Here is a 55567-nt window from a genome sequence, read left to right on the forward strand (position 1 = left end):
GATGCCCTCATCTATGCGACTGGTTTCCGCTCACACGATTTCGTGGCGCCGATGCGGGTGACGGGACTCGCCGGACAGAATCTGGACACCGTCTGGAAATCTGGTGCGCGCGCCTATCTGGGGCTCACCGTGCCCGGATTCCCCAATTTCTTCCTCATGTACGGGCCCAATACGAATGTCGGCTCCGGATCCATCGTCCATATGTTGGAGAGCCAGATGAAATACATTGTCGGCGCCGTCGGGGAGATCTCCCGGGTACGGTATCTGGACCTCCGGCCGGACGTGCTCGAGCGATTCGACAGCGAAACCCGGCAGCGGCTGGCCGGCACCGTATGGAATACCGGTGGCTGTCACAGCTGGTATGTGGCCGATACCGCGTCGGGGCCGGTGAATACGAACAACTGGCCGGGCTCGATGCTGGGATACCGGCGCAGGACCCGGCGCTTCGATACAGACAACTACCGGACGGTCCCGCGGCCGGCCGAATCCGCTCGTGACCGGCGAGCCTGACAGCATGGACACGCGTGGGGCACCGGCCGATACCGACTCTCGGCCGAGGGCAGATCCGGTGCCGCACCAGACCTCCGACAGCGCCGTCGCGCAGCGGATCCTGGATGCCGTGGAGGGCCTGCTGGCCACCGGTCTTCCCTATACCGCGCTGTCCATGCAGCGTATCGCCGCGGCGGCCGGGCTCGCCCGGTCGACGGTGTATCGCTACTTCCCGCAGAAGAACTGTCTGCTCATCCGGCTGGTGGACGCAGATACCGAGGACGGGTTCGCGCCCGAGGAATGCTGGTGGGCGCAGTGGCGGGCAGATGACCTCGCCGCGCTGACCGATGCGCTGGCGGCGCTGCTCGAATACCGCCGCAACCGTGGACATATCCTCGGTGCGCTCGCAGAGGTGGCGGCCTACGACCGTGGGGTGGCGCGATATCACGCCGAGCGGACGGCACGGCTGTCCGATCGTGTCGCCGACAGTCTGCGGAAAGTCCGTGTCGTTGCTTCGTTGCCGGCAGACCGGGCCTCGGCATTGATCATCGTCGCCATGGTCGAGCGCACCGCCGAGCTCTATTCCGCGCTGGACCCGCCGGTCGCCCCGGCGAGTATCGCGACCGCGCTGGGCAAGGCGGTAATGGCGGTCGCGGCGGGATAGACGGTTCAGTCGCGCGGGACGCCGGGGGTACTCGGTGCCCCGATTCCTTGTGCGGCACAGGGCTGGTGCGAACCGGCCACCGCGTCACCACCCCGGAAGACGTCGCTCGCACCATCACATTCCTCGTCCGTCAGTTCTGTCCTCGGGTACCGAGCGCGACGGGGCCCATGAGGCCCGCGGGTCGCGACGAGTGTGTGATGTGATGCCGGCCAGCCGCGGCGGTGCGCGACTGCGAAACCCCTACTGCCGACTGATGTGCTCGGCAGTAGGGGTTTCGACGACCGGTCCCGGCCGGTCACGAGTCGTGGCGCGCAGTCGGGGTGCCGGCGCACCCGGCGGACTCGTGCCGGTGCTCGATCGCGGTCGGATCTACCCGGTGGGCTGTTCCTCGGTGGGCTGCGCGGGGGCAGGCGGTTCTTCCGAGGGCAATTCCGCGGCGGGCGGTTCCTCCGTCGGCAGCTCGGCGGCGGGCGGTTCCTCCGTCGGCAGCTCGGCGGCGGGCGGTTCCTCCGTCGGCAGCTCGGCGGCGGGCGGTTCCTCGGTGGGTTCCTGCGGGGCGGGCGGTTCCTCGGCGGGCGGCTGTTCGGCCGGCGGCTCGTCGATCGGGTGGGTGGCGCAGGCGAGAATCGCCTGGCCCTTGGTCCGGGCGACTGTCCGGGCCTCGTCCGCGCTGGGCAGGACCTCTACCGAAGCGTCCTCGAACATGCAGGCCACCCGGCCCATCAGCGTCTCCAGCGGCGGAGCCTCGGGCATAAGAGCCGGTGGAGTGCCCTCGTCCGGGGCCGGCGGCGCGGGCTCGGTAGCTGGAGCACTCGGCTCAGCCGCGGGTGGTTTCGTCTCGTCGTCCGCGGGCGGTGCGGGCGTTTCTTCTACGGGCGGAGCGGGTTCCGCAGGCGGGGGTGTCTCCTCACTGTCGATCGGCGGCGCCGGTTCGGTGCTCGGCGTGCCCTCTTCCTCCGTAGGCGGCGCGGGTTCGGCCGGTGCTGTCGTTTCCTCGTTTCCGGTGCTCGGTACGGGTTCGGCCGGCGCCTCGGTGGTCGGCGTGGGCGCCGGGGTGGTGGCCACGCCCGGCTGCGCCGATGCCAGGGGCGACACCAGGCCGGCGGCCGCCACCGCGACGGCGAACGTGGCGAGCCTGCGGGAGGTTATCGGCATCACAAATCCTTGCTGTTGGGGTACGGGAATTTCGAGCTCGATTACCGATCGGTCTCTGCAGTGTATGTCCGGAGTAATTCGATATGTCGATTCCCGGCCTTTCGACATCCAACTCGCCGAATTGCCTGGGCCGCTACACAATAGAGGCCCTGAATTGTTTTAGCCGAAACACTCTCCGGCCTGCGTCGACTATCTCGTGTGGCGGTGTCAGTGTCGACGATAATATGAATTTCGTGCTCGTTCTTTCGGCGAATTCACAATTGATGCGTGGCGGAGGGGCCGGTCAAGAGTTCGAGGAATCGTTGCTGCTGCCGGCGACCCCGGGCGGCGGCACGGGCCCGCCCTCCGGGGGCGAACCGGGCCGCGGCACTGCGCATCAGGTTCACCGGTAAACGCAGAAGCGGGTACCACGGCGGCATGAACGGCCACAGGCCCAGCCGGTGCACGGATCGCGGGCCGAGGAACGCGGTGGCGAGGGACAGATGCTGGGCGCGCGCGAACTGGCCGCGCAGCCGGGCCATATTCGGATACGACCAGCCGAGCGGATCCCGGGCGAGGGGAACGGCGAGACGCCGGCTGGTCTCATCGGGGTTCATGATCGCGGTGAGGCAGTGATAGAGGATTCGGACACCGTCGCGGAAACCGGTGGGCAGCCAGCGCTCCTCGACGCCGATCAGCCATCCGACGTAGCGGGTGAGGTGTGCGGCCGCGTCGAGGTCGGCGCGGCTGGGCAGCATACCCATGGCCATACCGCCGACGAACGGGGCCAGTAGCGCGCCGACCAGGGTGGCGGCCATATCTGTCTGGTTGATCGGCAGGCCCCAGTCCTCGGTGCGCCAATCAGGCCGGTCCAGTAGATGTCGGCGGACCAGCGAGTGGATGAGGCGGACCCGCAGCGTGGATCGGTACCCGGGCCCGAAACGAGCCATCGCGTCCTCGCCGGATACATCCATGGCCCAGCGCAGCGTTTCGGCGAACCGGGCGGCCGGGCCCTTCTCCAGTGCTCCGGTGCGCAACAGCGTCCGGTTGAAGCCGGAGGCCAGGTAGCCGCCGAGGAAGGAGACGTCGCGGGCGAGGTAGAGGCCGTCCGCGCCACCCATGCGATAGATCTGCGCCCCGCGTCGCAGCATATCCGGGTCCACCCATTCCGGCGGTGTTTCCATGCGGCGGAAGAAAGCGACCAGCGGCTCGGGTGCGTCCGGAACGGAATCGATTCCGGTGGCGAGTGCCTGATCGAACAGTGGCCGGGTAGTGGCGGTACCGGCCTCGCACATCCAGGCGGCGAGCTCGTCCATGGCCGGGTCGGCCACGAGCAGGGATTCGCCCAGGGCGCGCCACCGGGCGGTATCGGGCCTGCGGATGCCGAGCGCCAGCGCGAACGGGCGGAGGCCGGGAACACCGCGGGGTGTACCGGGATGGCGGGTGGGAACGGTCCGGGTCATGAATACGGTTCCTCCGAACGGCCTGCTGTGCCCATATACCGAGGTGAAACGAACATACGAAGACCGTTGCACGGTGTCAATGTGTTTGTCATATGACACCGGACCGTTTCGAGGCCGGGCCGCGAGTGGATGTAGCCGGCGCGCTGTCGGTGCCGACAGACGCGCTCTTTTTACTCGGAGTTCATGCGGTGCCTCCTGACGGCTTGTGGCAGAACACAAACCGGGAGGTGATACGCCCCACGATTCTCCGGGTACTTCGTATCGACTGCGCAACGGTGTACCCGGGAGCGATGGATTGTATCGACTATTGGTATGCCTGCATTGGTACATTGAAAATCATGGTGAGGCAGGGCGACGCGGTCGACGAGAAGATCATGGATGCTGCGCTGGTGCGGTTGCTGCAGGTGGGCATCCGGCGCGCCAGCCTCGACGATATCGCGCGCCGTTCGGGCCTCAACAGGGTCACCATCTACCGCCGGTTCGCCGGTAAGGACAATCTCATCGAAGCGGTCATCATGCGCGAGATCGAGCGGATGCTCGCCGAGGTCGGCCGGATCTCTGCCGAGGGCACCGATGTCGACGATCAGATCGCGCGGACGGCGCTGTTCGTCCTACGGCAGGCCCGTACCCACCCGCTGCTGACCCAGCTCATCGAGGTCTCCCCGGAGGAAGCGATCGAGTTCTACACGGTGCGCGGTGAAGAGATGGTGAGTTCGGCGATAGGCTATATCGTGACGATGCTGGAGCACGGGCAGGCCGCGGGCACCATCGACGACTACGACCCACGGCCGGTGGCCGAACTGCTGGCCCGGCTGGCGCATTCGCTGCTGCTCACCCCGCTGGGTGGTGTCGATTTCCGCGACGAGGAGCAGGCCGCGGCCTTCGTCCGGATGGCGGTTGTACCGCTGGTCCGGCACGGCGCTACGGCCGGGCCGGGTGTGGTGCGGGAATCGCCCGCGGCCGGCCGGTCGCGTACCCGCTGATCCGGCCCGCGGCCCGGCGGACAGGTGATCGTCGTTTCAGCGTGCGGGTGGGCGCAGGACCGCGTGTGCGTGGATGAAGAGTTTGCGGTCCAGGCATCGGCCGTCGAGCTCGACGATGCCCGCGCCGGTTCCGTCGACCGAGACCATCCGGCCGGCGATCTCCACCGGCCGGCCCGCCCGGCCGCGCTGCCCGCCGAAGTGGGTGAATTCGGCGTCGTAACGGGCGACTGCGGCGGGGTCGCCCAGACAGGACGAGAGATAGCCGGCCGTCAGGGCGAGACGCATCATCCCGGAAGGTGGCCTGCCGTGCGCTTCCGGACCGGCCGCCGTGCGGTAGTGATCGGGAGTGCCGAGCGCGTCGTAGGTGTCCATATCGGCGCTGTCGACAGGAAAGATGCGCCGCGGTAGCGGTAGCCCCGGGGAAGTCGCCGCGGACCTGAGGGTTTGCCTGTTGCCGGTCAGGGTCCGGGCCCTGTCGACTACCCCGCCGAGGGGGTACGGCCGGGCCACCGGGTGCGCCGAAACGGCGGGCGCGCAGACGTACAGCGAGCTGGAACTCGATTGCACGATCTCGCCGTGCTGGTCGGTGAACACCAGTTGCGCTTCGACGCCGGCGTATTCGCCCGTTGTCCGGATCGACCTGATCCGGATATCGGTGGTGACGATATCCCCGGCGATCAGCAGGCGCCGGATGTCCAGCGTCTGCCGGGTGTGCAACAGCGCGGTGGGCGCGACGCCCGGCGCGAGGATCCGGACGGCATCGTATTGGGCCTTGACCATCACGACTGCGGCGAAGGTAGGTGGTGCGACCAGCGCCGGGTAGCCGTAGTCACGGGCGACCGAATCGTGGTGATGGATAGGGTGGTCGTTGTGGGTGAGCTCGGCGAACAGCCGAATACGTTCCGGCGTCACGATATAGGGACCGGGGCAGGGGATCGGGCCGCGGCCGGTGAGCTGTGCGGCCGCGGACTCTCGGTTCAGTGCCGGTGAAACGGTGATCCGCGCGGATTTCGGTACGCCGTTGACGATCTGCATCGTGTCTCCTCGGTGCGTCCGCGGGCGGCTGCCGTGTGGGAACGGGTGGACGATGTCCGGGTGGCCGCGGCAACGTTCTCAGACGGCTTTCCCCACAGGTGCCGCGCCGGCCGCGACCGTGGATCGCGCGATCGGCTTCGGTGCCGCCGGGCCCGGGTAGCCCTTGCCTTCGAACGCGCCGACCACCATCGCCGCCTGCAGTTTCGACAGTCCGGATACCGTCGCCGGGTCGTAACCGGTGACCTGGTGGATGCGGCGGAACCGGTAGTCCACCGTATTCGGGTGGACATGGAGCAGCCGGGCCGTGCTCTTGCGGCTGCCGTCGCAGCGGATGTAGACGAGCAGCGCATCGACCAGGTCGCGATGCCCGTCGAGCGACGAGGCGATCCGGCTGAGGCTCTCCCGTGCGGGACCGGGCCGGGTGACCTGGTATTCGAGGGCGATCCGGTCGAACCGGTACACCCCATGGGGGTAGCCGAGCCGGCGCACCACGTCCAGCATTTCGTGCGCGGTATCGACGGAGTCCTGGACCCGGTCCGGTGGGCAGAACAGGACGGTGGCGGTGACCTGGGTGCGGAGGATCCCGTGCAACCGGGCGGCGATCCGGGCCACCCGGCCATCGGTATCGCCTTCCGCGGGTACGGACAGGGTGCCGCCGTGTTCGGTGATCAGCGACAGCACGCTGATATCGGCGTCACCGGTCAGGCACGATTCGATACGGTCGGCCCGCACGCGCCGGTTCGGCGGCGGTTCGGCCGTGCTGATCTCCTCGAATTCGAGGGCCACGACGGCAGCCTGCTCGCCGGTGCCGCTGGGAGCAGGCCGCGGAGTGCCACCGCGCAGCGGGACGACGTTCTTTCCGGCGGTGCGCGCGGCGCTGTCGTAGGCGGTGCTCGCAGTGGCGAGGACGAACTCGCATACCCGGCCAAGGCGCCGGCTGTACACCGCGAGCTGCCCGGCGGGCAGGCCGCCGGCATGTAATTCCTGCACGGTCACTTCGAGGGCGCCGCGGACCGCGCCGGTGACCGCCGCGGCCGTTTCCCGCCGGGCGACGGCTATCTCGACGGCGCGGTACAGATCGGCGATGAGTGTCTCCGATTTCTCGCCTGCCCCGCCGAGTAGATGCCGGGTGACCAGCGCCCGCGGGTCGACACTGCGCAGGCGGCGGAGTTCGGACAGCGGGGCGCGGAGTTCGTCGAACTCCGGGCCCAGGTCCCGTTTCAGTTCCGCGGTGGCTCCCGTGGCGTAGTCACGGGCTTGCCGTACTGCCCGGGCGGTCCACCGTGCGGCCTCGGGAAGCCGCTCCGGGCCGAGTATTACCAGCGCCGCGACGAGGAGGACCAGCACCTCGCCCCATCCGATACTGCTGAACACACCGGGAGCGTATCTCTCCCGCACACCGTGAAATATGAAGTAACGAAGGTCTGTTCATTGTCACAGTCGAGAAGACGGAAAAAGTAGTGGACCGTGCCGAAACAAGAAATCCAGTACATGCGAAAGTAATTGGAGGATGGTCCAGTTGCGCGGTCGAACACCGCTGGAGTTGCTCACAGAATCGTGCGGCGACAGTGGTCGCCGCGCCGATCCATGCCGTTAACTCGTGAGCGAGTTCGCCGGGGAACACCGAGTTTTCGGCGCGCTCCGGCGTCCGGAACGCCGCGGCGACGGCCGGATCGGCCGTCGGTTCCCGGGCCGATTCGGCGCACGACCGTGGTGCCGGGCCGGCCCCAGTCGGCACGAATCGAGGCATTCGGTGGTCAATTACGGCTTCTTCGAAGAATGGAATCCGCCGGGCGGTGTGCTCACCACATGGACCGCGACCCCGCAGTCGCGCGAAGCGGCGCGCCGGGCACCGGCGCATCCCACACCACCGTCGTATCAGCAGGAGGTCTACCTGCGCGCCGCATACCGTGAGGACGGACAGGGGTTCCGCGCGTCGCGGCTGTGCATGATCGCGTTCGATCTGCCGGGCATACCCGACCATCGCGCCATGACCCGCACCGTGAACGCCTTCCTGCGCCGCCACGATACGTTCACCTGCCACTTCGTTCCACAGGTGGACGGATCGTTCGGCCGGCACCGGATCGATCCACGAACCGTCGATTTCCGGCCCGTCCGGCACGGCGCGACCGCTGGGAGCGCCGCGATCCGGTCGCATGTCCAGGGGGAAACGCCCGGCCCACTCGAATGGGACTGCTTCACCTTCGGGATCATCGAGCGCACCGACTCTTTCACGGTGTACGCGGCCATCGACCATTTGCACACCGACGGTGTCGCGCAGGCCCTCACCTTCGTCGACCTGCTGACGATCTACTCCGCGGAATGTGCGGGCCGTCCCGCTGCACTACCGGAGACCACCGGTCATATCGCCTACTGCGACCGCGACCGCCAGGTGAACCGGCAACTCGGTCCGCATTCGGCGGGCGTCCGGGAATGGCGCAACATCCTCTACCGGCACGGCGGTGAAATACCGGCGTTCCCACTGGATACCGGAGTCACTCGGGGCGGTTATACCCGCGGCGCCCAGGTGACGGTGACCCTGCTACCGGAAGCGCAGGCGATCGAATTCGACGAACTGTGCGCGAGCCAGGGCGGGCGTTTCCTCGCGGGAATTCTCGCCGCGGCCGCCTGCGTGGAACGTGAACTCGCGGGCCGCACCCGCTATCTCGGACTGACCCCGGTGAACACCCGGCACGAGGTGGGTGAGGCCGCCTCGGTCGGCTGGTACACCAATCTCCTTCCCGTCTCGTTCCAGGTCGGCGCGGCCGATACCTTCGCTTCGCTGGTGGGTTCCGCCCAGCGGGCCATGGACCAGGCCAGGCAGCTGTCGGATATCTCCCTGCACCGTGTGCTCGAACTCGCCGAGCAGGACCCGAATATCGCCGCCGCGCCGGGCTGCTCGACGCCGATGCTGTCGTATCTGGATATCCGCCGGATTCCGGGCGTCGCCATGTTCACCGCGGTCAACGGCGGGATCTATGCCAACCCGATCAGTCCGCGCGAGGTCTATATCTGGGTGAACCGTTTCGCGGACGCCACCCGGATCACCTTGCTGTTCCCGGACAACGCCCGCGCCCGCGAATCGGTCGACCGGTATCTGGCAGCGCTGCGCCGGGTGGTGAATACCGTCTGCACCACCGGAGATTACGGCCTGGCCGTGGACGCGGTGCCGTGATCACCTCCACCCTGTCCGGCGCTGCCGCCGGCTCCGAGCGTGTGGTCCGGGGTCCGCTGATCGTCTGCCTGTTCGCGGTGGCGGTGCAGGTACTGGATATGACGATGCTGGCGGCAGCGCTACCGGTCATCGCCCGCGCGCTGCAATTACCTGCGACGCAGCACATGCTCGTGGTGACCGGATACAGCCTGGTCTTCGGCTGCGCACTCATGGCCGCGGCACATTTCGGCGACCGGTTCGGCCGCAAGCGGATCTATCTGACCGGTATGACGGGGTACGCCCTGTGCGCGGGCTGGTGCGCCACTGCCGGCGGGGGAACGGAATTGGTGACGGCGCGCTGTCTGCAGGGGCTGTGCGGTGCGCTGATGGCGGCACAGACACTGGCCGTCATCACGACCTCGTTCGGGCCGCGGCACCGGACGACCGCGTTCGCCGCCCACAGCGCGACCGCCGCGGCCGTTGCCGTCGCCGGTCCTGTTCTGGGCGGGCTCCTGGTCGACGCGGATCTCGGAAATACCGGGTGGCGTGCGGTGTTCCTGGCCGAGATGGTGTGTGCACTGGTCGCGGTCGCCGCGGCCGTGCGGTTCCTGCCCCGGCACCGGCCGGTGCCGGACCGGCGTTCCGACCCGGTCGGCGCCGGACTCGGGATCGCCGTGGTCGCGGTGCTGTTGTCGCTTGTGCTGCCGCTGGGTGGTCCGCGATCGGTGCCCGAGCTGGCGGTCGGCGGCGTATGCGTGGCGGTGGCGCTGCCGGTGCTCGTGCACCGTGGCCGCGGAACCGGCCGTGCGCAGATATTGCCGGTCGCACTGTTCGCCCGGCGGGAATTCGCGCTGGGGGCGGTGGCAGTGCTGGGTTTCTCGGCGATATTCGCCGGGCTTCCGCTGACAGTGTCGAATACGGCCCAGCTGGGACTGGGTTTCAGCGCACAGCAGGCCGGAATGCTGCTGCTGCCGAGTGCTCTCGGTGCGGTGGCCGGCGCGATCTCGGCGCCGATGCTGATCCATCGGATCGGCACCGTGACACTGCTTGCCGGAACAGTTCTCTTCGGGCTCGCCACGGTGTCGGTCGCCGTGCTGATCGATCCCGGTTCCGGACGCATCGACGTCCCCGGCCTGATTGTGCCGCTGGCGGTGGCGGGGATCGGGCTCGGCTGGTTCGCGGCGCCGTTACCCGCCCTGCTGATGTCCGGGATCGATCCGGACGATACCGGCGCGGCGTCGGGGTCGGTACCCACCCTGCAGCAACTGGGCGGTGCGCTGGGACCGGTGATCCTGCTGGCCCGGCCGGAACAGGCGTCCGCGGATGGCTTGCCGATCCCGGCGTCCGCAACGGCCGGATCCGCCGCAGAGACCGGGATACCGTTCGATTCGGCCGCGGCCTCCGATCATCTTGCCGCACTCGTCAACTCCTTGTGGATCGTTGCCGGGATGGCGGCCGCGCTCGCCGCGGTGGTCCTCGCCCTTCCCCGGGAGCGGAGATGAGTTCTGTGCGGCCGGCACACCCGGTGCCGTCGGTACCGGTCGGGGGTACCGACGTGGCGCCGTTCGCCGTGCTTCCGGTGTCCCTGCTGGCGGGCGCGGCGGCACTGCTGTGGCTGGTGCGGGCGGATCGTTACCCGTATTTCGGTGACGAACTGTATTTCCTGATGGCCGGCCGCCATCTCGCCGCCGGCTACGCCGATCAAGGGCCGGTCGTCGCAGTGCTCGCTCGCGCGGCCGATCTCCTGGCCCCGGGATCGCCGGTGGTACTGCGCACCCCGGCGGTCCTGGCGGCGGTGGCCGCGGTCGTGCTCACCGCCGCACTGGCCCGTGAATTCGGCGGCGGCACATACGCGCAGGTGCTGGCCGCGCTGGCCTACGCGACCTGCCCGTTCACACTGTCACAGGCGGCCGCCCTGTCGACGTTCGCGCTCGAGTCCACCTGTTCGGCGCTGGTGGTGTTGCTCGCGGTGCGGTGGAACCGGACCCGCGACAATCGGCTCGTCCCGGTCGCGATCGGGGTGGCGGCGCTGGACCTGCAGATCAAATGGCTCGCGCTCGTGGTGCTGGCCGGGCTCGCCGCCGGATTCGCGTTCGCCGGGCCGCGGGCCCTGTGGCGGTCGCGGGTGTTCTGGGCGGCGGGTGCGGTGGCCGCGCTGACCGCGCTACCCGGTATCGCCTGGCAGGCGCGACACGGGTGGCCGCAGTGGGCGATGGGCGAGGTGATCCGGGCCGAGCAGTACGCGGCGACGGGCGGGCGGGTAGCGCTGCTCGGGCACCAATTGCTGCAATCGGGTTTTCTCGGAACGGTTCTCCTGACGGCCGCGATCCTCGGATTCCTCCGCCACGCGGGGTTGCGGCAGTTCCGCTTCGTCGCGGTGGCGGCAGCGGTGGTGCTGGGATTCGCCGTCGTCACCGGGACCCGGCCCTACTACACGGCTGCGCTGCTACCGGCAATGTTCGCGGCGGGCGCGGTGGCTCTGGCGGCGTGGTCCGGACGGCGTGGTCGCGGTCTGGCGGTGGGCTGCGGTGCCGTGTCCACCGCGATCGCGGTGGCCGTGGTAGTGGTCCTGCCGCTGGGCGCGGTGGATCGGCCCAGTGATTCGGCCGCGCAGGTGTATGCGCGCCTGCGGATGTACGGGACCAGCGGCGTGCCGGACCTGACGGCGACTGTGACCCGGGCTTACCGGGGCCTCCCGGCGGATGTGCGGGGCCGCACGGTGATCGTCACCGATTCGTACTGGCAGGCCGCCGCGCTCGAATACCGCGCGGGCGCGCAGCTGCCGCCGATCTACAGCCCCAATCGCGGATACGCGTACTTCGGCCGGCCACCCGACCGGACCGGCAGCGTGCTGTATGTCGGCTCGGCGGCGGGCCGGGAGGCGCTGTGCGGGCACTTCCGGGCCGCCGCCACCGTGGCGCAGGCCGATGAACGGCTCGGCTTCCCCGGGATCAGCCGGTTCGTGACCGTCGCGCACTGCACCGGAGTACTGCGCCCGTGGCCGGAAATCTGGTCACGCACAACAACTCTGACTCTCGATATGGGCGTCACCTGATCATGCGAAGCGGCGCACCATTCGTCCCGAAGGAGTGACAATGAACCGGTACCTGCCGAATACGAAGAGATGCGAATCGGGCGCAGTCGAGGAGGTACGTGCCCGGACCGAGAGTTGGGCGTCGTCACCGCGAGCGCGGCGCCGGGACCGCTCGGGTACCGCTGAGTATTCACGCACGACAGCGCGGTGGATCGCCTCGACGATGGGTGTCCTGATCGTGCTGTTCGCCGGCGCGGTACCGGGTTCGGCGGCTCCTGATACGACCGCGGGGGAGTCCCGGATCGTCGATATTGCGCCCGGCCCCGACGGATTCCTCGACGTACAGGTGTACTCGGCGGCGATGAACACGGTCCTGGAGGTGAAGGTGCTGCGCGCCGTTGATCCCGCGACGGCGGCGCCGGCCCTGTACCTGCTGAACGGGGCCGCCGGTGGGCACGGCGCCAGCAGCTGGCATCAGAAGACCGATATCGGGGCGTTCTTCGCGGACGAACAGGTCAATGTCGTGATACCGCTGGGCGGTTCGGGCAGTTACTTCACCGACTGGCAGAGTGACGATCCGGTACTCGGCCGGCAGCAGTGGACGACCTTCCTGACCCGGGAACTGCCGCCTCTGATCGACGCGGAGTTCAACGGTACGGGCGTCAACGCGGCGGCGGGTATATCGATGGCGGCGACCTCGGTGTTCCAGCTGGCTCTGGCCGCGCCCGGCCGCTACGTGGCGATCGGCTCCTACAGCGGCTGTATTCGCACCTCGGATCCGATGGGCCGGGTGATGGTCCGTGCTGTGGTCGGCCGCTGGGGCGGGGACGCGTCCAATATGTGGGGCAGGTGGCCCAGTCCGGGATGGACGGCCAACGATCCTTATCTCCACGCCGAACAGTTCCGCGGAATCACCGTCTATGTCTCGACCGGGACCGGCCTGCCGGGGCCGCTGGAAACCTTGCAAGGCCCCGGCATCGCGGGCGATATCGGCAAACTCGTCGACCAGGCGGTGGTGGGCGGTGTGCTGGAGGCGGTTACCAACCACTGTGCCCATATGCTGCGGGACCGGCTGAACGAACTGGGAATTCCCGCCGTTTTCGATCTGCGGCTGAACGGTACGCATTCATGGGGTTATTGGGAGCAGGATCTCCACCGGTCGTGGCCGCTGTTCCGGGATGCCTTGGCGCGCGGGCAGTAAGAGCGCGGCCGGATGACGGGCCGGACAGTCACACGTTGACCCGATGTAACGAGAACAGTATCCTTGGTGCATACCCTCGGGGGTCGACTTTCATTCCGCTGTCCGCGGCGCATTCCATATGCCGCCGACCTCTTGTGCCCGTCGATAATTCGCAAGGACCGAAAATGGCTGTGATCGTTCCCGTCCGGCATCCCGAACTACCCCGGAAACTACCGGCGCTGCGTGCCTTCGCCGCACTGTTGGGCGTCGCCGCCCCGACCCCGGCGCAATGGCAGGAACTCGGTGAGGCGCTCACAGTCGGCGATCCGCCGATGGACGCCGTGGTCGACTGGATGTACCGCGAGGGGCTGGAGGTCACCTGGCCACTGTTCGAGCAGGCGCTCCAGCAGGGGGTCGCGGAAATGCGCGATGCGCCCACGCCGCTGTGGGAGTTCTTCGTCGAGGTGGAATCACCGCCCGGCTGGCTGGACCCGGAACAGTTACGCCGGGGTGCGCGGGTCTACCGGCTGGCCGGAGTCGACGGAGTCTATGTCGCGCGCGATGTCGCATTCCTCGGTGGCTACCTGGCCTCGGGATTCAACAAGACGCTTCTCCGTACCGGGGCGCTGGAGAAAGGTCCCGCCAAACGGTTCGCCGAAACGGCGCAGTGGGCGCTGGACGTCACCGCCGAGAACGGATTACAGCCCGGGGGCGCCGGGTACCGGTCCACGATCCAGGTCCGCCTGATCCACGCGCTGGTGCGGCGCCGGGTCGCGGCCATGCCGGACTGGCAGGGCGAGAGCTGGGGGCTGCCCATCAATCAGACCGATATGGCTGCGACCCTGGTGGGTGCCCTGATCGCGCCGATAATCGGATCCGTGCCGATGGGAATCATCGTGCCGCGGCGAGACCTGGACGCCGCCGCGCATCTGGTGCGCTATGTGGGCCGGCTCGTCGGTGTCCAGGACAGTTTCCTGCCCGTAGATTTCACCGATGCCGTCCGGGTGTTCTATCACACCCTCACCGCCATCACCGACCCGGACGAGACGACGCCGCAGCTGGCGGTGCCCATGGCCGACGACCCGCTGACCTGGCACTACCAGAGTTTCCCGGAGCTGCGGCGACGGATCGCCCGGGCCCGGCACCTCTCGATCGCCGGCACCATGCTGGGTCCGAAAGCGATGCGCAGGCTCGGGCTGCCGCCGTATATGCCGCCGTGGTATCCGCTGCTGCGGCTGCCGGTGAATCTGATCCGCTCGGCGCTGATCCGGTTGCCGGGCGGCGCGAACCGGGTGGCGGCGCACGGCCGTCGCGCCCAGGAAGCGTTCCAGCGGACCCTCACCGGATCGGATTCGGTGGTGATCGGCGATTCGGTCGAGGGGTTCTGATGAAGGGGCACGCGCTATGGGGGTGCGAATAATGCGGGTACACAGGGCATTGCGCCGAGATCAGGAATCGGCGTCGGCCGGTGTCACCCGGTCGAAGGGGGCGCACTGATGGGCAGGCATCGGCGCCGGCGCCGGCGGGCGCTGCCCCGGATCTCGGTGGTGACGCTCACCGGCCTGCTGCCCACCGGCGTTTTCGCTGTCGCACACCCACCGGAGGACGCGATAGCGGCACCGGAGGCGGATCTCGCCAGGAGGGTGAAAGGGGTGGCCGAGAATCCGAGCCCTACCTCTCGTGCCCCCGTACCTCCGCTGCCCCCACCGGCTTTCGTACCTCTGAAGGCGGCGAAACCGGCGCCTCCTCCGCCTCTTCCGCCCCCGCCGGTCGTCCCCGTCCCGGCCACGGGCGCCGCGGATATCCCGGCGGTCGCGGTGGCCGCGTACCGCAACAGCGCGCACGTCCTCGGCGCGGAAAGCCCCGCCTGCGGCCTGCCGTGGACGCTGCTCGCCGGCATCGGCCGGATCGAGTCGGGCCATGCTTTCGGTGCGCTGGCCGACGGTGCGGGAAATCCGGTGCAGCCGATTTACGGCCCCGTACTGGACGGGACCCTGGACGGAAACGAAATAATCACCGATACCGACGACGGTTTGCTGGACGGTTCCGCGACCCACGATCGTGCCGTGGGCCCGATGCAATTCATTCCTGAAACCTGGAGCTACTACGCCTCGGACGGAAACGGCGACGGTGTGACGGATCCGCAGAATATCTTCGACGCGACTCTGGCTGCCGGCCGATATCTCTGTGCCGGCGGCGCCGAGCTCGACCATCGGGCACAGCGGGAGCGAGCGATCCTGCGCTACAACAACTCTGTGGCCTATGTGGTATCGGTGCTGGCCTGGGAAGAAACCTACCGAAATGGTTCGGGTGCGTCCGCTTCGGGCTGAAATACATATACAGAGAGTGGATCGATCGGGTTATATACGATCACAAACAATATCTGACCCGAAAATATCCGCGATACGATCGAAACGTTCTTATCGGATAGCCGCGCGAAAGGTTGAGTGATTTATGCGTGCTATTGCAAAAGTGGGTGCGGCCGGAGCGATGCTCGGTGGCCTGGCGTTCGGGGTGGTGCCGGCGCAGGCGGCTCCGGGGATAGCGCTGGAGCCGGCGGCGGTCGCCGTGCCGGCCGCCGCCCCGGCCGGCGGTGGCGGATCCAGCATCGTCAATGCCGGCTCCTCGGCCCTGTCCTGCGCGCTGTCGACGATCTCCGGCGGTGTGTGGTGCCTGCCGGGGTGATGTACGCGTGGAGCGCCGGGTCGGGCGGCGTTCCGGCCGGTGTGCCCGTGTCGTGGACCGCGAATCGGGGTCGGTGACACCAGTTTTGCCGGTGCGGCGGCGGTCCGGGAATTCGTTCCCGGGCCGCCGTTTCGTTTGTGCCGGACCTGTCACCGGGGCGGTACGTGGACGGACCAGGGAGGGCGCAGTCGGTCCGGTGGTTCCGGTGTGCGACAACGCCGGGTGATTGTGACGCTGCCGTAGCGGGACGGGCAGCCGGTAGGTGATTACCCGATCGGTGCGCGAAATAATGTGTGGCAGAAGTATTGCCGGTACCGTTCGGACCGGGCACCGTAACGCGCGGCGGGTGCCTTTTCTCGCTCGGCGGTTTCGAAATAATGGAACAGGCACCGATCGGGGCCGCCGAGCGAGATACCCGCGACTACTCCGGAGAATTCGTCTCCACCGGCGTCGCCGGGTTCGCCGCATATCCGCCCGATCGGACCCGGGCCGGCATCCGATGGAGCCGGTCCTGATGATGAATTCCCCGAGCTCCGTACAGATCTGGGCCGCGCTTCGGCGGAAGGTTGCGAAAGATCTTTGCACATACCTGTGACATCACATCAAGAGCTGATCTTTCGTTGACCGCATGTATCGAATCTGGATACATTGTTGCCCACCTGATCGGAAGCCTGATGCCAATAAGGACGTGATCCAATGGCCGAATCCGAAGTCTCCCGCCGTAGTTTCGTGAAAGGTGCTGCGGCCGGTTCGATCGCAGTAGCCGCCGCGACAGCGGCGAGCAGCGGTTTGGTAGGCCTCACCAATGCCCACGCCGCCCCCGACAAGAAGAAAGTAGCTGTGCTGGGTGGCGGTATCGCCGGCCTCACCGCCGCACACGAACTGGTCGAGCGCGGGTTCGAAGTCACCGTGTACGAACGCCGTGCCTGGGGCGGTAAAGCGCGCAGTATCGACACACCGCTGCCGGTGGCCGGCGGCCGCAAACCACTGCCGGGCGAGCACGGCTTCCGATTCTTCCCGGGCTATTACTACGCCATCCCCGACACCATGAGCCGAATCCCTTTCGAGGGTAATGCGCGCGGTGTACAGGACAATCTCACCGAGGCGCTCACCGCGACCGGCGCGCAGGGAGCCCCCGACATCACGATTCCGTTCGCGCTGGACTTCAACGCGATCGGGTTGGCGGCGAATCCGCAGCGGATCCTCCGGACACTGCTCGGCGGGATGATCTGGCTGCCGAAGCTGCCGATCCCCGATCTCACCGTCCTGCTCCGGTCGCTGCTGGTCTACTTCACCAGCAGTGACGAGCGCCGGCTCGGCCAGTGGGAGCACACCTCCTTCAAAGACTTCGTCTTGATGGACGGCTCGAACCCCACCTACAGCCTGCTCATCTCCACCGTCACCCGTGCGCTGGTGGCGGCCAAGGAGGAGAAGGCCAGCGCCCGGACGATCTGCAACCAGGCCGAGGGATTCCTGGCCGCCATTCTCCATCGCACCGACGGTCGGTTCCCGGACCAGGTCCTGAACGGGCCGACCAACGAGCGGTGGTTCGACCCGTGGCTGGCCTATCTGGAGAGCCAGGGAGTGAAGTTCCAGATGGGGACCGATATCAAGTCTCTGGAAGTCGCCGACGGGCAGATCAAGTCGGTGAAGGCCACCACCGAATCCGGCAACAGCGATATCGAAGCCGATTGGTACGTGATGGCCTTCGCTCCGGAGCAGGTGCCGCAATACCTGAGCCCGGAGATCCTGGAGCTGGATCCCGATCTCGAGCGGATCAAGTCGCTCGAGGTCGACTGGATGAACGGTATCCAGTTCTACCTGAAGAACGATCGGCCGATCGCGCCGGGCCATATCGGCTGGATCGACTCGCCCTGGCGCCTCACCGGCATCCAGCAGGGCCAGTTCTGGGTGGACAAGTTCGCCGACAACTACGGCGACGGCAATGCGAAAGACTGCTTGTCACTGTGTATCTCGGACTGGGACACGCCGGGGCACAAAGTGCGCAAAAAGGCCAAGGAGTGCAGCCCGGAGGAAATCGCGCAGGAGGTCTGGTATCAGGTCACGACCTCGCAACAGGGCGAGCCACTGGTTCCCGACCTGACGGACCGGGATCTGCACTCCTGGTTCCTCGACCCGGGGTACCGCTGGGATCCGGCCGCGGGCGTGGGTACCAACGAGGACTACTTGATGATCAACACGAAGAGCTCCTGGGAGAATCGTCCCACCGGACCCACCAAGATCCCGAACTTCTTCCTGGCCGGCGACTACCTGAAGACCGAGGTCGACCTCGCGACGATGGAAGGAGCCTGCGAGGGCGGCCGGCACGCGGCGAACGCCATCCTGGATGCGGCCGGCTCGGACGCCGAGAAGGCACGGCTGTGGAAGCACCCCACCCTCCGGGAGTTCGAGGGGGCTCGTGCCCTGGACGCGCGCCGGTATGCGGCCGGTCAGCGCAACATTCTGGATTTCCCGCGGTAGTCCACGCGCACAGTTCAGGTCCGGCCGTCCCGGGTCCCCTCGCCGGGCCGGCCGGATCATCCGCCCACAATGATCGGAGGCAGCCATGGGTGCGATGAGTCCGGCACACTGGCTGATAGTTGTCCTGGTATTCGCGTTGTTCTTCGGCGCGAAACGACTCCCGGACGCGGCCCGCAGCCTGGGCCGTTCGATGCGGATCTTCAAGACCGAGGTCCAGGAAATGCACGACAAACCGGATTCGGATCCGGCCGATTCCGGCGATCCGCCGGTACGGGAACTCCCTTCGCCGGATAACGCCGGCCGGGTAGCGGAGGCGAAACCGATTCTGCGGGATTCGCTGCGGGCCTGAGAGCTCCGGCGAGAAACCGGACCGGGGTGCCGCCGGAACTACTCCAGCGGCGCCCCGGTGAGTTCGCCGTGCGGCGCCCTGCGCGAGACAGCACAATCCGAGGCGAGGTTATGGGAATTTTCGATGTGCTCCGGCGCGGCAGGCGGCGGACGGATCCGGACGGCACCATGCCGCTGGTCGAGCATCTGTACGAACTGCGCAGCCGGCTGCTGAAATCACTCGCGGTCGTCGCGGTGACCACGCTGATGGGTTTCTACTGGTACAGCCACACAATATTCGGTCTGCCCAGTCTCGGCGATACGCTGCGCGAACCGTATTGTTCGCTGCCGCCGGAGGTACGGGCGGCGATCACACCGGACGGCAGCTGCCGGCTTCTGGCCACCGGGCCGTTCGAACAGTTCGTCCTGCGCCTGAAAGTCGCGATCACCGTGGGGGTCGTACTGGCCGCGCCGGTATGGCTGTACCAGCTGTGGGCATTCATCACTCCCGCCCTGCGTACCGCCGAACGCAGATATTCGGTGGGTTTCACCGCCGTCGGCAGCGCGCTGTTCGCCGCCGGGGCGGTGCTGGCATATCTGGTGGTGGCGCACGCCCTGGGCTTCCTGCTCGCCATCGGCGACAATGCACAGATCACGGCGCTGAGCGGCGCCGAATACTTCGGCTTCATGATCCGGCTTCTGGTGATCTTCGGCGTCAGTTTCGAGACCCCGCTGCTCATCGTCGGGCTCAATCTGATCGGCGTGCTGGACTACCGGCGTCTGGCGGCGTGGCGTCGCGGAATCATCTTCGGGCTCTTCGTTTTCGCCGCGGTGGTGACTCCGCAGGACCCCCTGTCCATGCTCGCGCTCGCGGGAGCACTCACGATCCTGTTCGAACTCGCCGTCCAGTTCACCCGATTCAACGATAAACGCCGGGCCCGGCGGGCAGACTCCGCGCTGCCCGATGATAGGGCCGCGCCTGTTTCCGACCCGGAACCGGTGTGATCCGGCGCCGCATCGCGAACGTCACCCGCGCGGCCGGGTCTATTCGGTTCCGGATGTATATCCCCGGACCACCAGGGCCGACCGCAGGTACCACAGTCCCGGCGCCTCATTGGCATCCAGGCCCGTCAGCTCGCCGATCCGCTTGAGACGGTAATCCACCGTATTGGGGTGGATATGTAATGCGCGGGCGGTCCGCTGCCGATTGAGATTGTTGGCGATATGGGTGTGTAGCGTGCGCGTCAGCTCCGGGTGCTCGTCGAGCGGATCCAGTAAGGACGCGAGCTGGTCCCGCCCCGGCCCCGGCCGGGTGAGCTGATATTCGAGGGCGAGATCGTCGAAGCGGTAGAGCCCGGTCGGCAGGCGCAGGCGGCGGACCACATCGACGATCGCCCAGACCTGCTCGGCGGCCGTCGGAATATCGGCCGGGGACGCTTCCGCGATGACGGTGACCACCGGCGCGCCCACGGTCCGCGCCACGCGGTCGACGGATTCGTCGAGAACGCTGCCGGTGCCGGCGTGGGCGGGAATCAGGACTGTGGTGCCGTCCGTGGTCCGATGCGCCAGTGCTTCCGGGGAGAACAACCCGGCGAGTTCCTCGGGCGTGAGCTGAGGCCCTTCGCTGTGCGCGGCCGCGGCCGGGGACCCGGGACCGAGCACCGATGCGGGACCCGTGATATCGACTGCCAGCACGTGGTAGGAGCCGGCAACCACAACCCCGGCCGTTCGCGCAGCCGTCGCCGGACTGCATCCCGTGAGCAGAGCGGCGGCCAGCGTGCGATTCTCCGTGCCGGTGCCGGAGCACACGGCGGCCGTGTTGTGGCGGTGAGCGCCGGCGGCTGCCCGCGTGAACGAGTTGTCGTGGACCGGCATCCGGTATCACCTCGCTGTAGGACTGTCTTCTCGCGGCGAACCCGCCCCGGGGCGACCGCTCGCCGCGGTAGTGGACACAGCGCAGGGACTTGCCGCCGGGGGCCCGGCCGCCGGTACGGCGCTGTCGTATTCGTAACTGTGCGCGACGAGGGCGGACTGCAGATTCCACAGTCCGGTCTGCTGCACCGGATCGCAGCCCGTGAGCTCCTGAATGCGCCGAAGCCGGTAATCGACAGTGTTGCGGTGTAATTCGAGCATCTGGGCGGTCGTCTGCCGGCGCAGGCGGTTGCGGATGTACAGCAGCAGCGTGTCGAGTAGCTCCGGATGGTCGTAGAGGCGAGAGACCCGGGCTGCCAATCGAGTGCGGGCAGGTCCCGGCCGGGTGAGCTGGTATTCGAGGGCGAGGTCACCGAACCGGTAGAGACCTGGACCGTACTGCAGCCGCCGGGCGAGATCGAGCAGTTCGTGCGCGGTATCGGCCACCGCCGCTATTCCGGTGCGCGGTGCCGGGACGGTGATCGCCAGGAGCGGAACCCCGGCCGCCGCGGCGAGGTCTGCCACCAGTTCGGTGGGGTCGGCGGAATCGGCGGGAACGAGCAGCGTACCGCCGTGCACGCCGAGAGCGGTCAGGATCGACGGATCCCGGGAGAGGACCGGTCGCATACGGTACACGGCGCCGTACGCTCCGGAACCCTGGAATGTCGCATCGCCTGCGGCGCAATTGCTATCGGTGCGTCCGGCGGTGTGCGGGGTGAGTGCGAGAACCGCATACGTTTCACTGATCCGGGCGCCGGGCGGGAGTGCCTCGATATTGCCCTGGGCTGCGGCAGTGGCGAGCGAGCGCAGGGCCGGTGCTGGGGCGTCGGCGCCGTTCGGCAACCGACCGGTGAGACCGGTGGACACCGCCCGCGCCACAGCCTCGTGGGCGCGGACGAACCGGCGGATCGCGGGCAGCAGCTCTGACGCCGAACCGGTTTGCGCATCGGCGAGGAGATCGGCGAAACGTTCGTCGACCGCTGCTCGTACGACGCGGTGGAACGCTTCGGCGGTGCCGCCGCGGCGGATCCAGTGGGCGGCCGAATCGTGGAGCCGGACCAGCTCGGGCGCCGGCGTCGAATACGGCAGGTTCGCGGCCTCGCTGGTAAGTACTCGGTGGCATGCCTGGATCACCGAGGTCCGGCAGTCGGCGAGTTCCGCGGTTCCGGGGCGGGGGTCCGGGCCGTCGGCGCTGTCGGCGCGGGCGGATCCGCCCGGCCGAGGTCCGATAACGGCGGTTGGGTGAAGGTCGGCGCTGACGGTCATATGGGCTCCATTCGGCCGGCTTGCCCGTGTCATGGATGGAGCAATACGATAGCGCTAATGTAACAAAGCATCAATGTCGGGTTCACCGTGTATCGGTGCGTCGAACGGTGCTTGCCGACCGCGGTCGGACAATGGAAACCTTTGACGCAAAGAAACAAGGGATGTATTTTCGGTGCATGTTGCGCGCGTATGACGAGGTCGAGGAGACGATCCTGGACGCAGCACTGCAGCGGATCCTGCAAGTGGGGATCCGGCGGAGCAGCCTCGACGATATTGCGCGCCGCTCCGGGCTCAACCGGGTCACCATCTACCGGCGTTTCGCCGGGAAGGACAACCTCGTCGACGCGGTGCTGGCGCGCGAGATCCAGCGAGTTCTGGCCGAAGCCACGGCCATCGCCACCACCACGCCCGGTGTCGACGCGCAGATCGAGGAAACGGTCCTCTACATCCTGCGACTCACCAGAACCCATCCGCTGATCACCCAGTTGCTCGAGGTGGCGCCCGAGGAGGCGCTGAGCTTCTACACCGTCCGCGGCGAAGAATTGGTCTCGCAGGGCATCAAATTCATCGTCAGCATTCTGGACGCCGCGCAGGAGCGCGGCGGGATCGACCGGTACGACACCGGGCCGGTGGCCGAACTCGTCGCCCGGTTCGCGCATTCGCTGATGCTCACGCCCACGGCCGGCGCGGATTTCGACGATCCGGACGCCGCACGCGCCTTCGTCCGCGCGGCGATCCTTCCCCTGATGCAGCACGGCCTCGGGGCATCCACACCACCACGCGCTACCCGCCGCACCCGGCCGAAAACATCTCGGCCCGAATAACCGTCCGTGCGGGCCGAGGCCGGTGTTGTAGCCGGTCAGAACTTGTATACGTGGTCGGCGGATCCGGCCAGCACGCACCAGTTGGCGAAATCGTGCTGATAGGTCACCGGCCGGCTGTCCCAGAGCCCGACCACCACCAGCGAGACCGGTTCGTAGATCATCGGACAGGCGGCGGGCTCGGCGCTGAGAGCGGCGAAATCGCCACCCACGTCCTCGAGTTCGGCGCAGGCGTCCACCGGTTCCGGATGGGCGCCACCCTGTTTCGGTGCGCACAGCAGGGTTGTGGTGCGGAATTCGGGTTTGCCCGAACGGGCGACGGCGGCCAGCGTCAGCACCGAGATCCGGGAATCGCCGGCTTCCTGGGTGGGGCCGGTAGGCGGCGATGATTCGGGAGCAGAGCTTTCCGGAGTTCGCGAGCTCGGCGTCGGTTCGGTCGTCGTGGATTCCTGTGCGTGCGCGGGTGCGAGGGCGAACCATGTTCCGCAGACGAGCGCCGCGGTGGCGGCGAGCCGACCGAGTTTCGACATTGTCCGAGCCTTCCTCGAATCTCCGGCCGCGGTGTGATTGCACAACAATGTACACGTCCGGTTTGTGTATCGGGATCAATTCGAATTATGCGCCGGAAATGCGGGTATGAGAATTGTTCGCATCGGCGCCGGAGAATTTGTTCACCGCGGATGGATTTCGCGGTTGCTCCGGGATCGGCGGCGGGGGCACGCCACCGATCCCGGAGGTGCCGGGCCCTGCCGGGCGTGCCCACAAGGTCGGCAGGGCCCGGGCCGGCAGGGGCCGGATCTCGCTGTCCCGCAAGGGGGACGAGGTCAGGACCCCATACTGCCGGAGAGGCTCGAGACGAGGTCGAGAACGATATCGAGGCCCGTTTCGATCAGGTCCGTTCCGGCGTCGATGACGCCCGATCCGGTGCTCGGGAGCATGCCGGATTCGGCGACGGGGCCGGCGGGGGCCAGGGCCGGTGCAGCCTGTGCGGGCGCCGCGGCGAGCGCCACCGTGCCGGCGATCGCGACGGAAGCGAGAATTCCGGAAAATGCGCGCATGTGATTTCTTTCTGGTCGGAAACTTCGTGCGCCGCCAGGCTATCCCGGGTTATTTGTGCATCGATGGAATTGGTGGCGATACACCACGGTTCCGTGTATCCATTCGTGCCGTATTACGGCATCGCGTGAGAAATCAGAGCGTGATCGCGCGGCGGGCGAGTTTGCCGGTGGCGTTGCGCGGCAACGACTCCGTCGTGATGCGCCACCGGGTCGGCACCTTGAAGTACGACAGTCGCTCACGGGCGAATTCGGTGAGCTGCTCCGCGGTGACCGTGGAATCGGCTGCGACCACGACCACCGCCGCCACTTCCTGTCCGAGGTCGGAATGGGGCACGCCCACGGCCGCGCATTCGGTGATATCGGGGTGCTCGTCGAGGCATTGTTCGATCTCGGTGGGGTAGACGTTCTCCCCGCCGCGCAGGATGAGATCGGAGCGGCGGCCGCTCAACCGGAGCTCGCCGCCCTCGACGATGCCGTAGTCGCCGGTGCGCAGCCAGCGGTCCGAAGTGATGGCGGCGGCGGTGGCAGCCTCGTCGTCCCAGTATCCGAGCATGACGAAGGGGCTGCGGACACACACCTCGCCCTCGGTGCCGTCCGGGACCTGCACGCCGTCGGGATCGCGGATCTCGAGGTTCACCGTGAGGATCGGCCGGCCGAGCGTGCCGGGGGAGCGGTTCAGATCGGCGGGGGTGGCGACCGCGATGGCGGTACTGCATTCGGTCAGCCCGTAGCTGTCGACCAGCGCGTCGCGGGCGAAGGGGAATCGTTCCCGGAGACGGTCCTTGAACGCGATCGACGACGGGGCCGAGGCCAGGGCGAACGAGGTGAGGGAGGAGAGGTCGAAGTTCTCGGCGCCCTCGTATTCGAGGAGCCGCCCGGCCATGGTGGGCACGGCTCCCCAGTTGGTGACCCGTTCCCGTTCGATGAGCCGGAGCACGGTTTCGACCTTGAAGCTGCCCTGATTCAGGACCACCGCGCTGCCCGTGGCCAGCCGGGGTACGACGAGATTGTGCAGGCTCGCGATATGGAAGAGCGGCGAGGTCAGCAGGCATCGAAGGGGGACCGGCTGCGAATCGTCGTAGTTCTGGCCGGACATTTCGACGGCGAACGCGTCGCCGAAGCGGAAGTAGTCCACGACGGCCAGCAGATTGCGCTGCGAATGCAGGGCGCCCTTGGGGCGTCCGCTGGTGCCGCTGGTGTAGAGGATGACCGACGGGTCGTCCTCGTCGACCTCGGGCTGCGGGAGTTCGGCACCGGCGTATTCGGTGATCAGGCGCGGCAGATCCGTTTCCGTGGTGAGCACGGTGACTCCGGAGGTGTCGAGTCCCTCCAGTAGCCGGGCGCGTTTCTCGTCCACGATCAGCACCGAGGGGCGGGAGTGCTGTAACCCGTAGTCGATCTCGCGCGACACCCACCAGCTGTTCATGCCGACGGTGACGGCGCCCAGGCTCTGGGTGGCCCAGAAGGTCATCACCCATTCGGGGTTGTTGGCGGACAGGATGGCCACCCGGTCACCCTTGCGCACCCCGTACCGGTCGCGCAGCGCGACCGCCAGCGCCGCCACCGCGTCGAGGTGCTCGGTGAACGAGATCCGGCGGTCCATGGTGACCAGGTAGTCGCGGTCGCCCCAGGCCCGCGAGGCGGTCAGCAGATCACCCACCCTGCGTCCGCGATGGCGAATCACCGGGATCTCGGCCCCGAGCACGTCCTCGGAAACGATCTCGAACCGGCCACCGGGGCCGGTCAACCGCCGGATGATGTCCTCGATCCGGGACTGCATATCGGTTGCCGGTGTCGCCATAGTGGCCGCCCTTCTCTCCGCCGTGCCTGTCGGACAGCAACATGCCACGGCCCGACCGGCCGGTCGGTGACCTGTACCACTCAGCGAGACTACGCAGGTGTGTCCGGCGGCGGCAGTCCGGGCCGGTCGTCGAATGTGCCGCCGAGCTCGGCGGCAAGGGTGCGCAGGGCGGCCAGCTGGTCGCAGTAGTCGGCGGCGCCGGTGGCCGTGAGCCCGACGCTCGCGATGGTGGTGCCGGCGGTGCGGAGCCGGTCCAGGGTCTGCGCGGTGCGGTCCGGGGCGCCGATCGGGTCCAGTTGCTCTCCGGCGCTGAGTACCAGTTCGAATCCGGCGGGGAGTTCGACGGTGCCGAGCATGGATCGCAGCTCGCTGAGTGGCAGACCGAACGGTACCCAGCCGTCGCCGAATTCGAGTGCGCGCCGCAGCGAGCGCCGGGTCCGGCCGCCGATCCACAGCGGGACTCTGGGCTGCACCGCGTTCGGCCGGACGAGCATATTGTCGAAGTCGTAGTAGCGGCCGTGATATTCGGGCCGGTCCCCGGACAGGGCGGCGCGCAGCGCGGCGAGCGCATCATCGGCGCGGGCTCCGCGCTCCGCGAACTCGGCCCCCAGCAGTTCGAACTCCTCGCGCAGGGTACCGACACCGAGTCCCAGGATCAACCGCCCGCCGCTGACCAGGTCGAGCGTGCCGTATCGCTTGGCGATCTCGAGCGGATGGTGATACCCGAGCACCAGTACCTGGGTGGTCAGCCGGATCCCGCTGGTGCGGGCCGCGAGGAAGCCGAAGGTGGCCAGCGGATCCCAGTAGGTGCCGCCCCGTTCGGCCGCGATATCGACCGGGACGGCGACGTGTTCGCTGCAGGTCAGATGGTGGAAGCCCAGCCGGTCCGCGGTTTCGGCGATCCGGGCGAGTTCGGCGATTCCGGCGTCTCGTTCCCAGTCCGCGCACATCGATGGATGGGCGATGACGACGGGCGACGAGATTCCGATATGCATCCTGGCGAATTCTCCGCTACTGGTGGTGCCGGCTCGGTGGGGTCGGTGTCCGTTCTACCGGCCCCGCGGAGAGGGGCGTACCGGCCGTCCCGGTGGGTGGTATCACGGCGACTCGCTCGTTCTGCCGGACAGACGGCGTCCGGGTGCTACTCTGAAATAAGAATGAATTTCAGTTTTTGCCTGTGAAAGGCCTCTGAACAGTGCTGTTGGAGGAAGTGATGACCGTCACGGACTTGGTATCCACCCCCCGGGCCGAGGTGCGGGAGCTGCCGCAATCGATGGTCGAGCGGATGACCGCGATACTCGATGCGTTCGAAGGCCGCGCCGCACGCCTGTCCCTGGAGGACGTTGCCGATTACGCGGGGCTGCCCCGTTCCACCGTGCACCGCATCCTGCACCAGCTGGTCGGCCTGGACTGGATCGAGCACACCGCGTCGGGCTACCGCCTGGGCCGCCGTGCGCTGGGGCTGGCCGGTGGCGACGGCGGGCGCAGCGAGCTCCGCGCGGCCGCGGCGCCGCTGCTGCACCAGTTGCATCTGCAGACCGGTCTCGTCGTGCACCTGACGGTGCTCGAGGGCGGCGACAGTGTGTACCTGGACAAGGTCGGTGGCCGATTCGCCACCTGTGTCCCTTCGCGGGTGGGCGGCCGGGTGCCCGCCTACGCGACCGCGGGCGGGAAAGCGTTCCTGGCCGGACTCGCCCCGGAATCCGTCGACGCCCTGTACGACCCGCGCCTGCGCGGCTGTACCGATCGCACGGTTACCGATCTCCCCGCCCTGCACCAGGAACTCAACCGGATCCGGCGGCGCAACGGTCTCGCCCTCGAACACGGCGAATCCGCGCCCGGTGTCTCCTGTGTCGGAGCGGCGATCCGCGGGTACGACGGCCCGGTCGCCGGTATCTCCCTGTGCGGTGACACCCGCTCGGCCCGCCTCGACCGCGTTGCGCCCCTCGTCGCCGACGCCGCCCGCACGATATCCCGGACGCTGTATCCCCAGCACTCGGATCGGCGCCGCGCCCGCGGCGACGCACGGATTCCGGCGGGCGCGCCGGAAACAACGGCCCCGCTGGTGTCCGCACGCGCCGGCTGAGAGTTGCGCCCCGCGGTCGGACCGACCGCCCCATGTCCGGGAAATCGTTGGGCGGCCGATTCCCGTCCGGTTTGTGAGTTCGCCGGAACAGTTGCCGCCGGATCTTGATCCGTGACCACCCGCTCGACCCCTCCGCTGACGAATTACCTGCTCAGCGTGAAGAGTTCGGCCGCCGCCGCAGTGCACTCGGACATTGCTACCCTGTCGGGGACCGGTCACCGGTGTGGCCGGGTGTCCGGACAACCGGTCCGGGCCCGGCCTCGACCGGGTGATCGGTCTACCCGGCAGCGGGTATCGTCTGCATCGCTGGGTAGCTGTGAGCAGGACCTGCGCGGAGTGTGGAGAGATATCTCCGGGCGGGAGAGTGTGTTCGACCCGATCCGAGAGCGTCGAGTGCCGTATCCGGTCATACCCGGCCGCGAGCCGGCGCCGGTCTCGGGTCGTTTCCGAGGACGAGCCGAGAGGATCTGCATGGGACGCGATATCACGCAGCACGAATTGCTGGTCGAGCTGGAACCGGTGGTGGCCGAGAATCTGGATCGGCACCTGGCCACGGCCAAGGACTGGAACCCGCACGATTACGTGCCGTGGGACGAGGGCCGCAATTTCGCCGCGATGGGTGGTGTCGACTGGGATCCCGAACAGTCACGGCTGTCGGAGGTCGCCAAGGTCGCGATGATCACCAATCTGCTCACCGAAGACAATCTGCCCTCCTATCACCGCACGATCAGTGAGCATTTTTCCCGCGACGGCGCCTGGGGCACCTGGGTGGGCCGCTGGACCGCCGAGGAGAATCGGCACGGTATTGCCATGCGCGACTATCTGGTCGTCACCCGGGGTGTCGATCCGGTCGCGCTGGAGAACGACCGCATGGTGCATATGACCCGCGGTGTGCATGCGCCGGAGTACTTCATGGGCATGCTCGACCAGGTCGCGTATGTGACCTTCCAGGAACTGGCGACCCGTATCAGCCACCGCTGCACCGGGAAGGTATGCGAGGATCCCATCGCCGATCGCATGCTCAAGCGGATCGCCACCGACGAGAACCTGCATATGATCTTCTACCGCAACCTGGCGGGCGCGGCGTTCGATCTCGCGCCCGACCAGGCGATGGAATCGGTCACCAAGATCATCAAGGATTTCGCCATGCCGGGCCGCGGTATGCCCAACTGGCGGCGTAACGGCGTCCTGATGGTCAAACACGGCATCTACGATCTGCGCCAGCATCTCGACGAGGTCCTGCTGCCGGTGCTGCGGATCTGGAACGTTTTCGATCGCACCGATTTCACCGCGCGCGGCGAACGCAGCCGTGAAGAGCTGTGCGAATACCTCGAGCAGCTGGGCAAGGATGTGCAGCGGTTCGAGGAGCAGCGGGCACGGATGCTCGCTCGGGAAGCCGCGAAGGCGGAGAAAGCTGCGGCTACGGTGAGCTGAACCGGCCCCGCGCCGTTCCTCTGGTACGCGGGAGCGGTGTGCGAGGCTGGTGCCGGGCGCCGGTTGCGCGGTGTGGGCCGGTGAGTTGCGGGTATACGCGACGGGAAAGGAGGCCCGATGAGCCAGCGAGATGTTGTGCACGCATTACTCGACCGAGCCGGCAGCACCTACGCCGCCGAAGCGGGTATCAAGCTCGACGACAAACCGGCGCCGCTGTTCCAGCTGTTGATGATGTCCGAACTGCTCAGCGCCCGGATCTCCGCCGATATCGCGACCGCCGCGACGGCCGAACTCGTCCACAGCGGCTACCGGACCGCCCGCGAAGTCGCGGACGCGCAGTGGCAGGAACTGGTCGACGCACTGGGTCGCGGGCACTACCGCCGCTACGACGAACGCACCGCCTCGCAGCTCGGCGAAATCGCCGCGACCGTCCTCGAGAAATACGACGGCGATCTGCGCAAACTCGCCGACGAAGCCGATCACGACCCCGACCGCGCCGCCGAACTGATCCAGCAGTTCAAAGGAATCGGCCCGACCGGCGGCGATATCTTCCTGCGCGAAGTACAGGATGTATGGCCGTGGGTCCGCCCCCATTTCGACCGCCGCGCGGTGCACGGTGCGCAGCGGATCGACCTGCCCGCCGACCCCGGCAAACTGGCCCGCCTCGCCCCGGACCACGAGGCCGCCGAATTCGCGGCCGCACTGGTCCGGGTGGCCGTCGACGACGATCTCGCCGCGGAGGTGCGGTCGGCAGCCCGCTGACCGGTCCCACCGGATGTGCTCCTCGGCGGAGTTCGGTAGGCGGCCTGATCGACAGCGGGCCGCGCGGGCGGAGCCAGGCGTGGCATCGGCGGTGTAGTGACGAAGCGGCAGCCGGGCGGCCGCGCGGTCTCACTGCGGGATCCGCTCCTGATAGACCCTGGCGAGATCGCGCAGCGCCCGCGCGCAGTCGCCGGTGTAACTGGATCCGTGCATGACGGCCAGTGTGGTGGGCTTCAGCTCCGCCAGCCGATTCAGGGCCGCGGGGACGGCGGGGCCGATCGAGGTGGCGTGGAAGACGTCTTCGGCGACCGTCGCGGGTTCGACGAGGTCGGTATCGGTGAGCGCCGGACCGTCGCCGAGCTGTGTCATCAGGTCGCCACAGAACAGGACCCCGGTGGTTTCCTCGTACAGGACCCGCGCCTCCCAGTTGTGCGGTGCGTGCGGGGTGTCCAGATGCCGGATCTGCCGGTCGCCCAGATCGATCACTTCACCATCGGCCAGCCGCCGCGGTGGGCGGTCGGCCAGGTCGTCGATCGATACCAGGCAGCCCACCTCACCGTGAGCGACCTCGGCGTCCGGGGCGGCCTCGAGGAAGAGGTTCATGGCGCCGCATTCGTCGGCCTCGACATGACCGAAGGTGATCCAGCGCAACTGCTCGACCGGCCTGATCCGCGCGACGGCGGCGGATACCGCAGGAAACAGGGCCCGCATGCCGGTGTGGAAGAGCAACGGTTCGTCGGCGTCGACGAAGAACTGATTGAAGGTGAATCCGGTGGGGCCCACCTCGGGAACGTAGGTGGAGAACCGGTAGATACCATCGGCGATTTCGTCGGTTCGGGTTTCCATGGGGACGTCCTGGATCGTGTGGATCCCCCCGGTTGCAGCACCCTGAGCCCTGAGCAGTCGAACAGTGAATGGTCAGTTTACTCCCGGAGCCACTTGGGCAGAAGGTTCGACCGGCTTCCGGTCTGCGGGAGCGAAGCCCGGCAACCATCCGTTCACCAGCGGAATCATTGCCTGGATCAGCGGCCCGATCGCGACCGCGTAGACCGCGGTGCCGAGACCGACCCCGCCCCCGAGTAGCCAGCCGGTGGCCAGCACCGAGACCTCGATCGTCGTCCGGACCAGGCGCACCGATAAACCGGTCCGGCGCACCAGACCGGTCATCAGCCCGTCGCGGGGTCCGGGCCCGAGCCCCGCGCCGATGTACAACACACTGGCCAGCGCATTGAGAACCACCGCGAGCACCATCGCGCCCAACCGCACCGGAAGTGATTCCCACTCCGGCAGCAACCACAGCCCGACGTCGACAGATACCCCGACCAGCACGACGTTGCTCAGCGTGCCGAACCCGGGCCGCTGCCGCAGTGGTATCCAGGCCAGCAGTACGACGGCACCGGTCACGATGGTGACCGTCCCGAAGCTCATCGGGACATGCTGTGTCACGCCCTGGTGGAATACATCCCACGGGTCCAAACCCACTGCGGCCCGGATCATCACGGCCATCGAGAACCCGTACAACCAGAGACCGGCGAAAAGCGCTGTGAGACGTCGGATCATGTGATGAGCATGCTGGGAGACCGGACTGCTCGTACAGGTCCACATCCCTACTACTGGCCTCTTCTGGACAGGGGGCGCGGGATCCACCGGCCGCCCACCGGCCGGCGGTGGTACTTCTGCCCGGAAGGTCCGAGTCCGAACCGTCTGCTCCGGCTGTGGCGGTGCCGCCGAACGACAGCGCGTCACGGCGACAGTGGTGCGCTGTCCGGTCCCTGCGTGTTCACCACGTGATGTGTACGGCAACCGGGCCGGTATCGGCGTGGCTGTGAATCCATTGGATGTCGTGGATATCGCCGTGCAGCTCGAGGTTTGGAAGGCGCTGGGCCAGTGTTCGTAGAGCGATGCCGATTTCGAGTCGGGCCAGGGCGGCGCCGAGGCAATGGTGGGGGCCGCGACCGAACGCCATATGGCGAACGGCCGGCTGTTGCGCCGTCATCCGGTGCGGATCGAATCTATCGGGTTCGGGGAAGCGGGCCGGGTCGCGATTGGCGGCTTCGAGCCGCACGAGGACCATGTCACCGGCCCGGATCTGTGTTCCGGCCAGCTCGATATTCTCGTGTGCCCAGCGCGGGAACGCCTCACCGATCCGGCCGATCTGCAATCGGACGATTTCCTCCATGACGGCGTCCACTTCACTCGCCCCAGAGCTTCCGAGCGTGGCCAGGCGGCCCTCGGTGATCAACTGTGTCACCCCGACCGCGATGGCGTTGGTGGCGGTCAGGTAGCCGGACGCGAGGATGGTGAGGGCGAGTGTGGTGAGTTCGTAGTCGTCGAGCCGTCCGTCGCCGCTGTCGCCGGCCTCGATGAGCGCGCTGAGCAGGTCGTCGCCCAGTCGTTCGCGTTTGGCGGCGATCAGCTCACCGACGTAGCCGGCGAAGCTTGTCCAGGCATGCTCTGCGGTCTCGGCTCCGCCTTCGGCGAGGAAGTCGGCTCTGCTCGCGGCATCGGCGAGTTGGCGAAACCGGCCCCGTTCCGTGATCTCGACGCCGAGCAGATCGGCGATCACCGCGATGGAAAGTGGCGCGGCGAAATCCGATACGAGATCGGCTGGCTTCTCCGAGGAAGTCAGCGCGTCCATCTGCTCGTCGGCCAGCCGCTGCACGCATGGCCGCAGTGCCTCGATCCGGCGTGTGGTGAACGCTTTCCCGACCAGGCGGCGAAGGCGCTGGTGTGGTTCGCCGTCCTGCAGAAGTGTGGCACCGCCGGTAGTGGTCTCACCCGGCGCCACGACCCGGAAGCGTGGGTCGCTCAACACTGCGGTGACTCCGTCGTAGGAAGTCACCAGCCAGGCCGGGTTCCCGGCCGAGGTGGTCGCCGTCGCCACCGGCTCGCGGGCGCGCAGCTCGGCGTAGGCCGGCGGTGGCTGTAGTGGCTCGGGACGATCGAACGGGAGAGATCGCGTCGGGTCCATGTGGCACCTTTCGTGCTTCCGCCGGTCGGCGGAAGAATTTTCACATTGCAGTCGTATTGTAAAGACGCTCGGACGCTGCTGTCCAATACGACTGCAATGTGAAAACATCGAGTAATGCCGAAGCAGGTCGACCACCATGAACGCCGCACCCGTATTGCCGACGCTCTGTTGAGGGTGGCTGCCGACCGCGGAGTGGAAGCGGTGAGCCTGCGCCACGTGGCCGCCGAGGCCGGGGTCTCGACCGGGATGGTGCAGCACTATTTCCGCACGAAGGACGAGATGGTGGTCTTCGCGCTGGAGGCGGTCGGCCAGCGCACGCGGTCCCGGCTCGCCGATGAAATCGCCGCCCTCGGTGCGGCGCCGGATGCCTTTCTCCGCGCCCTGCTCGTTCAGCAGCTCCCCTTCGATGAAACGAGACGCATCGAGGGCCGCGTCGCGCTCGCCTTCTACGCCTACACCGCACGCAACCCCTCCATCGCAGCGACGCTCGATGCGGACAACTCCCAACTTGCCGACTATGTCGAAAACCTGATCCGCGATGCGCAGACCACAGCCGAGGTACCCGCCCACCTCGACCCCCGTCACACGGCGGCCGCGTTGCTCGCGCTCGTGGAAGGACTCGGTGTCCGGGCTGCTATCGGGCACTGGCCGCCGGAAGAGGCACTCGCCGTCCTCGACGCCCACCTGAAGGCGGTGTTCGCGCCGACTGCCCGGTGATAGCCGGCCACCACCCGTGGCCTACGCGATCCCCGCCGCCTCGATGCAACGCATGGGCTGTGGTTCAGGTACCTGCGGCCATGCCTCCGGTCACGCGCAGTGTCTCGCCGGTGATGAATCGGGCGCTGGGGGAGGTGAGGTACAGCATCGCCTCGACCACGTCCGTTTCGGTGCCGTCGGTGTCGATGAGTTGCATTGCCTTCACGCGTTCCTTCACTGCGTCGGGTAGCTCGGCGCGGATGGTGTCGGTGAAGATCATGCCGGGGGAGATCGCGTTGACGCGGATACCGGCGGGGCCGAGCTCCCGCGCGAACGTGAGGGTGAGTCCGGTCACCGCGAGTTTCGCCGTGCCGTAGGCGGTGCCGCCCAGATGTGCTGCCGCCGACGCGATATTGACGATACTGGCGCCCGCCCGATGTGCCATATGCGGTTGCGCCCCGAGAGTGCAAGCGACCACGCCGATGACGTTGACCTCGAAGAGCCGGCGAGTTTTCGCCAGCCCCATGTCGCCGATGGGCTTGCTGTATTCGTCGCTGTGCAGTCCCGCGTTGTTGATCAGTACATCGATACCGCCGTGGATGGCGGCCGCCTCGGCCATGATCTCCGCCATAGCTGTTTCGTCGGTGACATCCCCGGTGCGGCCGGTCGCGGATCCCCCGTTGCCCTGGATCTCGCAAGCTGCTGCTTCGACGGCTGCCTGATCGAGATCTATGAGGACGACAGTGGCGCCTTCGGCGGCGAGCGCCGCACCGAAAGCCTTCCCGAAACCCCGGGCGCCACCGGTGACCACCGCGGTGGTGCCGATACGGGACGAAATACCTGGTCGGCGATCTTCCATTGTCACTATTGACTCCTCGGGCCTTGTCGGCGAGCTTTCGCAGCGCCGATGCGTTGTGTCGCTTGTCCGAGTCTGCTCGGGCTCGAGGGGTGTGTGTGGCCTTTCGGTCGAGACATTTCGGCGTCATCTCCGAGTTCTCGCTCCGATAGCGGACCGAAACGGTCCGGTTTCGGATCTAGGGTCGCGTGCGGCGGCGAAACCACCGCCGCATCGACAAGGCCAGGAGCACATGATGAAACTCGTCTCGACCCGTCTGATCACCGATGACATCCAGCGGATGGTCGAGTTCTACCAGCACGTGACCGGTATCGACGCCACCTGGGCGACACCCGATTTCGCCGAAATCGTCACCCCGGCCGGTACTCTCGCCATCGGCAGCACCCGCACCGTGGCGCTGTTCGCGGCAGGTAGCGCGCATCCGGCCGACAACCACACCGCGATCATCGAATTCCTCGTCCCCGACGTCGACGCCGACTATCGGCGGTTGCGGGAGATGGTCGAGAATTTCGTCAACGAGCCCACGACGATGCCGTGGGGGAACCGGTCCTTGCTGCTCCGCGACCCCGACGGCAACCTGATCAACCTGTTCACCCCGGTCACCGAGCAGGCGGTGGCAAAGTTCGCCGGTTGACATCCTGCGCGGTGCCAACACGACTCGTGAGAGTCGGGGAGCTACATGTCCCTCTCGTCCGCACGGCTCACACTTCCGTGTTGCCTCCCTGCCCAATCGCGGAATGCGGCGACGAATTCCGCGGGCGCGTCGGACTCGACGTAGGTTCCCGCACCTTCGACGATCACTGTCTCATGGCTGGGGAAGGTCGCTTCCAGGCGCTCGCGCTCCTGGGGGCGGAAGGCGATATCGGCGTCACCCCACACGATCAATGCCGGCAGGTGGGCGAGGTCGGAAAGGCCTGCCTCGAGTTCGGCGAAGAAGTCGCGGCTGGCGAGGACTCGGCCGGGGAGTACGGCGGATGCTCGGCGCCGCTCGGGTGTGTTCAGGGCTCGGCGGTAGTGGGTCATCTCGCGGGCGGTCGGCTTCCGCCTCCGGTGGCCTGTGGGGATGAACGTGTTGACGAGCAGGTTGAGCCGTCGGACCAGGAAGCGGGCCGGTGGGTTGCCCAGAATGCGAGAGAAGGCCTCGAAGTGGAGGACGCCGTCGACCGGCCAGGCCCAGGTGTTGGCGAGCACGAGCCGATCGAAAATGGTCGGCCGCCGCTGCACGACCGCCAAGCCGATCACGCCGCCCCAGTCCTGCCCGACCAGGGTGACGTCTTCGAGTCCGAGTGCGTCGACGAACCCGGTGACCACGTCTGCGTGTTCCTCGGGCAGGTACCGGTACCCGGGCTTCGGCGTGGACAGTCCGAAACCCGGGTAGTCGAGGGCGATACACCGGAAGTCGTCGCGCAGCGCGCGGATCACGTCGCGCCAGAGGAACGACCAGGTGGGGTTTCCGTGCAGGAGCAGCAGTGTGGGTCCTGCGCCTTCGTCGACGTAATGCACGGTGTGCCCGGCGATATCGACGAAGTGGCTTTCGAACGGGAACAGATCGTCGTCGACCCAGCCGGGCCGCACGCTCTTACTGGTATCGGCCATGGCAGCCCCCTCTGGGTTCGGCATCAGGGTATGCTTGAGCATGTCACGGGTACTTGAGAAGTTCAAGCGTTAGTAGGAAATGATGCGTAGCTACGGCCAGTACTGCGGGCTCGCCCGGTCACTCGAAGTGGTGGGCGATCGGTGGAATCTGCTCATCGTCCGCCAGCTCCTCATCGCCCCCGCCCGTTACCGGGACCTGATCGACGGCCTCCCCGGTATCGCGACCAACCTGCTCGCCGACCGGCTTCGTGATCTCGAGGCCACAGGTGTGGTCGAGCGGCGACTGGCCGGCAAGGGGAGCGTGGTGGAGTACGCCCTCACAGCGTGGGGAGCCGAGCTGCGCGGGCCGATCGAGGGTCTGATCCGCTGGTCCGCCCCGTTGATGGTCCGCGGCCCCGGCACCGACTCCTTCCGCCCCGAGTGGTTGGTGCTCGCTGTTCCCGCCCTGCTCGACGCCCGGGTCGAGAACCGGGCCTCCGCGACCGTCGGTCTCGAGATCGGTGGCCCGCGCTTCCAAATCAGTGCGACGACCTCCGGTTTCGAGGTCGGCCCGCATGACGGCCGCGATCTCGGCGCCACCCTCCGCGCCGACCCCGCCTACGTCCTCGGCCTCGCCGCCGGCGCCCTTCCGCTGAGTGACGCCCTCGCCGCCGGGCTGGTCGAGATCGACGGCGACGAATCCGTGGTCCGCGCCGTCTTCGCTGCCTGATCGGGCAACTCTGCCGGTCCCGCGGCGAGGGCAGCTCGTTGAAGATCGCGCTGGACCTCGACTCCTGGCGGCCGGCGCGGCGTCTATCAGCAGAATTACCAGTCGGGCGGTCAGGCGGTGAGGATCCGCTGCACTCCCTCCCGATAGGTGGTGACTTGGAAGCCGGGGAAGCGGGCCGCGAATTTCGAGCTGTCGAAGATGTTGTCGTCGCGGTAGCGGTCGAGCAGCTCGTACATCTCGTCGAGCGGCTCGGCGAAGTGGCGCCCGAGGTGGAAGGCGAGCATCGGCAGCACCGTGTAGCCGATCTTGTGGCCGGTGACCTCGCCGGCGATCTCGATGAGCTGGGCGTAGGAGTGCCGGTTCGGGTCGATCGGTAGGTGCCATGTCTGGCCGTAGGCATCGGGGGTGTTGCCGAGCAGGGCGAGCGCTCGGCTCGCGTCGGGGGCCCAGATCAGGGAGCGCTCAGTGTGGGCGGTGACCGGGACGAACGGTCGCTTGCCCGCCCTGATCCGGTCGAACACCAACGAATTGGTGTAGCTCTTGGTCGGGCCGGGTCCGTAGAACTCGGGGGCGCGACCGATGAGGCCCTGAACCCGACCGGCCTGCATGGCCTCGAGCAGCATGGTGGCGAGCTCGCCGCGGACACGCCCCTTGCGACCGCCGGGTGCGAATGCTGTCGACTCGGTCTGGGGTGCCGACGTTCCGGGATACATGTAGGTGTTGTCGAAGAAGACGAGCTTCGTCCCGTGTTCGGCGCAGGCGTCGATGACGTTGCGCATGATGACGGGGAACTGACGCTCCCACAGCTGCGAGTCCAGGGGCAGGCCGACGGTGAGGTAGGCGATCTGGCTGCCCGCGACAGCACGGCTGGTGGCCTCGGCGTCGGTGAGGTCTGCGGGCACGAGCTCATCGGTGTCGTTGACCTGCGACGGCTTGCGGCTGACGAGGCGAATGTCCTTGGTGTAGTTGCGGTGAAGTTCGTTCACGAGCTCGTCGGCGATCGGTCCGCCGGCGCCGAGGACGGTCTGCATGTGGTCTCCTCGGGGTGATGGAGGTGTCGACATCAGCTCGGTTGCGAGCGGCGTCGCGCCACCGAATGACAATGCGGTCGCCACCGTGGCCGGGTGCGGGCCCAGCCGAGGTGGTCGTTGGTCGAACCTGGGGCACCTGGTCGCTGATGTCGTGTCAGTGTGCGCTATGTTTACAGTGCTAACACAGCGTAGAAGGGCGAAGTAAGCAATGTCAACATCGGAGAAGAGTGCCTACCATCACGGCGACCTGCGCGCAGCGCTGCTGTCGTCCGCGATGGAGATGCTCGAGGCCGGCGACTCCTTCTCGCTCCGCGCGATTGCGCGCAGGGCCGGCGTGTCGCAGACGGCGCCGTACCGTCACTTCAAGGACCGCGACGCACTGGAGTCCGCATTGGCCGTCGAGGGCTTCCGGGACCTGCTGGCGGATCTGGGCGAGGGGCGCAATCCGCCCGCCTCACTCCAGGATCTGGCCGAGTTCGCGGTTGCCTACGTCGCCTTCGCGCTGCGGCGCCCGGCCCTCTTCCGTGTGATGTTCGGCAAGCCGTGCGACGAAGCGGACGACGAGCGGGTCAAGGCGGCCGACGCCCTGCACGAGCTGCTTGCCGACGCGCTCGACCAGGTCTTTCCCGAGGCGGACGCCTCGGCCCTGGCGTCGGCCGGCTGGGGACTCGCCCATGGGCTGGCCTGCCTGTACCTCGACGGCAAACTGCACGCGGCGTCGAGCGAGGAGGTCGCCGAGCGGGTGCGCAGTGCCTTCCTCGCGATCGCCTCGGTCGGCTCCTGACGCGTGCCGCGCATCCGCCGCGCACCTCACATCCTGCGTTGTTGACAGTGATCACATACCGTGCAATCCTCGGTGTTGACACCGCTTACATCGGAGGAGAAAATCGATGGCATCGACCGGCAAGCTGACCGATCGGACCGTAGGGGTCGACCTCGGAGGGCGTCTCGTCGCCGTCCCTGAAGGCGGCCTCTACGACCGGTTTCGGATGGACACCGATCTCGACGAGATCGCGCAGGACCCGCGGGTCAGTAGTGTCGACTTCTTCCGCCGGATGCCGAAGACCCGCGTGGACTCCCGCATCGGACCCACACTGACGCCGAACTTCTACTACCGCATCTCCACAGCCCGGCTCACGATGCTCGCCCCGGCCAAGGCGATCCGGGCTCGCCTGCCGAAGGCGCTGGATCCGCTCGAGATTGCTCCGGGGCTCGGGATCGTCTCGGTGATGGCCTTCCGGTACGACGTGTGCGACATCGACTTCTACACCGAGGCCGCCGTCGGCATCGCCGTCAAGCCCGCACGCCACGGCGGGCTGGGCCTGCTCGACCTGGTCACCGGTCTCAAGAACGACTCCCTGCACTCCTATGTGCTCGCGCTTCCGGTCAACACCGAGATCGCGCAGGTGCGCGGCCACGACGGCTACGGCTTCCCCAAATGGGTCACCCGGCTCGACGTCGACATCGACACCGAGCGCACGTCCGCCCGGGTCGCCAACGACGAGGGTGGCCTCGACCTCGCCCTCTCGGCGCCCACTCCGAAGCAGACCGCCCGGCCCACCGGCGCACACGTCTCGACTCTGACCTCCTACACCACGATCGACGATGCCTGGCACTCCACGACCAGCCAGATCAACATGCTCTCCTCGGGCACCACGCGATTCCCCCGCGGCCTCGACCTCCAGCTCGGCGAGGGCCGGATGAGCGAGAGCTTGCGCGCGCTGAAACCGATCCGGACGATCCAGCTCGATGTCACCACCGAAGGCCAGCTGGCACTGCACATGCCAGTGCCGACCTCCGTCCAGGACCGGAGCTGAGGACCATAGACCACCATGAACGAACAGGGAGGAAGACCGCGCAATGACGAAGCTCCTGCACGTCGTCACCAACGTCGGCCACTACGACGACCCGTCCCACGCCACGGGACTGTGGCTTTCCGAACTCACCCACGCCTGGCAGGTGTTCGACGAGGCGGGCTTCGAGCAGACCCTGGTCAGCCCGGGAGGCGGTCCCTCGCCGCTCGAGCCGCGGGCGCTGAAGTTCCCCAACTACGACAAGACCGCCAAGGCCTGGCGCGCCGACCCCGCGAAGATGGAGCTACTCGCGACCACGAAGAGCCCCGAGGAGATCGATTCCGCCGACTTCGACGCCATCTACTTCACCGGCGGCCACGCCGTGATGTACGACTTCCCGGACTCCGCGGCCCTGCAACGCATCACCCGCGACATCTACGAGCGTGGTGGCATCGTGTCCTCGGTCTGCCACGGCTACTGCGGGTTGCTCAACACCCGGCTCTCCGACGGCTCCCACCTCATCGCGGGCAAACACATGACCGGCTTCGCCTGGCAGGAGGAGGTGCTTGCCCGCGTCGACAAGCTGGTGCCCTACAACGCGCAGGAGCGCGCCGAGCAGCGCGGCGCGCTCTACGAGAAGTCGAAGCTGCCGTTCGTGTCCTACACCGTCGTCGACGGCAACCTCGTCACCGGCCAGAACCCGGGCTCGGCCAAGGCCACGGCGCGAAAGGTCGTCGAGGCCCTCGTGGGCGGCGCGTCGCAGCCTCGCCCCTGAGACGCGTTCGTTCCGTGCCTGCCGGCGCCAGGACACTCGACCCCGAACCCGGAAGTGTTGATATCCACGTCCTGCCAGCATCTCCCTCGGATCCTCGGCAGACGCTCGCCGACACCGGCTCTCACGCGCCGGCAACCGCCAGCTGAACTACCACCAACTCGTAGGTGATGAGCGGCCGGTAGCCCCATTCGAGATTCAACGAGTACCGGGTTCCGCGGTCACCGGCAGCAAGTGGCGTCGGAAACCGGACCGGCCGAATCTGGAGCTACGTCGGATCCGCCGCGACGCCGCCACCATTCTGAGAATCCGCGACACGTTTCGAGGCTCTGCAGAATCCGGCGGCGCGGTCTTACGACCGACCGAACTCGCTGCCGGCGGCGCTGGTCAGGAATGCGTCCCACTGGCCGGGGGTGAAGACCAATGCCGGCCCGGCCGGGTTCTTGGAGTCACGGACACCGACCATGCCGCTGTCGAGGTGCGCGATTTCTACGCACTCGTTGGTTCCGCCGCTGTGGCTCGATTTGAACCACTCCGCTCCGGATAGGTCAACGTTCACCGCTCGTACTCCCTAGCTATCCGCCGAAGCATGTGTTTGCTGTCTGCCGGAGACGACGCTACCGCTTGCAGCGTCCGGAAAGTGTCCCGGTACTGGGCAACAGCTTCGGCCCGGTCGTAGTACAGGTTGCCCCGATATCCCTCCACGTACACGGTGGGGGGCTCGCCGGTCGCGCGATCGAAGTCGAGGACAACGAACGGACCACAGGCAACCCCGAGTGGAAATCCGGCGGAGAAGGGCAACACCCGGACGGTTACGTTTGCGGGCAAATCTGCGAGATGGCGCAGTGCCGCTGCCATGACCTTCGGGCTGCCGACGACCCGGCGGAGCGCGCTCTCATCCAGCAGCAGGTCGACCTCGACCGGGTTGCGACGTCGGGTGATTATCCGCTGCCTGTTCAGCCGCACGGTCACAACCTGCTCGATCTCTCTCGACGAGGTATCCGAGAAGTATCGAGCGCCCAATGTCCTTGCGTATTCGGGAGTTTGGAACAGACCCGGAATGATCTCGGATCGGTACACGGTCAGCTTCGAGGCCGATGCCTCCAATCTGACGTACAGCTCGAAGTCGTCCCGGATGGCGTCGCCGTACTCGTTCCACCACAGCCCCTGCTCGCCGTCCTTGCTTGCGGCCACCTTCGCAAGCTCCAAGAGCCCGGGAAGCTCGTCCATCTGGTCGTAGATCTGGCAGAGCGCCTGGATATCGAGCATCCGGATACGATTGGCCTCACCTTTTTCCAGGCGTTGAAGGGTACCGGCTCCCCGTTCGATGAGCCTGGCGGCGTCCTGGATCGATATTCCCGCTTCCTGTCGCATATCGCGGAGTCGACGGCCGAGCTGGCGGCGCGGGATTGTGGTCGGTATTTTCCCCATGGATTCGTTCCCCCCTGATTGTGGGTGGCCCACGCTCGTTTTGTGGATGGCCTGACAGATCGCACTGGAACAGATTGTGCCCGTAATGCGGACGGTTTGCTGGGGGATTGGGCGAACTTCCGGGGATCATCCAAACAGGCTGTCCACAACGAGGTTCCGCATGTCTACTGGCCTCGCATCCGGAACCGGGAAAGCCCGCGGCAGCTGAGTGTGCCGGTGGGACATCCGGCGCGGTCGAGGAGCATCGTTGCCGGGTGGTGCGGTCCCGGCCTCGGTTCCGGGTGCTCCCAGCGCTTCGATTCGAAAGAGGTCAGATGGACGGCAAGGTGCCGAAAGCGATCGGGCTGGAGCGGCGTGATGTGTACGGCGACGGTGTGGATATCCATCGGGTTGCCGAGCGGCACGGGTACCGGATCGTGTGGACGGTCCGGCTCGACACCGGCCCGCTGGCCACCGCGCTCATTCTGTGTGGGGCCGTCATGGAACACGACGCGGCTGCGGTCGTGGTTCCGTCGTTCGCGCATGCCGATGCGGTACGTCATGCGATAACCGATATCGCTGCTCTCGTCACGCCTATGCGGGTCTATCCGCTCGGGTATCGCTGGCCTGTAGTCGATCTGGATCGGCGGTGAGAGAGTTCGGCCTGGTGGTGGCGATCGGGTTGCCGCTGGGAGTGCTGCTGTGGGCTGTGTTCTGGCCGCAGCGTTAGCGGGCCGGGTCGGTCAGCTCGTGGTTTCGGCCGGTACGTCGACCGCGACCTCGCCGCCTAGCGTATGACCATCGGTGAGGCGCAGGTGGTCGCCGCTCCAGAATCGGCCCGGGTCGTACCAGTCGGGGCTACGGTCCTCCGGTAGCAGACCCATTGCCTGGTAGGTGGCAGCCACGATCTCCGCGCAGTAGGCGTTTTCGACTTCGCGCGCATCGGGTCGGCGGGAGCGGCGGCGCGGCAACTGGATTCGGCCGCGGAACCAGCGGCCGGCGAGGGCGGCGGTCGAGGGGAAGGGGGTGCCGTCGAGCCGGGCGACGGTGCGCAGCACACCGTCTTCCATCTTGCGGGTGGCGGGGGGATCGAGCTGGCGGAGCCAGGCCTGCTGCCCGTACTTGTTGGCCCACACCATCACTGCGTCGCGCAGGTTGTGCAATTGGGCGCCGCGATGGGTGGTGCCCGACCACATATCGGTGAGTGAGCGACCGAGTTCGGCATGCCAGATCAGGGCCGGTAGATCGTCGATCACCACCGCCATCCCGACATGGTTGACGGGGCTGTTCGTGGTCATCCTGATCATCCGGTCGGCCGTGGAATGTCCACGGAACAACCAGATATCGCCCGTTCTGGTGATCTCGACAGCCCGCTCGAGATCGATGCCCGTACCCGCCATACAAGTAGCCTAAGGGGTATGAGGTGGTGGAAGGTGCTGGGTTTGGCGGGAGCGGCCGGTGTGGTGGCCACCGGTGTGGTGGTGGTGCGCGCCGAGCGGCGCCGCCGGGCCTACACACCGGATCAGGTCCGCGAGCAGTTGCACGCCCGGTTCGCCCAGGCGGTGGCGGCCGCGGAGACCGCCGAGACACCCGAACCGGAATCGCGCGGTGTGCGGTTGCGCGCGTGGGCGCGGCGGGTCTTCCGGCGGTGACGATACGGCCGTGGTGACGGGCGATATGCCTCGGCTGCGGCGCACGCGCGGCCACTCTGCGACGGCACGCGATAATAGTGATCCACATCACCGTCCAGTTCTGTCAGGAATCCGATCGCTGTCCCGTTCAGAGGGCACGCGAACGAGAGGTTCACGCGAACCGGACAGGAGCACGTTATGAAGCACCGCATCATGGTCCTGGGGGCCGGATACGCCGGCGCCTATGCCGCAGGACTGCTCGCGCGGCGGCTGCATCGCGACGAGGTCGAGGTCACCGTTGTCAATGCCGAACCGGATTTCGTCGAACGGATGCGCCTGCATCAGCTCGCCGCGGGCCAGGAACTGCGCCGGCACGACCTGGCGGAAGTGTTCGCCGGTACCGGTATCAGGCTGCTGGTGGGTCGGGTCGAAGCGGTCGATGCCGAACAGCGGACCGTCACCGTGACCGGCGCCGACGGGACCGGCCGGCTCGAATACGACACTCTTCTCTACACGCTCGGCAGCACCGCCGCCCAGCACGATGTGCCGGGAGTCGCCGAGCATGCCTTCCACGTGGCCGGGCGGCCGTCGGCGCTACGGCTGCGGCAGCGTCTGGACGACCTCGGAGGTAACGGGACAGTGCTCGTCGTCGGCGGCAATCTCACCGCGATCGAGGCCGCCCCCGAACTTGCCGAATCCCGGCCCGGACTCCAGGTCACACTCGCGACCACCGGCGAACTGGGCGGCTGGCTCGGGCCCTCGGCCCGGCGGCATCTGTTCCGGGCATTCGACCGGTTCGGGATCACCGTCCACGAGAACACCACTGTCGAACGGGTCGAGGAGTCCTACGCTGTCGCCGCCGACGGCACTGTTCTGCCCGCCGACGCCACCGTCTGGGCGGCCGGATTCGCCGTCCATCCGGTGGCCGCCGCCAGCGGGCTCGCGGTCGAGGAGAACGGGCGGATCCGGGTGGACCGGATGATGCGGTCGGTATCGCATCCGGGCGTCTATGCCGCCGGCGACAGCGCTTTCGCCGTCCGCGACAACGGCCGGCCGCTGCCGATGTCCTGTGCGTCGGCGGGATTCACCGCCATGCAGGCGGTGGCCGCGATCGTCGGCGACCTCACCGGCCGCGAGGCACCCGAGACCTCGCTGTCGTACGTGGGCAACCACATCAGCCTCGGCCGCAAAGACGGGATCTTCCAACTCGTCGACGCTGCCGAGCGGTCGAAGTCCTGGGCTCTGCGGGGCCGCCCCGCCGCGCGGGTCAAGGCCGCCATTCTGAACGGGGGGCCGTGGAGCCTGCGCCACCCGACCTACGGCAGGCCCACCCGCAGGCATCATCTCGCGGACGTGCCGCGGCGGCGCAACGAGGAGGTCGCGGCCTAAAGTGGCGATCGTGGACACTGCCACCGTGGAACGCTTCGAGGCCGGCCGATCCCGGCTGGCCTCGCTGGCGTACCGGTTGCTCGGGTCGGCCGCCGACGCCGAGGACGTCGTGCAGGATGCGTTCCTGCGCTGGCAGGCCGCCGACCGCGACCGCATCGAGATCCCCGAAGCCTGGCTCACCAAGGTGGTGACCAACCTGTCGCTGGACCGGCTGCGCTCGGCGCGCGCCCGGCACGAACGCGCGGCCGGCACCTGGCTGCCCGAACCACTGCTGGACGGCGACCCCATGCTGGGCCCGGCCGATACCGTCGAACAGCGCGAATCGGTAACCCTGGCGGTGCTGCGGCTGATGGAGCAGCTGTCCCCGGTCGAACGCGCGGTCTACGTTCTGCGCGAAGCGTTTTCCTACGGGCACGCCGAGATCGGCGAAATCCTCGACATCTCCGAATCGGCCAGCCAGCAGCACACCCACCGGGCGCGGCAGCGGATCGCCGCCGGACGAAACGGCGGTGCCGCCGACCGTGCGTCCGCCCGCCGGATCGTGGAGGCCTTCGTCGCCGCCGCCTCCTCGGGCCGCACCGAGCAGCTGGTGGCCCTGCTGACCGATGACGCGACCGCGATCTCCGACGGCGCGGGGCTCGCCGCGAAGCTCCAGTTCCTGCAGACTCCCCGCCGGATCGCGACCACCCTGCGCGCGGGCTTCAAACCGACCGCGGCCAAGCGCCGGCTGGTCGGTGCACCGCTGTCCATCCACGCGGGTCTGGTGAACGGCGATCCGGCCATGATCGCGGTGAGTGAGGACCGAGTGGTGGGCGTGGTGGTACTGGAAGTCCGCGACGACCACAAGGTCGCGGCCGTCTGCGGGATGGCTGCCGCGCACCGGCTGGGTCGCCTCACCGCGCAGTGGCAGCGCACGGAGCACCCTGACCCTGTTCTCGGAAACTGGTGAACAGAAACAGGATTCCTTCGCGCCGGTCAGCGCTCGCGGGTGCTGTCGCCGGAGTTGTGTCCGCCGGACAAGCGATCGAATGCCGAATCGATCACGGGGTTGGTGTGCCCCGATGCGCGTGGTACGGAGCGCAGCCGGTCCATGTCGAGGGAGTGCAGGATGCCCTGGATGGGTGCTGCCGTGCCGTCGGCCGGGGCGGGGTCGGGGTCGGGGCTGTAATCCGGCCATATCACTGTTCGCGGGTATCCGGGATACCGCGACGCGCAGAACGCTTCGTACGCGTCGTCGTCCACCAGGTGCCAGACATCGGGGTCGTCGCCGGCGTCCTGCTCGGGGCTCTCCTCGACGTCCTGCTCGGGGTTCTTTTCGATGCCTTGCTCCGGGCTGTCGTCCTCGTCGAGTGTGTGCGGATACTGCGGCTGGAGGTCCGCCTCGGCCACCATGCCCGTTTCGAGGGCGATTTCCGGGGTTTCGAGCCATGCATCGAGCTCGTCGTCCGTGTACGGACACTGCGGCTCGGTGTCATCCTTGGCTGCCATGCCCGTTTCGAAGGCGATGACCAGGGTTTCGAGCCATGCCTCCAGGGAGGGGAAAACGATATCGCGGAATTCGTCCTTGCAGTGGAACACCACGATCTGCCCGGGTTCGCCGTCGAAGGCGCCCCGGAGGTCGATACACATGTGATCGCCGTAGCTGTTGCCCAGGAAAGGGATCCAGTCCTCGCCCCACTGGCCGGCGAAATCGTCATCGGCCACGAGGTCGGCGAACATATCGAGGGCGCCCGCGATCTCGTCGGCCGACAGGGGTTCCCACAGTGCCAGCAGGGTGCCCCGGTAGTCGCGGTCCTGGCCGTTGCGCCAGGTGAGCAGCTCCCGGAGCAGCGGGGGAATTTCGCTGCCGACGCGCGTGGTGATCTCGTCGATATCGGTGTCCGCAGCGCCGGGCCGGAGTGCAGCGTAATAGCCGGGCCGGTTCGCTGCCAGCCAGCGATCGAGCCGGGTCACAAGCGGATGCACGCTCTGAATCTACCGGGGGTAACCGGGTTCGTATGCCCGCGGCGTTCGGCCGGCGGTGATCGGTTGCGGTGGTTCAGTCCGGAGCGAGGGAGGGGGCCGGGTGGTGATCAGCGGGCGATGATGCGGCGGCCGATCTCCAGCGGCGAGGGCGAGCCGGTGGCCAGCATGGTGAGCGCGGCGGGCAGGCCCTTCCGTATCCGTGAACCCGATCGCCGGATCACCACTCCACAGGGAAGGGGCGATGGGGTGCCGTGGCAGCCCATCGCCGCTGGAGCCGAACCAGTTTGTCCGGGTTGACATGGATGCGGACCGCCTGGATACCGCCGGGCACCGGGTCGAGGCAGAAGACGCCCAGGACCTGTCCGCCGACCTCGGCCAGCAGGGCCGGCCCGTCATTGACGGTGACGCTGTAGAAGGACAATCCGCCTCCGAGGTACGCCCTTCTGGCATCGGTCGGCCGGAACAGGCCACTCAGGTAGCGGGCGATGGCGAAGCCGCCGAGCACCGGGCCCCGGCGTGCAGGGACCCGGCCGCCGCCATCGGCGATGCTGACCGCATCGCCGGTGAGTAACCGGATCAGGGGTTCGGTATTGCCGCTGAGAGCGGCGGTCAGGAATTCCTCGACGATTTTCTGCGCGGTCGCCTCGTCCACCGGAGTACGGGACCGCTCGGTGGTCATGTGCTGTCCGGCGCGCCGGTAGATCTGCTGGCAGTTCGCCTCGCCGATATCGAGTATCTCCGCGATCTCCCGATGCCGATACCCGAATGCCTCACGCAGCACATACACCGCACGTTCCTTCGGCGACAGCCGTTCCAGGAGGGTGAGCATCGCGAGCGAGACCGATTCGCGTTGCTCGACGGTATCGGCGGGGCCGAGCATCGGATCACCGGCCAGCACCGGTTCCGGAAGCCACTGGCCCACATAGGTTTCCCGTCTGACCCGCGCCGAGGTCAGCTGGTTGAGGCAGAGGTTGGTCAGTACCTTCGTCAGCCACGCCTCGGGTGTTTCGATCCGCTCCCGGTCTGCCGTATGCCAGCGCAGGAACGTCTCCTGCACCGCATCCTCGGCATCCGTGGCCGACCCCAGCAGCCGGTAGGCGATCGCCTCGAACCGTCCCCGCAATCCTTCGAAGAGATCGGCCTCGTGCGAACTGAGCGACATCACTACATCGTCGGCTATGCCCGCAGACCGAGTCCAGTCGGCCCGGCCTGCCTCTCGGGAAGGTGCCCGGTCACTGATTTGCCCGATACGGCGTTTTCGCATGCTGTCGGGGCAGACTCATCGCGCAGGCCGGTGACGAGCGTTCCGGTGCGATCGTGCGCGGCCGGTCGCCATAGCTGCCGCCGATCCACCAGGTCCGTACCTCGGCGGAACTGCACGGCCCGTTGGCGCCGTGTGAGCCCGCCGGTCGGATCCGCACGGCGGAACGCGCGGAATCGGCTCGTAACCCGCCGGGCGGTTGCCCCGGCCCAGCGGGTTCGGCCGTGCCGAAGAGTCCTGCTGCGTCAGTGCAGGAGTGTGCCCAGCTGCCGGGCGGCTTCGGCGACGGCGGCGGCGAGTGCGCGTTCGTCGTCGATCTCGAATACCGAGATGCCGATCGAGGACAGCGGTGCGCCGCGGCGGCGGGGGATGAGGGCCGAGATGCCGTACACCGTGGAGACGACCTCACCGCGGGTGACGGCGTAACCACGGTCGCGGGCCGCCTCCACCTCCGGGCGTTCGCCGGGGGCCGGTGGCAGGGCGGCCAGCATGGCCAACCCGGCCGACCCTCGGTCGATGGCGTGTACCTGACCCGGCCGGAACGCCACATGGACTTCGGCGTTGCGTGGTTCCACGACCACCAGCGCGCGCACCTCGGACGCGCTCTCGCGGAGAACGAGGTGGACGGTGGCGCGGGTACGTTCGGCGAGATCCTCCATCACCGGCCGGGCCACGGTCCGCAGATCCTGTTCCACCGGCTCGGCCAGTGTGACCAGGCCCGTGCCGAGCGTGACCCGTTTGGTGTCGTCCCGGCGGCACAGGCGGTGGGCCTCGAGGGTGCGGACCAGCCGGTGCGCGACCGTCCGGTGCACGCCGACCGCGTCGGCGAGATCGCTGGTCGACAGCCCGTGCGGATGGCGGGAGAGCACCTCGAGGATTGCCAATCCGTGGTGCAGCGTTTTCGACATTCCGGAGTCGAGCTCGACGGCGGGCGTGCGCTCGCCGGCCGGTGCCGTGCTGTGGTTCATCTCGTCCTTCTTGACTTCTGTGAGGGCGGACACTTAGCCTTCATGCATATCGCACAGTGTGTGCGATTATCGCACGGTCCCGGTGTGGGGCAACCCGGCCGATCAGCGATCACTTGAGGAGAATGTCGATGAACACGGTGTCGCCCGGAGGCCTGCCCGATCCGGCCACGGTGGCCGCGGTCCACCAGCTGTACGGCTTCCAGAGCCACTACATAGACACTGGCCGCGCTGCCGACTGGGCGGCCACGTTCACCGTGGCCGGGGAATTCCATTCACCGAGCTACCCCGAACCGGTGGCGGGCCGGGCCGCGCTCACCGATTTCGCGCGCGGTTTCTACCAGGCAGCGCGGGCGGCGGATGAGATCCACCGGCACGTGGTCACCAATATCGCGATCCGGCAGCTCGACGACTCGACGCTCGAGGCCGGCGCCTACTTGCAGATCGTCGCCACCCCCCGCGGTGGGCGCTCGCTGCTGGTGCGGATGACCACCTTCGAGGACCGCCTCCAGCGCACCGGCGAGGGCTGGAAGATCGCGCACCGCCGCGTCTCGCGCGACGACACACCTCCGGCCTGACGCCGGTCACCTCGACTTTCTCTCTTCTTCATCTCAGGAAGGACCAGCAATGAGCACCACCACGGACCGGGACAATCCTGGCCACACCGTCGCGACCCCGATGACCGCGCAGTATCCGGAAATGGCGGGCAAGGTCGCCGTTGTCACCGGTGCGGCCCAGGGGATGGGTGCGGTATTCGCGGCGGGACTGGCCGCGCGGGGAGTGTCGGTGGTGGCCGCGGATATCAACGAGGAACAGGTCGTCACCACCGCGGACCGGATCAACGCCGAACGTGCCGGGAACGGCTCGGACGTACCACCGGGCCGGGTCGTGGGTATGCGGGCCGATGTCACCGCGCCCGCCGACCACGAGGAACTCGCCCGGCGTGCCGTCGCCGAATTCGAGCGGATCGACTTCTGGATCAACAACGCCGGGATCTTCCCGTTCGCGCCGGCCGAGGACATCTCGCCCGAGCAGATCGGCGCGACCCTGCGGGTGAATGTCGAGGGCGTGCTGTACGGCGCGCAAGCCGCGGCACGGCATATGCGCCCCGGCAGCGCGATCGTGAACATGTCGTCGGTCTCCGCGCTGCGGGTGCGCAAGGGCCGGGGCGCCTACTGCACCTCTAAGGCCGCTGTCGCCCACATGACCGAATCGCTCGCGGTCGAATTCGGTGACAAGGGGATCCGGGTGAATTCCATTGCTCCCGGCTATATCGACACCGCCATGACCCGCTGGGTCCAGGACGATCCCGCCGCGCTCGCGCACGCCCTCGAGGTGGTCCCACTGCACCGGCTCGGATCGCCGGAGGAAGTTTTCGGGCCGCTGCTGTTCCTGCTGTCCGACAGCGCCCGCTACATCACCGGCCACAGCATCGCCGTAGACGGCGGGTCCCGCCATGTCTGACCGGCCCGACTATCCCGGAGTCGTCCTGGTGACCGGTGCCGCGGCCGGAATGGGCGCGGCTCATGCCGGGGCGCTCGGCGCACTCGGCACCCATGTGTGTGCCGCGGATATCACCGACACCACCGAACTGGTCGCGGAGGTCACCGCGGCCGGTGGTTCGGCCAGCGCGCATCTGCTCGATGTCGCCGACCGATCCGCCTGGGACCGGGTTGTCGACGAGATCCGCACGCAGCGCGGGGAACTCGGCGGCCTGGTCAACAATGCCGGAATCTCGCGGCGGCTGGAATTCACCGATACCCCGGACGATATCTGGGAGCGCACGCTGCGGATCAACCTGTTCGGCCCCTTCTACGGGATGCAGGCCGTGGCGCCGCTCATGCGTGACTCCGGCGGTGGCTCCATCGTCAACATCTCCTCGATCACCGGGCAGATCGGGTACTTCTCCCCGGCGTATTCGGCCAGCAAATGGGGTCTGACCGGGCTGTCGAAATCGGCGGCCGGTGGCCTGGCGAAATGGGGTATCCGGGTCAACTCCGTTCATCCGGGTCTGGTCGGGACCGCGCTCGTCACCGGTTCGGGCGGGTTCGTCGAATCGTCACTGCGGTCCATTCCGATGGGACGGATGGGCGCGCCCGAGGAGATCACCGATGCGGTACTGCATCTGCTCTCGAACCGGTCGAGCTATATGACGGGCAGCGAGGTCACCGTCGACGGCGGGCTGGTCTCCAACGGCCTGTACCACCGCATCCTCGCCGATACCGAGGGGAGTCTGTAATGGACGACGAATTCGATGTCATCGTGATCGGCGGCGGCGGGGCCGGCCTGGCGGCCGCGGTCGCCGCTGCCGAAGACGGCGCCTCGGTACTGCTGTTCGAATCCGAACGGGAACTCGGCGGCTCCACCCAGCTGTCTGCGGGCCTGTTCACCGCGGCGGGCACCAGTGTGCAGCGGGCCCTCGGGATCGAGGATTCGCCGGAAAAGTTCTTCCAGCACTACATGGACCTCAACCAGTGGGTGTTGCGCCCCGGCCTGATCCACGCCTTCTGCGAGAATGCCGGACCGACACTCGAATGGCTCATCGGCCTCGGCCTCGAGGTCCCGGCGGCTGTTTCCGGTAACGCGCACCAGCCGGGCCTGACCCGTGCGGGAGTGGAGGACGTGTGGCGCGGGCACGTACCGAAGGACCAGGGCTACGGTCTCGTCCAGGTCCTCGCCGGGGCCGCCCGCGCGCACGGGATCGAGGTCGTGCTGGGCACTCGGGTGGAAAAACTGCTGGTCGAGCAGGGACGGGTGGCCGGAGTCGTCGCCGACGGGATCGATATGCGTGCGGGGGCGGTCGTCGTCGCCTCCGGTGGTTTCGCCCAGGACCCCGAATTCGTGGACCGCTACTTCCCCGACGCGCGGGCGGCGGGCGACTCCCTGTTCGTCGTAGCCGCACCGGGCAGCCGGGGCGACCATCTGCGCTTCGGCGAAGACACCGGTGCGTCGCTGACCGGCCACGGCTGGGGCCTGCTCATGCCCACCGTGTACTTCCAGCGCTACCACCATTGGCAGTCCGGGTTCCCGCCCGCCTCGCGGATCTATGTGAACCCGCAGGGCCGGCGTTTCATGGACGAGGACGCGTCCTATGCCGTCTCCACCGGAATCCTGGACCGGCACGGCGGCTACGCCTGGATGATCTTCGACGAGAAGGCCCGGACCGGGCTGGCCCCCGGCTACACCGACTGGACCGCCGAACGGGTGGCCGAAGAGGTCGCGGCCGGGCGTACAGTGCAGGCCGGCAGCTGGGACGAGCTCGCGGCAGCCATCGGAGTCCCGGCCGCTGCCCTGCGCACGAGTATCGACCGGTGGAACGCCGAAGTGCCCGCGGGCCACGACACCGAATTCCGCCGGCACGTCTCACTGGCCGCGAAAGGTGTGACGGGGCCACTGGACCCGATCGAAACCGGGCCCTTCTACGCGGCCAGGATCCTGCCCGCGGAACTGGTCTGCACCCACACCGGCCTCGAGATCGACGCGCGCGCCGCCGTGCTCGATACCACCGGCGCACCGGTGGCGGGACTGTTCGCCGCCGGTGAGGCGGGCGGCGGGGTTCTCGGACTGCGGTACGTCGGCGGCGGCAACGCTGTCGCCAACGCGCTCACCATGGGCCGGATCGCCGGCCGCAGCGCGGCGCTCGCGTCGCGCACCCTTTCGAACGCACAAGGACGATGACATGTTGGGAAACGAGCTGATGCCCGAAGCAGCGCACCGCTCCGAATCGGCCGCCGGCACCGGCCCGGCCAAGGCGCAGTCGCCGGTGAAGGTGGTCCGCGCGGCGGTCGTCGGCACCGTCGTCGAGTACTACGACTTCGGCATCTACGGCTATATGGCGACGGTGATCGCCTCGCTGTTCTTCGTCTCGGAGAACGATACGGCCGCGATGCTGGGGACCTTCGCGGCCTTCGCGGTGGCCTTCTTCCTGCGGATCCCCGGCGGGATCTTCTTCGGCCATATCGGTGACCGCTACGGCCGCAAGAGCGCGCTGTCGTGGACCATCCTGCTGATGGTGATCGCCACGGTGGTCATGGGGCTGCTCCCCACCTATGTCACGCTCGGCGTCTGGGCCACGGCCATCCTGGTGCTGGCCCGGTGTGTGCAGGGTTTCGCCGCGGGCGGGGAACTCGGTGGCGCCAACGCGTTCGTCTCCGAATCGGCGCCGGCGCGCTGGCGGGCGACGCAGACCTCGATGGTCAATTCGGGTACCTACCTCGGCTCGCTCGTGGCCTCACTGGTGGCGCTGGGGCTGACCTCGTTCTTCGACGAGGAAACCATTCTCTCCTGGGCGTGGCGTATCCCGTTCCTGCTGAGTGTGGTGATCGGTGTCGTCGGCATCTGGATCCGCAACCATATGGAGGACACGCCGCAGTTCGAGAAGCTCTCGGAGAAGGGTGAGACGAAGAAGCTGCCGATCATGGAGTTGCTGAGCACCTCCGGCGGCGCGGTCGTGAAGATCATCTTCCTCGGCGCCCTGATCACCGGCGGCTACTACATCGCCTCGGTGTACGCCGCCACCTACCTGCAGACCTCCGGCGGTCATTCCTCGACGATGGCCTTCCTGTCCACCTCGCTCGCACTGGTACTCGGTGTCATCACCCTGCCGATCGCCGGCTATCTCGCCGACCGCTACGGCCGCAAACCGGTGCTGTTCGGCGGTAGCGCCGCCGCCGCGATCCTCGGCGTCCCGATGTTCATGCTGATGTCCGGGTCGGGGGCATGGCAGGCAGTGGTCGGGCAGTCGGTGCTGTTCATCTGCGTCTCGGTCGTCAACGGTGCCTCGTATGTGACCTACGTGGAAATGCTCAAGGCCTCGGTGCGCTACAGCGGTCTGGCCCTGGGCAACAACACCACCAATATGCTGCTCGGCGGTACGGCGCCGTTCATCGCGACCTATCTCATCGATCTCACCGGCAATTCGCTGGCGCCCGCCGGATACTTCGTGTTCTGCGCGCTCCTCACGCTGGTGACGGTCTTCTTCATCAAGGAAACCAAGGGCATCGCCCTGCGGGTGGACTGACCCCGCGCCGTCATCGACACATACTCGTCTTCCCGAGGAGGCAGGCATGGCGTATTACCGCCGGCTCGGCGATGTCCCGCCGAAACGTCACACCCAGCACCGCGACGACAGCGGCCGCCTGTACTACGAAGAGCTGATGGGCGAGGAGGGCTTCTCCTCGGATTCGTCGCTGCTCTATCACCGCGGTATACCGTCCGCGATCTCCGGATCGACCGTCTGGGAGCTGCCCGACCAGGCCACGGAACCGAACCATCCGTTGCGGCCGCGGCATCTGAAACTGCACGAGCTGTTCCCGCAGCAGAGCTGGTCGCAGACCGATATCGTGACCGGACGCCGGCTGCTGCTGGGCAACGCCGATGTGCGGATCTCCTATGTGGTCGCACAACAGACCTCGCCGCTGTACCGCAACGCCCTCGGCGACGAGGTCGTCTACGTGGAATCCGGTGCGGCGCGGGTCGAAACGGTGTTCGGGGCGCTGGAGGCGCGGCCCGGCGACTACGTGGTGATCCCGACGTCCACGACGCATCGCTGGATCCCCCGCGGTGACGAACCGGTGCGCGCGTACGCGATCGAATCGAGCAGTCATATCGCGCCGCCCAAACGCTATCTCTCGCGGTTCGGGCAACTCCTGGAGAACGCGCCGTACTGCGAACGCGATCTGCACGGGCCGTCGGAGGTACTGCTCGCCGACGGCACCGATATCGAGGTACTGGTCAAACACCGCACTTCGCGCGGGATCGTCGGCACCCGGATGGTGTACCCGCGACACCCGTTCGACGTGGTCGGCTGGGACGGGTGCCTGTACCCGTACACGTTCGACATCGAGGATTTCGAACCCATCACCGGGCGCGTGCACCAGCCCCCGCCGGTGCACCAGACCTTCGAAGGCAACGGTTTCGTGGTGTGCAATTTCGTTCCCCGCAAGGTCGACTACCATCCGCTGGCCGTCCCGGTGCCCTACTACCACTCGAACGTCGACTCCGACGAGGTGATGTTCTACTGCGGCGGGAACTACGAGGCGCGCAAGGGATCCGGGATCGGCCTGGGGTCGGTATCGGTCCATCCCGGCGGCCACGCCCACGGTCCGCAGCCGGGCGCTATGGAACGCTCCCTGGGGCTCGAATCCGTCGAAGAGACCGCGGTCATGGTCGATACCTTCGCGCCGCTCGAACTCGGCGAAGGGGCGCTGGCCTGCGAGGACCCGGACTACGCGTGGTCGTGGCTGGGGGAGGCGGGCGAATGATCCCCGCACTGCTGCGCGGCCTGTGCGACGACGCGGCGCTCTTCCCGCCCGGTAACGCGCCGCTGCCGGACGCGCTCACGGCGCACGCCCGCTACCGCGACAGCGCCTTCGCGGCACTGGTCGGTCCGCTGATCTTCCCGATTCCCCGGCTCGCCGAACTCGCCGCGCGGCAACCCGCACCGATCGAGGTGGTCCTCACCGCGCCCGAGGGGCCCGGCACAGTGGCCGGCGCTCTGGACCGGGCGGCCGAGATCGCCGGGGTCACCGTCGTGGGCGTCGAAATTGCCGCCGAGGCAGGACAATCCGCGCAGGAGTACTTCGCGGCACTGCCCGAGGCGAAGCCGGGATGGCCGGAGCTCGCCGTCTCGGTCGAGGTACCCCGGGACGGCCGCCGGCCGGAATTCTTCGACCGGCTCGCCGGCTCGCCGTATGTCGCGAAGTTCCGCACCGGCGGCGTGGTCGCCGAGGCCTACCCGGGCACACCGGAACTC

General features: G+C 67.6%; 56 protein-coding genes and 1 pseudogene (2 of these 57 only partly in view). 34 read left to right on the top strand and 23 right to left on the bottom strand.

Translation table 11 applies throughout. The features are described 5' to 3' along the window. Together ACFWPH_RS26115 and ACFWPH_RS26120 are read left to right on the top strand one after the other, a co-directional pair. A protein-coding gene (locus ACFWPH_RS26115) for a flavin-containing monooxygenase (protein WP_378754743.1) crosses the window boundary here: on the top strand, positions 1-510 show its end. 1008 nt of this gene lie to the left of the window's left edge; 510 of the gene's 1518 nt are visible here — the last part of the coding sequence; its start codon lies off the left edge, out of view; its stop codon occupies positions 508-510. 4 nt (positions 511-514) lie between these two features. Then, complete coding sequence (locus tag ACFWPH_RS26120; RefSeq protein ID WP_378754744.1) at positions 515-1153, top strand: TetR/AcrR family transcriptional regulator; 639 nt, start codon at positions 515-517, stop codon at positions 1151-1153. 369 nt (positions 1154-1522) lie between these two features. On the opposite strand, the gene ACFWPH_RS26125 is transcribed toward ACFWPH_RS26120, so the two are convergent. Both ACFWPH_RS26125 and ACFWPH_RS26130 read right to left on the bottom strand, forming a co-directional pair. Continuing rightward, entirely contained in the window at positions 1523-2308 is a 786-nt protein-coding gene (locus ACFWPH_RS26125; protein ID WP_378754745.1) for a hypothetical protein, read from the bottom strand. 254 nt (positions 2309-2562) lie between these two features. After that, positions 2563-3750: an oxygenase MpaB family protein gene (locus ACFWPH_RS26130; protein ID WP_378754746.1), complete on the bottom strand. Its 1188-nt coding sequence runs from the start codon at positions 3748-3750 to the stop codon at positions 2563-2565. 338 nt (positions 3751-4088) lie between these two features. Here ACFWPH_RS26130 and ACFWPH_RS26135 point away from each other — a divergent pair, with 338 nt between their 5' ends. Then, positions 4089-4733 carry a TetR/AcrR family transcriptional regulator gene (locus ACFWPH_RS26135; RefSeq protein ID WP_378754747.1) on the top strand — a complete coding sequence of 215 codons (645 nt, stop codon included), beginning with the start codon at positions 4089-4091 and terminating at the stop codon, positions 4731-4733. A 36-nt stretch (positions 4734-4769) separates the two neighbouring features. On the opposite strand, the gene ACFWPH_RS26140 is transcribed toward ACFWPH_RS26135, so the two are convergent. The 3 genes and pseudogenes from ACFWPH_RS26140 to tatB form a co-directional block, all read right to left on the bottom strand. Further along, positions 4770-5768, bottom strand: coding sequence for a MaoC family dehydratase N-terminal domain-containing protein (locus tag ACFWPH_RS26140; protein WP_378754748.1), 999 nt, complete (start codon positions 5766-5768; stop codon positions 4770-4772). Between the two features lie 78 nt (positions 5769-5846). After that, positions 5847-6269, bottom strand: coding sequence for a PucR family transcriptional regulator (locus ACFWPH_RS26145; RefSeq protein ID WP_378754808.1), 423 nt, complete (start codon positions 6267-6269; stop codon positions 5847-5849). A 609-nt stretch (positions 6270-6878) separates the two neighbouring features. Next, positions 6879-7142: pseudogene (gene tatB, locus ACFWPH_RS26150) on the bottom strand (Sec-independent protein translocase protein TatB); the annotation flags it as partial. A gap of 226 nt (positions 7143-7368) precedes the next feature. Between tatB and ACFWPH_RS26155 the strand changes: the two are divergent. The 10 genes from ACFWPH_RS26155 (at position 7369) to tatC (ending at position 19634) form a co-directional block, all read left to right on the top strand. After that, positions 7369-8943: a condensation domain-containing protein gene (locus ACFWPH_RS26155; protein ID WP_378754749.1), complete on the top strand. Its 1575-nt coding sequence runs from the start codon at positions 7369-7371 to the stop codon at positions 8941-8943. Further along, on the top strand, positions 8940-10424 hold the full coding sequence (locus ACFWPH_RS26160; RefSeq protein ID WP_378754750.1) for an MFS transporter: 1485 nt from the start codon (positions 8940-8942) through the stop codon (positions 10422-10424). Before ACFWPH_RS26155 ends, ACFWPH_RS26160 begins: the two co-directional genes overlap by 4 nt. Further along, on the top strand, positions 10421-11977 hold the full coding sequence (locus tag ACFWPH_RS26165) for a glycosyltransferase family 39 protein (protein ID WP_378754751.1): 1557 nt from the start codon (positions 10421-10423) through the stop codon (positions 11975-11977). The genes ACFWPH_RS26160 and ACFWPH_RS26165 overlap by 4 nt, the downstream gene beginning before the upstream one ends. Positions 11978-12179: 202 nt before the next feature. Continuing rightward, positions 12180-13157 (top strand): alpha/beta hydrolase, encoded by a 978-nt coding sequence (locus tag ACFWPH_RS26170; protein WP_378754809.1) that lies wholly within the window; start codon positions 12180-12182, stop codon positions 13155-13157. A gap of 164 nt (positions 13158-13321) precedes the next feature. Next, positions 13322-14524 (top strand): oxygenase MpaB family protein, encoded by a 1203-nt coding sequence (locus ACFWPH_RS26175; RefSeq protein ID WP_378754752.1) that lies wholly within the window; start codon positions 13322-13324, stop codon positions 14522-14524. Between the two features lie 108 nt (positions 14525-14632). Then, positions 14633-15466: a lytic transglycosylase domain-containing protein gene (locus tag ACFWPH_RS26180; RefSeq protein ID WP_378754753.1), complete on the top strand. Its 834-nt coding sequence runs from the start codon at positions 14633-14635 to the stop codon at positions 15464-15466. Positions 15467-15590: 124 nt separating this feature from the next. Next, complete coding sequence (locus tag ACFWPH_RS26185) at positions 15591-15821, top strand: hypothetical protein (RefSeq protein WP_378754754.1); 231 nt, start codon at positions 15591-15593, stop codon at positions 15819-15821. A 696-nt stretch (positions 15822-16517) separates the two neighbouring features. Beyond that, positions 16518-18302, top strand: coding sequence for an FAD-dependent oxidoreductase (locus ACFWPH_RS26190; protein ID WP_378754755.1), 1785 nt, complete (start codon positions 16518-16520; stop codon positions 18300-18302). 85 nt (positions 18303-18387) lie between these two features. Next, the gene (gene tatA, locus ACFWPH_RS26195; protein ID WP_378754756.1) at positions 18388-18651 is read left to right on the top strand and encodes a Sec-independent protein translocase subunit TatA; all 264 of its coding nucleotides are present in this window, start codon (positions 18388-18390) and stop codon (positions 18649-18651) included. A 110-nt stretch (positions 18652-18761) separates the two neighbouring features. Further along, positions 18762-19634 carry a twin-arginine translocase subunit TatC gene (gene tatC / locus ACFWPH_RS26200; RefSeq protein WP_378754757.1) on the top strand — a complete coding sequence of 291 codons (873 nt, stop codon included), beginning with the start codon at positions 18762-18764 and terminating at the stop codon, positions 19632-19634. A gap of 39 nt (positions 19635-19673) precedes the next feature. Here the strand turns inward: tatC and ACFWPH_RS26205 are convergent, their stop codons facing one another. Both ACFWPH_RS26205 and ACFWPH_RS26210 read right to left on the bottom strand, forming a co-directional pair. After that, positions 19674-20504, bottom strand: coding sequence for a PucR family transcriptional regulator (locus ACFWPH_RS26205; RefSeq protein WP_378754758.1), 831 nt, complete (start codon positions 20502-20504; stop codon positions 19674-19676). 6 nt (positions 20505-20510) lie between these two features. After that, positions 20511-21806 carry a PucR family transcriptional regulator gene (locus ACFWPH_RS26210; RefSeq protein ID WP_378754759.1) on the bottom strand — a complete coding sequence of 432 codons (1296 nt, stop codon included), beginning with the start codon at positions 21804-21806 and terminating at the stop codon, positions 20511-20513. Between the two features lie 176 nt (positions 21807-21982). Between ACFWPH_RS26210 and ACFWPH_RS26215 the strand changes: the two genes are divergently transcribed. Further along, positions 21983-22630, top strand: a complete 648-nt coding sequence (locus tag ACFWPH_RS26215; protein WP_378754760.1) for a TetR/AcrR family transcriptional regulator — start codon at positions 21983-21985, stop codon at positions 22628-22630. Positions 22631-22665: 35 nt separating this feature from the next. On the opposite strand, the gene ACFWPH_RS26220 is transcribed toward ACFWPH_RS26215, so the two are convergent. The 4 genes from ACFWPH_RS26220 to ACFWPH_RS26235 all read right to left on the bottom strand — a co-directional run bounded on the left by ACFWPH_RS26220 (position 22666) and on the right by ACFWPH_RS26235 (position 26481). Next, positions 22666-23157, bottom strand: coding sequence for an SSI family serine proteinase inhibitor (locus tag ACFWPH_RS26220; protein ID WP_378754761.1), 492 nt, complete (start codon positions 23155-23157; stop codon positions 22666-22668). 294 nt (positions 23158-23451) lie between these two features. Next, positions 23452-23685, bottom strand: coding sequence for a hypothetical protein (locus tag ACFWPH_RS26225; protein ID WP_378754762.1), 234 nt, complete (start codon positions 23683-23685; stop codon positions 23452-23454). 133 nt (positions 23686-23818) lie between these two features. Then, entirely contained in the window at positions 23819-25486 is a 1668-nt protein-coding gene (locus ACFWPH_RS26230) for a class I adenylate-forming enzyme family protein (RefSeq protein WP_378754763.1), read from the bottom strand. A gap of 89 nt (positions 25487-25575) precedes the next feature. Then, positions 25576-26481 (bottom strand): TIGR03619 family F420-dependent LLM class oxidoreductase, encoded by a 906-nt coding sequence (locus tag ACFWPH_RS26235; RefSeq protein ID WP_378754764.1) that lies wholly within the window; start codon positions 26479-26481, stop codon positions 25576-25578. Positions 26482-26699: 218 nt separating this feature from the next. On the opposite strand from ACFWPH_RS26235, the gene ACFWPH_RS26240 reads away from it, so the two are divergent. The 3 genes from ACFWPH_RS26240 to ACFWPH_RS26250 all read left to right on the top strand — a co-directional run bounded on the left by ACFWPH_RS26240 (position 26700) and on the right by ACFWPH_RS26250 (position 29768). Then, on the top strand, positions 26700-27572 hold the full coding sequence (locus ACFWPH_RS26240; RefSeq protein WP_378754765.1) for an IclR family transcriptional regulator: 873 nt from the start codon (positions 26700-26702) through the stop codon (positions 27570-27572). A gap of 471 nt (positions 27573-28043) precedes the next feature. Continuing rightward, positions 28044-29006 carry an acyl-ACP desaturase gene (locus tag ACFWPH_RS26245; protein ID WP_378754766.1) on the top strand — a complete coding sequence of 321 codons (963 nt, stop codon included), beginning with the start codon at positions 28044-28046 and terminating at the stop codon, positions 29004-29006. Between the two features lie 117 nt (positions 29007-29123). Then, a complete protein-coding gene (locus ACFWPH_RS26250) occupies positions 29124-29768 on the top strand; it encodes an endonuclease (RefSeq protein ID WP_378754767.1) in 645 nt (214 codons plus the stop codon). Between the two features lie 129 nt (positions 29769-29897). Here the strand turns inward: ACFWPH_RS26250 and ACFWPH_RS26255 are convergent, their stop codons facing one another. From ACFWPH_RS26255 to ACFWPH_RS26265, 3 genes are all read right to left on the bottom strand, one after another. Next, a complete protein-coding gene (locus ACFWPH_RS26255; RefSeq protein ID WP_378754768.1) occupies positions 29898-30614 on the bottom strand; it encodes an MBL fold metallo-hydrolase in 717 nt (238 codons plus the stop codon). A 72-nt stretch (positions 30615-30686) separates the two neighbouring features. Beyond that, positions 30687-31328, bottom strand: coding sequence for a YitT family protein (locus ACFWPH_RS26260; protein ID WP_378754769.1), 642 nt, complete (start codon positions 31326-31328; stop codon positions 30687-30689). 220 nt (positions 31329-31548) lie between these two features. Beyond that, positions 31549-32739, bottom strand: coding sequence for a cytochrome P450 (locus tag ACFWPH_RS26265; RefSeq protein ID WP_378754770.1), 1191 nt, complete (start codon positions 32737-32739; stop codon positions 31549-31551). Positions 32740-32853: 114 nt separating this feature from the next. On the opposite strand from ACFWPH_RS26265, the gene ACFWPH_RS26270 reads away from it, so the two are divergent. After that, positions 32854-33456: a TetR/AcrR family transcriptional regulator gene (locus ACFWPH_RS26270; protein ID WP_378754771.1), complete on the top strand. Its 603-nt coding sequence runs from the start codon at positions 32854-32856 to the stop codon at positions 33454-33456. Positions 33457-33520: 64 nt separating this feature from the next. Here the strand turns inward: ACFWPH_RS26270 and ACFWPH_RS26275 are convergent, their stop codons facing one another. After that, positions 33521-34294 carry an SDR family NAD(P)-dependent oxidoreductase gene (locus ACFWPH_RS26275; RefSeq protein WP_378754810.1) on the bottom strand — a complete coding sequence of 258 codons (774 nt, stop codon included), beginning with the start codon at positions 34292-34294 and terminating at the stop codon, positions 33521-33523. A gap of 232 nt (positions 34295-34526) precedes the next feature. Here ACFWPH_RS26275 and ACFWPH_RS26280 point away from each other — a divergent pair, with 232 nt between their 5' ends. Further along, complete coding sequence (locus ACFWPH_RS26280) at positions 34527-34925, top strand: VOC family protein (protein WP_378754772.1); 399 nt, start codon at positions 34527-34529, stop codon at positions 34923-34925. Positions 34926-34966: 41 nt separating this feature from the next. On the opposite strand, the gene ACFWPH_RS26285 is transcribed toward ACFWPH_RS26280, so the two are convergent. After that, a complete protein-coding gene (locus ACFWPH_RS26285; protein WP_378754773.1) occupies positions 34967-35911 on the bottom strand; it encodes an alpha/beta fold hydrolase in 945 nt (314 codons plus the stop codon). A 58-nt stretch (positions 35912-35969) separates the two neighbouring features. Between ACFWPH_RS26285 and ACFWPH_RS26290 the strand changes: the two genes are divergently transcribed. Further along, a complete protein-coding gene (locus ACFWPH_RS26290) occupies positions 35970-36596 on the top strand; it encodes a winged helix-turn-helix transcriptional regulator (RefSeq protein ID WP_378754811.1) in 627 nt (208 codons plus the stop codon). A 110-nt stretch (positions 36597-36706) separates the two neighbouring features. On the opposite strand, the gene ACFWPH_RS26295 is transcribed toward ACFWPH_RS26290, so the two are convergent. Beyond that, the gene (locus tag ACFWPH_RS26295; protein ID WP_378754774.1) at positions 36707-37627 is read right to left on the bottom strand and encodes an NAD-dependent epimerase/dehydratase family protein; all 921 of its coding nucleotides are present in this window, start codon (positions 37625-37627) and stop codon (positions 36707-36709) included. A 208-nt stretch (positions 37628-37835) separates the two neighbouring features. Here ACFWPH_RS26295 and ACFWPH_RS26300 point away from each other — a divergent pair, with 208 nt between their 5' ends. The 3 genes from ACFWPH_RS26300 to ACFWPH_RS26310 all read left to right on the top strand — a co-directional run bounded on the left by ACFWPH_RS26300 (position 37836) and on the right by ACFWPH_RS26310 (position 40195). After that, positions 37836-38411 carry a TetR/AcrR family transcriptional regulator gene (locus tag ACFWPH_RS26300; RefSeq protein WP_378754775.1) on the top strand — a complete coding sequence of 192 codons (576 nt, stop codon included), beginning with the start codon at positions 37836-37838 and terminating at the stop codon, positions 38409-38411. Between the two features lie 106 nt (positions 38412-38517). After that, positions 38518-39444 (top strand): acetoacetate decarboxylase family protein, encoded by a 927-nt coding sequence (locus ACFWPH_RS26305; RefSeq protein WP_378754776.1) that lies wholly within the window; start codon positions 38518-38520, stop codon positions 39442-39444. Between the two features lie 43 nt (positions 39445-39487). Next, positions 39488-40195 carry a type 1 glutamine amidotransferase domain-containing protein gene (locus tag ACFWPH_RS26310; protein WP_378754777.1) on the top strand — a complete coding sequence of 236 codons (708 nt, stop codon included), beginning with the start codon at positions 39488-39490 and terminating at the stop codon, positions 40193-40195. Positions 40196-40544: 349 nt separating this feature from the next. Here ACFWPH_RS26310 and ACFWPH_RS26315 read toward each other — a convergent pair whose 3' ends face one another. Together ACFWPH_RS26315 and ACFWPH_RS26320 are read right to left on the bottom strand one after the other, a co-directional pair. Beyond that, positions 40545-40751, bottom strand: coding sequence for a DUF397 domain-containing protein (locus tag ACFWPH_RS26315; protein WP_378754778.1), 207 nt, complete (start codon positions 40749-40751; stop codon positions 40545-40547). Next, positions 40748-41623, bottom strand: coding sequence for a helix-turn-helix domain-containing protein (locus tag ACFWPH_RS26320; protein ID WP_378754779.1), 876 nt, complete (start codon positions 41621-41623; stop codon positions 40748-40750). The genes ACFWPH_RS26315 and ACFWPH_RS26320 overlap by 4 nt, the downstream gene beginning before the upstream one ends. 314 nt (positions 41624-41937) lie before the next feature. On the opposite strand from ACFWPH_RS26320, the gene ACFWPH_RS26325 reads away from it, so the two are divergent. Next, a complete protein-coding gene (locus ACFWPH_RS26325) occupies positions 41938-42255 on the top strand; it encodes a hypothetical protein (protein WP_378754780.1) in 318 nt (105 codons plus the stop codon). 90 nt (positions 42256-42345) lie between these two features. Here ACFWPH_RS26325 and ACFWPH_RS26330 read toward each other — a convergent pair whose 3' ends face one another. Then, entirely contained in the window at positions 42346-43002 is a 657-nt protein-coding gene (locus ACFWPH_RS26330) for a hypothetical protein (RefSeq protein ID WP_378754781.1), read from the bottom strand. Between the two features lie 18 nt (positions 43003-43020). Between ACFWPH_RS26330 and ACFWPH_RS26335 the strand changes: the two genes are divergently transcribed. The 3 genes from ACFWPH_RS26335 to ACFWPH_RS26345 all read left to right on the top strand — a co-directional run bounded on the left by ACFWPH_RS26335 (position 43021) and on the right by ACFWPH_RS26345 (position 45571). Next, positions 43021-43254, top strand: coding sequence for a hypothetical protein (locus ACFWPH_RS26335; protein WP_378754782.1), 234 nt, complete (start codon positions 43021-43023; stop codon positions 43252-43254). A 177-nt stretch (positions 43255-43431) separates the two neighbouring features. Further along, the gene (locus ACFWPH_RS26340) at positions 43432-44622 is read left to right on the top strand and encodes an NAD(P)/FAD-dependent oxidoreductase (RefSeq protein WP_378754783.1); all 1191 of its coding nucleotides are present in this window, start codon (positions 43432-43434) and stop codon (positions 44620-44622) included. A gap of 10 nt (positions 44623-44632) precedes the next feature. Then, positions 44633-45571 (top strand): sigma-70 family RNA polymerase sigma factor, encoded by a 939-nt coding sequence (locus ACFWPH_RS26345; protein WP_378754784.1) that lies wholly within the window; start codon positions 44633-44635, stop codon positions 45569-45571. Positions 45572-45597: 26 nt separating this feature from the next. On the opposite strand, the gene ACFWPH_RS26350 is transcribed toward ACFWPH_RS26345, so the two are convergent. The 3 genes from ACFWPH_RS26350 to ACFWPH_RS26360 form a co-directional block, all read right to left on the bottom strand. Beyond that, positions 45598-46587, bottom strand: coding sequence for an SMI1/KNR4 family protein (locus ACFWPH_RS26350; protein WP_378754785.1), 990 nt, complete (start codon positions 46585-46587; stop codon positions 45598-45600). 217 nt (positions 46588-46804) lie between these two features. After that, entirely contained in the window at positions 46805-47749 is a 945-nt protein-coding gene (sigJ, locus tag ACFWPH_RS26355) for an RNA polymerase sigma factor SigJ (RefSeq protein WP_378754786.1), read from the bottom strand. 344 nt (positions 47750-48093) lie between these two features. Beyond that, positions 48094-48756: an IclR family transcriptional regulator gene (locus ACFWPH_RS26360; protein WP_378754812.1), complete on the bottom strand. Its 663-nt coding sequence runs from the start codon at positions 48754-48756 to the stop codon at positions 48094-48096. Between the two features lie 188 nt (positions 48757-48944). Between ACFWPH_RS26360 and ACFWPH_RS26365 the strand changes: the two genes are divergently transcribed. The 7 genes in view from ACFWPH_RS26365 to ACFWPH_RS26395 are tightly spaced (at most 49 nt apart) and all read left to right on the top strand, a layout consistent with a single transcriptional unit that may run on beyond the window. Beyond that, positions 48945-49391: a nuclear transport factor 2 family protein gene (locus ACFWPH_RS26365; RefSeq protein WP_378754787.1), complete on the top strand. Its 447-nt coding sequence runs from the start codon at positions 48945-48947 to the stop codon at positions 49389-49391. A 49-nt stretch (positions 49392-49440) separates the two neighbouring features. Continuing rightward, complete coding sequence (locus ACFWPH_RS26370; protein WP_378754788.1) at positions 49441-50277, top strand: SDR family NAD(P)-dependent oxidoreductase; 837 nt, start codon at positions 49441-49443, stop codon at positions 50275-50277. After that, positions 50270-51052: an SDR family NAD(P)-dependent oxidoreductase gene (locus tag ACFWPH_RS26375; RefSeq protein ID WP_378754789.1), complete on the top strand. Its 783-nt coding sequence runs from the start codon at positions 50270-50272 to the stop codon at positions 51050-51052. The genes ACFWPH_RS26370 and ACFWPH_RS26375 overlap by 8 nt, the downstream gene beginning before the upstream one ends. Beyond that, a complete protein-coding gene (locus ACFWPH_RS26380; RefSeq protein ID WP_378754790.1) occupies positions 51052-52491 on the top strand; it encodes an FAD-dependent oxidoreductase in 1440 nt (479 codons plus the stop codon). Before ACFWPH_RS26375 ends, ACFWPH_RS26380 begins: the two co-directional genes overlap by 1 nt. 19 nt (positions 52492-52510) lie before the next feature. Beyond that, positions 52511-53833 (top strand): MFS transporter, encoded by a 1323-nt coding sequence (locus tag ACFWPH_RS26385; RefSeq protein ID WP_378754813.1) that lies wholly within the window; start codon positions 52511-52513, stop codon positions 53831-53833. 46 nt (positions 53834-53879) lie between these two features. Continuing rightward, the gene (locus ACFWPH_RS26390; protein WP_378754791.1) at positions 53880-55076 is read left to right on the top strand and encodes a homogentisate 1,2-dioxygenase; all 1197 of its coding nucleotides are present in this window, start codon (positions 53880-53882) and stop codon (positions 55074-55076) included. Next, positions 55073-55567 carry the 5' portion of a hypothetical protein gene (locus ACFWPH_RS26395; RefSeq protein ID WP_378754792.1) on the top strand. It continues 369 nt past the right edge of the window, so the window shows 495 of its 864 coding nt (coding positions 1-495); the start codon lies at positions 55073-55075; its stop codon lies beyond the right edge, outside the window. The genes ACFWPH_RS26390 and ACFWPH_RS26395 overlap by 4 nt, the downstream gene beginning before the upstream one ends.

The organism is Nocardia sp. NPDC058499 (assembly GCF_042719915.1).
Taxonomy (GTDB): domain Bacteria; phylum Actinomycetota; class Actinomycetes; order Mycobacteriales; family Mycobacteriaceae; genus Nocardia.

Coding starts and splice junctions, on each gene's coding strand:
- ACFWPH_RS26120 (WP_378754744.1), top strand. CDS start 515: ATGGACACGCGTGGGGCACCGGCCGATACCGACTCTCGGCCGAGGGCA.
- ACFWPH_RS26125 (WP_378754745.1), bottom strand. CDS start 2,308: ATGCCGATAACCTCCCGCAGGCTCGCCACGTTCGCCGTCGCGGTGGCG.
- ACFWPH_RS26130 (WP_378754746.1), bottom strand. CDS start 3,750: ATGACCCGGACCGTTCCCACCCGCCATCCCGGTACACCCCGCGGTGTT.
- ACFWPH_RS26135 (WP_378754747.1), top strand. CDS start 4,089: ATGGTGAGGCAGGGCGACGCGGTCGACGAGAAGATCATGGATGCTGCG.
- ACFWPH_RS26140 (WP_378754748.1), bottom strand. CDS start 5,768: ATGCAGATCGTCAACGGCGTACCGAAATCCGCGCGGATCACCGTTTCA.
- ACFWPH_RS26145 (WP_378754808.1), bottom strand. CDS start 6,269: ATGCTGGACGTGGTGCGCCGGCTCGGCTACCCCCATGGGGTGTACCGG.
- ACFWPH_RS26165 (WP_378754751.1), top strand. CDS start 10,421: ATGAGTTCTGTGCGGCCGGCACACCCGGTGCCGTCGGTACCGGTCGGG.
- ACFWPH_RS26170 (WP_378754809.1), top strand. CDS start 12,180: ATGGGTGTCCTGATCGTGCTGTTCGCCGGCGCGGTACCGGGTTCGGCG.
- ACFWPH_RS26175 (WP_378754752.1), top strand. CDS start 13,322: ATGGCTGTGATCGTTCCCGTCCGGCATCCCGAACTACCCCGGAAACTA.
- ACFWPH_RS26180 (WP_378754753.1), top strand. CDS start 14,633: ATGGGCAGGCATCGGCGCCGGCGCCGGCGGGCGCTGCCCCGGATCTCG.
- ACFWPH_RS26185 (WP_378754754.1), top strand. CDS start 15,591: ATGCGTGCTATTGCAAAAGTGGGTGCGGCCGGAGCGATGCTCGGTGGC.
- ACFWPH_RS26190 (WP_378754755.1), top strand. CDS start 16,518: ATGGCCGAATCCGAAGTCTCCCGCCGTAGTTTCGTGAAAGGTGCTGCG.
- tatA (WP_378754756.1), top strand. CDS start 18,388: ATGGGTGCGATGAGTCCGGCACACTGGCTGATAGTTGTCCTGGTATTC.
- tatC (WP_378754757.1), top strand. CDS start 18,762: ATGGGAATTTTCGATGTGCTCCGGCGCGGCAGGCGGCGGACGGATCCG.
- ACFWPH_RS26205 (WP_378754758.1), bottom strand. CDS start 20,504: ATGCCGGTCCACGACAACTCGTTCACGCGGGCAGCCGCCGGCGCTCAC.
- ACFWPH_RS26210 (WP_378754759.1), bottom strand. CDS start 21,806: ATGACCGTCAGCGCCGACCTTCACCCAACCGCCGTTATCGGACCTCGG.
- ACFWPH_RS26215 (WP_378754760.1), top strand. CDS start 21,983: ATGTTGCGCGCGTATGACGAGGTCGAGGAGACGATCCTGGACGCAGCA.
- ACFWPH_RS26220 (WP_378754761.1), bottom strand. CDS start 23,157: ATGTCGAAACTCGGTCGGCTCGCCGCCACCGCGGCGCTCGTCTGCGGA.
- ACFWPH_RS26225 (WP_378754762.1), bottom strand. CDS start 23,685: ATGCGCGCATTTTCCGGAATTCTCGCTTCCGTCGCGATCGCCGGCACG.
- ACFWPH_RS26230 (WP_378754763.1), bottom strand. CDS start 25,486: ATGGCGACACCGGCAACCGATATGCAGTCCCGGATCGAGGACATCATC.
- ACFWPH_RS26235 (WP_378754764.1), bottom strand. CDS start 26,481: ATGCATATCGGAATCTCGTCGCCCGTCGTCATCGCCCATCCATCGATG.
- ACFWPH_RS26240 (WP_378754765.1), top strand. CDS start 26,700: ATGACCGTCACGGACTTGGTATCCACCCCCCGGGCCGAGGTGCGGGAG.
- ACFWPH_RS26245 (WP_378754766.1), top strand. CDS start 28,044: ATGGGACGCGATATCACGCAGCACGAATTGCTGGTCGAGCTGGAACCG.
- ACFWPH_RS26250 (WP_378754767.1), top strand. CDS start 29,124: ATGAGCCAGCGAGATGTTGTGCACGCATTACTCGACCGAGCCGGCAGC.
- ACFWPH_RS26255 (WP_378754768.1), bottom strand. CDS start 30,614: ATGGAAACCCGAACCGACGAAATCGCCGATGGTATCTACCGGTTCTCC.
- ACFWPH_RS26260 (WP_378754769.1), bottom strand. CDS start 31,328: ATGATCCGACGTCTCACAGCGCTTTTCGCCGGTCTCTGGTTGTACGGG.
- ACFWPH_RS26265 (WP_378754770.1), bottom strand. CDS start 32,739: ATGGACCCGACGCGATCTCTCCCGTTCGATCGTCCCGAGCCACTACAG.
- ACFWPH_RS26270 (WP_378754771.1), top strand. CDS start 32,854: ATGCCGAAGCAGGTCGACCACCATGAACGCCGCACCCGTATTGCCGAC.
- ACFWPH_RS26275 (WP_378754810.1), bottom strand. CDS start 34,294: ATGGAAGATCGCCGACCAGGTATTTCGTCCCGTATCGGCACCACCGCG.
- ACFWPH_RS26280 (WP_378754772.1), top strand. CDS start 34,527: ATGAAACTCGTCTCGACCCGTCTGATCACCGATGACATCCAGCGGATG.
- ACFWPH_RS26285 (WP_378754773.1), bottom strand. CDS start 35,911: ATGCCGAACCCAGAGGGGGCTGCCATGGCCGATACCAGTAAGAGCGTG.
- ACFWPH_RS26290 (WP_378754811.1), top strand. CDS start 35,970: ATGCGTAGCTACGGCCAGTACTGCGGGCTCGCCCGGTCACTCGAAGTG.
- ACFWPH_RS26295 (WP_378754774.1), bottom strand. CDS start 37,627: ATGCAGACCGTCCTCGGCGCCGGCGGACCGATCGCCGACGAGCTCGTG.
- ACFWPH_RS26300 (WP_378754775.1), top strand. CDS start 37,836: ATGTCAACATCGGAGAAGAGTGCCTACCATCACGGCGACCTGCGCGCA.
- ACFWPH_RS26305 (WP_378754776.1), top strand. CDS start 38,518: ATGGCATCGACCGGCAAGCTGACCGATCGGACCGTAGGGGTCGACCTC.
- ACFWPH_RS26310 (WP_378754777.1), top strand. CDS start 39,488: ATGACGAAGCTCCTGCACGTCGTCACCAACGTCGGCCACTACGACGAC.
- ACFWPH_RS26320 (WP_378754779.1), bottom strand. CDS start 41,623: ATGGGGAAAATACCGACCACAATCCCGCGCCGCCAGCTCGGCCGTCGA.
- ACFWPH_RS26325 (WP_378754780.1), top strand. CDS start 41,938: ATGGACGGCAAGGTGCCGAAAGCGATCGGGCTGGAGCGGCGTGATGTG.
- ACFWPH_RS26330 (WP_378754781.1), bottom strand. CDS start 43,002: ATGGCGGGTACGGGCATCGATCTCGAGCGGGCTGTCGAGATCACCAGA.
- ACFWPH_RS26335 (WP_378754782.1), top strand. CDS start 43,021: ATGAGGTGGTGGAAGGTGCTGGGTTTGGCGGGAGCGGCCGGTGTGGTG.
- ACFWPH_RS26340 (WP_378754783.1), top strand. CDS start 43,432: ATGAAGCACCGCATCATGGTCCTGGGGGCCGGATACGCCGGCGCCTAT.
- sigJ (WP_378754786.1), bottom strand. CDS start 47,749: ATGTCGCTCAGTTCGCACGAGGCCGATCTCTTCGAAGGATTGCGGGGA.
- ACFWPH_RS26360 (WP_378754812.1), bottom strand. CDS start 48,756: ATGTCGAAAACGCTGCACCACGGATTGGCAATCCTCGAGGTGCTCTCC.
- ACFWPH_RS26365 (WP_378754787.1), top strand. CDS start 48,945: ATGAACACGGTGTCGCCCGGAGGCCTGCCCGATCCGGCCACGGTGGCC.
- ACFWPH_RS26370 (WP_378754788.1), top strand. CDS start 49,441: ATGAGCACCACCACGGACCGGGACAATCCTGGCCACACCGTCGCGACC.
- ACFWPH_RS26375 (WP_378754789.1), top strand. CDS start 50,270: ATGTCTGACCGGCCCGACTATCCCGGAGTCGTCCTGGTGACCGGTGCC.
- ACFWPH_RS26380 (WP_378754790.1), top strand. CDS start 51,052: ATGGACGACGAATTCGATGTCATCGTGATCGGCGGCGGCGGGGCCGGC.
- ACFWPH_RS26385 (WP_378754813.1), top strand. CDS start 52,511: ATGCCCGAAGCAGCGCACCGCTCCGAATCGGCCGCCGGCACCGGCCCG.
- ACFWPH_RS26390 (WP_378754791.1), top strand. CDS start 53,880: ATGGCGTATTACCGCCGGCTCGGCGATGTCCCGCCGAAACGTCACACC.